Origin of the sequence: Thermosporothrix hazakensis (assembly GCF_003253565.1) — a bacterium.
Taxonomy (GTDB): Bacteria; Chloroflexota; Ktedonobacteria; order Ktedonobacterales; family Ktedonobacteraceae; genus Thermosporothrix; species Thermosporothrix hazakensis.
On sequence record NZ_QKUF01000029.1, the window covers coordinates 1 to 57,671 of the forward strand.

At 50.1% G+C, this 57,671-nt stretch carries 40 protein-coding genes and 3 tRNA genes (1 of these 43 running past the window's edge); 27 read left to right on the forward strand and 16 right to left on the reverse strand.

The annotated features are described in order from the left end of the window. Nucleotides 1–809: 809 nt before the first annotated feature. The gene (locus EI42_RS25660) at nt 810–1,223 is read right to left on the reverse strand and encodes a hypothetical protein (protein ID WP_111325500.1); all 414 of its coding nucleotides are present in this window, start codon (nt 1,221–1,223) and stop codon (nt 810–812) included. A 383-nt stretch (nt 1,224–1,606) separates the two neighbouring features. Here EI42_RS25660 and EI42_RS25665 point away from each other — a divergent pair, with 383 nt between their 5' ends. Next, the gene (locus EI42_RS25665; RefSeq protein ID WP_111325501.1) at nt 1,607–2,362 is read left to right on the forward strand and encodes a helix-turn-helix domain-containing protein; all 756 of its coding nucleotides are present in this window, start codon (nt 1,607–1,609) and stop codon (nt 2,360–2,362) included. A gap of 421 nt (nt 2,363–2,783) precedes the next feature. Here EI42_RS25665 and EI42_RS25670 read toward each other — a convergent pair. From EI42_RS25670 to EI42_RS25680, 3 genes are all read right to left on the reverse strand, one after another. Further along, nucleotides 2,784–2,857 (reverse strand) — tRNA-Val (locus EI42_RS25670). A 51-nt stretch (nt 2,858–2,908) separates the two neighbouring features. Further along, nucleotides 2,909–2,990, reverse strand: a tRNA-Leu gene (locus EI42_RS25675). A gap of 86 nt (nt 2,991–3,076) precedes the next feature. Further along, nucleotides 3,077–4,348, reverse strand: a complete 1,272-nt coding sequence (locus EI42_RS25680; RefSeq protein WP_170142914.1) for a glucosaminidase domain-containing protein — start codon at nt 4,346–4,348, stop codon at nt 3,077–3,079. Between the two features lie 428 nt (nt 4,349–4,776). Between EI42_RS25680 and EI42_RS25685 the strand changes: the two genes are divergently transcribed. Together EI42_RS25685 and miaA are read left to right on the forward strand one after the other, a co-directional pair. Next, nucleotides 4,777–7,002, forward strand: a complete 2,226-nt coding sequence (locus EI42_RS25685) for a serine/threonine protein kinase (RefSeq protein ID WP_281278950.1) — start codon at nt 4,777–4,779, stop codon at nt 7,000–7,002. After that, nucleotides 7,002–7,943: a tRNA (adenosine(37)-N6)-dimethylallyltransferase MiaA gene (gene miaA, locus EI42_RS25690; RefSeq protein ID WP_111325504.1), complete on the forward strand. Its 942-nt coding sequence runs from the start codon at nt 7,002–7,004 to the stop codon at nt 7,941–7,943. Before EI42_RS25685 ends, miaA begins: the two co-directional genes overlap by 1 nt. Nucleotides 7,944–8,224: 281 nt before the next feature. Here the strand turns inward: miaA and EI42_RS25695 are convergent, their stop codons facing one another. Together EI42_RS25695 and EI42_RS25700 are read right to left on the reverse strand one after the other, a co-directional pair. Then, entirely contained in the window at nt 8,225–12,061 is a 3,837-nt protein-coding gene (locus EI42_RS25695) for an AAA family ATPase (RefSeq protein ID WP_111325505.1), read from the reverse strand. Nucleotides 12,062–12,128: 67 nt separating this feature from the next. Further along, entirely contained in the window at nt 12,129–13,400 is a 1,272-nt protein-coding gene (locus tag EI42_RS25700; RefSeq protein WP_111325506.1) for a metallophosphoesterase family protein, read from the reverse strand. A 905-nt stretch (nt 13,401–14,305) separates the two neighbouring features. On the opposite strand from EI42_RS25700, the gene EI42_RS25705 reads away from it, so the two are divergent. Next, nucleotides 14,306–15,043 (forward strand): HD-GYP domain-containing protein, encoded by a 738-nt coding sequence (locus EI42_RS25705; RefSeq protein WP_111325507.1) that lies wholly within the window; start codon nt 14,306–14,308, stop codon nt 15,041–15,043. Nucleotides 15,044–15,135: 92 nt separating this feature from the next. Here the strand turns inward: EI42_RS25705 and EI42_RS25710 are convergent, their stop codons facing one another. Then, entirely contained in the window at nt 15,136–16,164 is a 1,029-nt protein-coding gene (locus tag EI42_RS25710) for an ABC transporter substrate-binding protein (RefSeq protein ID WP_111325508.1), read from the reverse strand. Between the two features lie 1,794 nt (nt 16,165–17,958). Between EI42_RS25710 and EI42_RS32080 the strand changes: the two genes are divergently transcribed. From EI42_RS32080 to EI42_RS25730, 4 genes are all read left to right on the forward strand, one after another. Then, nucleotides 17,959–18,276 carry a hypothetical protein gene (locus EI42_RS32080; RefSeq protein ID WP_137686144.1) on the forward strand — a complete coding sequence of 106 codons (318 nt, stop codon included), beginning with the start codon at nt 17,959–17,961 and terminating at the stop codon, nt 18,274–18,276. Nucleotides 18,277–18,503: 227 nt separating this feature from the next. After that, nucleotides 18,504–20,585, forward strand: coding sequence for a DNA primase (dnaG, locus tag EI42_RS25720; protein ID WP_111325510.1), 2,082 nt, complete (start codon nt 18,504–18,506; stop codon nt 20,583–20,585). A gap of 199 nt (nt 20,586–20,784) precedes the next feature. Beyond that, nucleotides 20,785–22,035, forward strand: a complete 1,251-nt coding sequence (rpoD, locus tag EI42_RS25725) for an RNA polymerase sigma factor RpoD (protein ID WP_111325511.1) — start codon at nt 20,785–20,787, stop codon at nt 22,033–22,035. A gap of 483 nt (nt 22,036–22,518) precedes the next feature. Then, nucleotides 22,519–22,815 (forward strand): hypothetical protein, encoded by a 297-nt coding sequence (locus EI42_RS25730; RefSeq protein ID WP_111325512.1) that lies wholly within the window; start codon nt 22,519–22,521, stop codon nt 22,813–22,815. Between the two features lie 29 nt (nt 22,816–22,844). Here the strand turns inward: EI42_RS25730 and EI42_RS25735 are convergent, their stop codons facing one another. Next, nucleotides 22,845–23,138: a hypothetical protein gene (locus tag EI42_RS25735; RefSeq protein ID WP_111325513.1), complete on the reverse strand. Its 294-nt coding sequence runs from the start codon at nt 23,136–23,138 to the stop codon at nt 22,845–22,847. A 360-nt stretch (nt 23,139–23,498) separates the two neighbouring features. Here EI42_RS25735 and EI42_RS25740 point away from each other — a divergent pair, with 360 nt between their 5' ends. The 3 genes from EI42_RS25740 to EI42_RS25750 are packed head-to-tail and all read left to right on the forward strand — an operon-like array spanning nt 23,499 to nt 28,226. Then, complete coding sequence (locus EI42_RS25740; protein ID WP_111325514.1) at nt 23,499–25,397, forward strand: FAD-dependent oxidoreductase; 1,899 nt, start codon at nt 23,499–23,501, stop codon at nt 25,395–25,397. Nucleotides 25,398–25,407: 10 nt separating this feature from the next. Next, the gene (locus EI42_RS25745; protein ID WP_111325515.1) at nt 25,408–27,342 is read left to right on the forward strand and encodes a cyclic nucleotide-binding domain-containing protein; all 1,935 of its coding nucleotides are present in this window, start codon (nt 25,408–25,410) and stop codon (nt 27,340–27,342) included. A 23-nt stretch (nt 27,343–27,365) separates the two neighbouring features. Then, nucleotides 27,366–28,226 (forward strand): hypothetical protein, encoded by an 861-nt coding sequence (locus tag EI42_RS25750; protein ID WP_111325516.1) that lies wholly within the window; start codon nt 27,366–27,368, stop codon nt 28,224–28,226. Between the two features lie 549 nt (nt 28,227–28,775). Here the strand turns inward: EI42_RS25750 and EI42_RS25755 are convergent. After that, nucleotides 28,776–29,708, reverse strand: a complete 933-nt coding sequence (locus tag EI42_RS25755; protein ID WP_111325517.1) for a DUF6612 family protein — start codon at nt 29,706–29,708, stop codon at nt 28,776–28,778. 912 nt (nt 29,709–30,620) lie between these two features. Between EI42_RS25755 and EI42_RS25760 the strand changes: the two genes are divergently transcribed. Beyond that, nucleotides 30,621–32,423: a serine protease gene (locus tag EI42_RS25760; protein WP_111325518.1), complete on the forward strand. Its 1,803-nt coding sequence runs from the start codon at nt 30,621–30,623 to the stop codon at nt 32,421–32,423. 1,116 nt (nt 32,424–33,539) lie between these two features. Here EI42_RS25760 and EI42_RS25765 read toward each other — a convergent pair. The 3 genes from EI42_RS25765 to EI42_RS25775 all read right to left on the reverse strand — a co-directional run bounded on the left by EI42_RS25765 (nt 33,540) and on the right by EI42_RS25775 (nt 35,014). After that, nucleotides 33,540–34,313 (reverse strand): enoyl-ACP reductase FabI, encoded by a 774-nt coding sequence (locus EI42_RS25765; RefSeq protein ID WP_111325519.1) that lies wholly within the window; start codon nt 34,311–34,313, stop codon nt 33,540–33,542. Nucleotides 34,314–34,387: 74 nt separating this feature from the next. After that, nucleotides 34,388–34,747 (reverse strand): rhodanese-like domain-containing protein, encoded by a 360-nt coding sequence (locus EI42_RS25770; RefSeq protein WP_111325520.1) that lies wholly within the window; start codon nt 34,745–34,747, stop codon nt 34,388–34,390. A gap of 3 nt (nt 34,748–34,750) precedes the next feature. Continuing rightward, nucleotides 34,751–35,014 carry a hypothetical protein gene (locus EI42_RS25775; RefSeq protein WP_111325521.1) on the reverse strand — a complete coding sequence of 88 codons (264 nt, stop codon included), beginning with the start codon at nt 35,012–35,014 and terminating at the stop codon, nt 34,751–34,753. Between the two features lie 353 nt (nt 35,015–35,367). On the opposite strand from EI42_RS25775, the gene hutI reads away from it, so the two are divergent. Further along, nucleotides 35,368–36,681: an imidazolonepropionase gene (gene hutI / locus EI42_RS25780; RefSeq protein ID WP_111325522.1), complete on the forward strand. Its 1,314-nt coding sequence runs from the start codon at nt 35,368–35,370 to the stop codon at nt 36,679–36,681. A 906-nt stretch (nt 36,682–37,587) separates the two neighbouring features. Then, on the forward strand, nt 37,588–39,105 hold the full coding sequence (gene hutH / locus EI42_RS25785) for a histidine ammonia-lyase (RefSeq protein ID WP_371860001.1): 1,518 nt from the start codon (nt 37,588–37,590) through the stop codon (nt 39,103–39,105). A gap of 1,767 nt (nt 39,106–40,872) precedes the next feature. On the opposite strand, the gene EI42_RS25800 is transcribed toward hutH, so the two are convergent. Further along, nucleotides 40,873–41,631, reverse strand: coding sequence for an SDR family NAD(P)-dependent oxidoreductase (locus tag EI42_RS25800; RefSeq protein ID WP_111325525.1), 759 nt, complete (start codon nt 41,629–41,631; stop codon nt 40,873–40,875). Nucleotides 41,632–42,060: 429 nt separating this feature from the next. Between EI42_RS25800 and EI42_RS25805 the strand changes: the two genes are divergently transcribed. The 4 genes from EI42_RS25805 to tpiA all read left to right on the forward strand — a co-directional run bounded on the left by EI42_RS25805 (nt 42,061) and on the right by tpiA (nt 47,151). Then, complete coding sequence (locus EI42_RS25805) at nt 42,061–43,533, forward strand: pyridoxal phosphate-dependent aminotransferase (RefSeq protein WP_111325526.1); 1,473 nt, start codon at nt 42,061–42,063, stop codon at nt 43,531–43,533. Nucleotides 43,534–44,124: 591 nt separating this feature from the next. Next, nucleotides 44,125–45,138, forward strand: coding sequence for a type I glyceraldehyde-3-phosphate dehydrogenase (gene gap / locus EI42_RS25810; protein ID WP_111325527.1), 1,014 nt, complete (start codon nt 44,125–44,127; stop codon nt 45,136–45,138). 3 nt (nt 45,139–45,141) lie between these two features. Continuing rightward, nucleotides 45,142–46,335 (forward strand): phosphoglycerate kinase, encoded by a 1,194-nt coding sequence (locus tag EI42_RS25815; protein WP_111325528.1) that lies wholly within the window; start codon nt 45,142–45,144, stop codon nt 46,333–46,335. A gap of 21 nt (nt 46,336–46,356) precedes the next feature. Continuing rightward, a complete protein-coding gene (gene tpiA / locus EI42_RS25820) occupies nt 46,357–47,151 on the forward strand; it encodes a triose-phosphate isomerase (protein WP_111325529.1) in 795 nt (264 codons plus the stop codon). Here tpiA and EI42_RS25825 read toward each other — a convergent pair. Continuing rightward, nucleotides 47,138–48,067 (reverse strand): class I SAM-dependent methyltransferase, encoded by a 930-nt coding sequence (locus tag EI42_RS25825; protein ID WP_111325530.1) that lies wholly within the window; start codon nt 48,065–48,067, stop codon nt 47,138–47,140. The two genes, tpiA and EI42_RS25825, sit on opposite strands and share 14 nt — an antisense overlap. A gap of 430 nt (nt 48,068–48,497) precedes the next feature. Here EI42_RS25825 and EI42_RS25830 point away from each other — a divergent pair, with 430 nt between their 5' ends. Then, nucleotides 48,498–49,088 (forward strand): O-methyltransferase, encoded by a 591-nt coding sequence (locus EI42_RS25830; RefSeq protein ID WP_246046337.1) that lies wholly within the window; start codon nt 48,498–48,500, stop codon nt 49,086–49,088. A gap of 65 nt (nt 49,089–49,153) precedes the next feature. Next, nucleotides 49,154–50,035 carry a DinB family protein gene (locus EI42_RS25835; RefSeq protein WP_111325531.1) on the forward strand — a complete coding sequence of 294 codons (882 nt, stop codon included), beginning with the start codon at nt 49,154–49,156 and terminating at the stop codon, nt 50,033–50,035. A 57-nt stretch (nt 50,036–50,092) separates the two neighbouring features. Here EI42_RS25835 and EI42_RS25840 read toward each other — a convergent pair whose 3' ends face one another. Beyond that, nucleotides 50,093–50,899, reverse strand: coding sequence for a DeoR/GlpR family DNA-binding transcription regulator (locus tag EI42_RS25840; RefSeq protein ID WP_346268202.1), 807 nt, complete (start codon nt 50,897–50,899; stop codon nt 50,093–50,095). Nucleotides 50,900–51,205: 306 nt separating this feature from the next. Between EI42_RS25840 and EI42_RS25845 the strand changes: the two genes are divergently transcribed. After that, complete coding sequence (locus EI42_RS25845) at nt 51,206–52,402, forward strand: MFS transporter (protein ID WP_211326347.1); 1,197 nt, start codon at nt 51,206–51,208, stop codon at nt 52,400–52,402. 115 nt (nt 52,403–52,517) lie between these two features. On the opposite strand, the gene EI42_RS25850 is transcribed toward EI42_RS25845, so the two are convergent. Next, nucleotides 52,518–53,666, reverse strand: coding sequence for a helix-turn-helix domain-containing protein (locus EI42_RS25850; protein WP_111325534.1), 1,149 nt, complete (start codon nt 53,664–53,666; stop codon nt 52,518–52,520). Nucleotides 53,667–53,969: 303 nt separating this feature from the next. Between EI42_RS25850 and EI42_RS25855 the strand changes: the two genes are divergently transcribed. The 6 genes from EI42_RS25855 to EI42_RS25880 form a co-directional block, all read left to right on the forward strand. Beyond that, nucleotides 53,970–54,041 (forward strand) — tRNA-Asn (locus tag EI42_RS25855). A 146-nt stretch (nt 54,042–54,187) separates the two neighbouring features. Next, nucleotides 54,188–55,315: an ATP-binding protein gene (locus tag EI42_RS25860; protein ID WP_111325535.1), complete on the forward strand. Its 1,128-nt coding sequence runs from the start codon at nt 54,188–54,190 to the stop codon at nt 55,313–55,315. Between the two features lie 128 nt (nt 55,316–55,443). Further along, complete coding sequence (locus EI42_RS25865) at nt 55,444–56,253, forward strand: hypothetical protein (protein WP_111325536.1); 810 nt, start codon at nt 55,444–55,446, stop codon at nt 56,251–56,253. Between the two features lie 248 nt (nt 56,254–56,501). Further along, entirely contained in the window at nt 56,502–56,897 is a 396-nt protein-coding gene (locus EI42_RS25870; RefSeq protein ID WP_111325537.1) for a response regulator, read from the forward strand. 15 nt (nt 56,898–56,912) lie between these two features. Continuing rightward, a complete protein-coding gene (locus EI42_RS25875; protein WP_111325538.1) occupies nt 56,913–57,521 on the forward strand; it encodes a chemotaxis protein CheW in 609 nt (202 codons plus the stop codon). A 67-nt stretch (nt 57,522–57,588) separates the two neighbouring features. Continuing rightward, a protein-coding gene (locus tag EI42_RS25880; protein ID WP_111325539.1) for an ATP-binding response regulator crosses the window boundary here: on the forward strand, nt 57,589–57,671 show its 5' end (the start). It continues 2,284 nt past the right edge of the window; only the first 83 of its 2,367 coding nucleotides appear in the window; it begins with the start codon at nt 57,589–57,591; its stop codon lies off the right edge, out of view.

Here is a 57,671-nt window from a genome sequence, read left to right on the forward strand (position 1 = left end):
CCACAGGATACGCTTCACGAGCTCCGATATGCCCTCGACCACGTCCTTTCGATCCTCGACGGAGTGCTTGAACAAACGTCGTAAAAGCTCGTGCTGCCTCCTCGACGGTCTTGCCTGCCTTTGTTAATGTCAAAAACAAGACAGGCTTCGCTTCTCGAATGAGCTTCCGCCACAGATCAACCTTTCGCGGCCCACAATACAAGCATTCCCACCTGTTACACCGTGCTCGTTGCCGTTCTCCTGTCTCTATATTTATCCAAACATGCCGCAATGCCCACGTATCAGGACACACAAATAATGTCTCTAACCCATACTTTTCTGCTGTTTGTATTTGCTGCTCAAGTGTCACTTCCTTCATAAACATACCTCCACTTCACTTTATCATAAAATGCTTTTCAAAACTTTCCTATTCTTCCCATTTCCTTCCGTGTTTTTAAATGTGTGATTTGTTCTTTATAGAGTCAAGGGAAGGGCAGGCGGGTTGTACGCCGTCGACGCGGGTTGCAGAGAGGGAGCGCGACAGGGATGGGGTACGGTTAGCGGCGGCAGTCGCGCGTACAACCGCAGCAGACGAGCAGAAACCGCTACCCCATCACGAAGGCCACACCCCCTACCCAGGCTAGAGATGTTTTTGACCACCACCACCCACCACCATCGCGTCCCCACCGTATTAACACACCGTCTACGAATTTCTTAACATATGCTTTTCTTAACCGAAATACCAATATTACCCGTAATTAACAAGAGAGATGGGAGCATGCCAACATGTATACATATCAACATGCTTCCACCACTTATATATGAAAACCTCACAACGAAACACGCGCATCTACCCGATAATAAGAAACCCCTCCTCGTATCTGGAGTACAAGTTGAACAAAAAGCGCATGACCCAAAGAAGCCAGAGCAGCATCATACAACGCCAACGCTGAAAACCACCCGTGGTAATATCCTATAAGCCACTGAAACGGGCATGTCGGACGAAACACCCCGTGCACCACTTTCTGCACAACATCCAAAGCACCTGGAAGATGCAGCACATACTGCTCCTCCCTGCCCTCTCCCACATCCTCTAAATGAATTTCTAAAAAACCCTCAAAACCATCCTGACACCCGTCAAAAAATGCCTTATGGTCAACAACTACCTCACTCAATGAAGAAGTATCAAGCATCATACTAGGCACAAAAACTGGATACTCATACACAATCTGCACCTGTTGCATCAGTCATCCCTTCCTTGCAACTGAATGCCAGGCTTACACACCTAGCACATCAATAACCTGAGATTGACAGACTAAGCAGGAAATGCCAGAATAACACCGAGCCTAGCTCTACCAAAGCAAACGCTCAACGGGTTGAGCTAAGGAAGTACGGTCCTTAGCTCAACATTTCCCACTTAATCACTCTCTGTATCAATGACCTAATTATCTAAGTCTCATAGTATCAATATAAGAATAATACCAACGCAAATTATTGTCAAGTCTCATAGTATCATTTTCACGCTAATTTCACAGTATCCATTTCGTTAATTTTGTGATACACTGGTACCAAAACAGCTATATAACTGGTTCTCAGATAAAGCACTCAAAGAAAGAGAGGAAAACAGATGAACAAAAACAAAGAAAATTACTACACTGCTGATGAGGTTATGAGATTACTAAAACTCCCTCGTGCAAGCTTTTACAGAGAGGTTGATGCGGGTGAAATCCCATATGAGATTGAGCCAGGTAAAAAACGAGGCAGAAAATACCCTAAAGAAGCTATAGACGCTCTTTTGCGTTTAAAAAAGCAAATGCGGCCTACCACCACTTTTGGTAAAACCACAAAAGCCGAACTATGGACGCGAATACAACATAGCCATCGTTTATATGGGGATGATTATGTTCCATTCGATGTTGCACTAAAATGGATGTCACGAAACGATGATATATTCATGAATTTACGAGCAGGAAACCAAATGGTAGGAGGGGTGACTATCATGCCTCTAGATGAGCAAACCTGCATAAAACTCGTTAACAATGAAATGAATGAAATAGATATTCCTCTTACGTCTATAAAGAAGTGGACCGATCCTGATTTATATGCTTATATTGCAACTATTGCTGTCTACACAGAAGATAGACAGGAGTATGGAGCAGCTTTAATTAGACATACCATCAATTGGGCAAGCAAGCTCTATCAAGAGCATGATATAAAGAAATGGTATGCCTACGCAGCAACTCCCGAGGGAGAAAGAATATTAAAGTTTCTAGGCTTTGTAAAAGTAGGACAAAACCCTAATCGTTTAGGTTATGTACTTACACCAGAACAACACCAAGTTAAATATATCAAAAGCCTAATTGACAAGATAAACGAATGGTAGAGACCGATACAAATAAGATGGATAAACAACCAGCAAGCCTATATACTGCTCACAGACGTTATCCAGAAAAGAATAGAAACATATTAATTTATTGCTGGATCATTCATCTTACCCCTTGTAGGATACTCAAAAAGAAGTCCTTACAAGGGCTTTTTATTAAGTACCAGCACTCTTCCCTTAATGAAGGACAAAACATTAAGCTAAGAACAAAACAAACTAAAATCAACCCCATTAATCCAAGCCCTCGTAAAGACATCTCATACAGATGTCCTTACGAGAGTTTTCCATAACCAAAAGAAGACAGCCACAAAAAATACCTGGGAAGAACCCAGTTGGCCTAATCCTCAATTTTACCCACAAAAAAACCTGTCTCAGACTACTCTTTAATAGTCCTGGACAGGCTTCTAAAGCTTTTCTTAGGTGGGCGATGAGGGATTCGAACCCCCGGCCTACTGCGTGTAAAGCAGCCGCTCTAACCAGCTGAGCTAATCGCCCTGACAGATGAAAAGGCACCCAAAATCTATACTGGATGCCTTTTCAGAGAAATGCCCTCGAGTGGACTCGAACCACCACGCCTTTACAGGCACAGGCCCTCAACCTGCTGCGTATACCATTCCGCCACGAGGGCATAAGCTATAACCTCATTTACGTTTGCCATAATACACCCTCAGAAGCAATTTGTCAACAGGTTGTAGACCTTTTTTTTGCCCTTTTTTAAGATTCCTTGATGGTATTCATCCGATAGCGTCGGAACGAGCGTCGCGTACCTGCTTCAGGCGGTCCCTTTTGCTCCTGTAAGTTTTCTACAGGCGAATACTCAAAAGGATCGATCAACGTCACAACCTCATCTGCCTTCTCGATAGCGGGAGAAAGTTGTTCAGTACCACTGCGATAGCGAGAAAGCAGTCCCCCATGCGCAGGAAGACGCTCCAATGCATCTGTTTGACGTTCCTGTACTTCCTGCTTCCGCACAGCCAGCTTTAACAGGGGCGGACGCACAGCCAACTGTTTTTCAGTGACAGGGCTCTCCTGCAAAAATGGTAGAGCCGTGAAGTCTGTCTGAGGCAAAGGAGTGACAGGAAGTTTCTTCATCGCCATATTGTCCGGTAGTGGCTCCGTCATACCCAGAAGCAGATCTATCATCAAACGGCGCTGTCGTCTTCGCTTGATCTGTGTAACAATGACAGGAACCAGAATACACACGAGGGCCAGCCCTCCGCCCGTCAGCCAGAAAAATTGAGGCGAGAAGACAAATGGGGCCTGCGGCTGTACTTCAGGCTGTTTTTTCGTTGTCGGGACCTCTTGCTTTGTTTGCCGAGCTGATTTCGTGCTCACCACGGTTGGCTGTGAACTTGGCGTTTTTATCGGCGTCGCAGTTGGCGTTGGTTCCTGTGTTGGCTCAGAAGACGGCGTTGGTGATGGTATCGGAGCTGGCGCTTCCGCACGATACTGGGACATCTGCTCCATCACCTTTGCAGCCCACTCGGGAGCATCAGCGGTGCCCACATACGTACTGCTGATATCGTACACAGTAGCCGTCCCACGATCAACGTAGCCATTCCGAATTAACTTGAACCAATCCCAGACAGCTTCTGTATATGAGGGGTAGAGCGTATACCCATCATACGCGGTTGGATAACCCGGATTGCCACGTACACTGCCCGGGTTCAGATCGGCCAGGCCAACACCAGCAGCGCCCTGATTGGTTTCAGCCCACCAGACAGCCAGAGCAAAAGCATCATCAATATTGTACTGAGAGGCAGCCTCCACAACAGCCTGACCGGTTCCTACCATCGGGCTTCCGTTTCTTCTGAAAATGGTCTCAACCGTCTCAGCGGAAAGCGTGGGAGGACCGATTACAGAACTGCCACTGGCCTTCATCGGCGCTCCATGCTGCATCTGCCAGAAGAGCGTAAAAGCGCCGCCAAGCAATATCACAGCCGTTCCTCCCCAGAGGAACAACAGCGAATGCCAGCGTATTCGCATCTTATGTTGTTTTCGTGAAAAAGACATACAATACAACCTACCAGGATATACTACTATACAACTTAGTTAGATATAGATGTTTTTTCCTCTTATAAACACCGGCATATTACCGGTCTGAATCGTTTTATATAGAAAACTGGTGTTTTAGCACCTTAACAAGTGCTATCACACCAACGAACCAAAAAATGAAAGACATGCCTGTGTTATTGTACCATACCGATTGATTGTGTACTGTGGAAACTGTAAGTGAATAGGTAGTATGTCCCACAGGGGTATGCTATACTGAGGTCGGCAAAGTGTAACGAATCGGGATTGAAGAGACAACAGACGGGGGGATTACCATTAACCAGCATAACGGCCAAAGGCATACACAAACAGGACGTCTTGGACGTCGCACCCTCCTGCACAAGCGCTACTTAATCGAGCGAGTGATAGGACAAGGAGGCATGGGAGCCGTTTATCAGGCTCGTGATCTCAGGCGTCAGGCAGTCTTTGCCATTAAAGAGATGAGCCTGTCTATGATCCCTGACAATGAACGTGAACAGGCCATCCAAAATTTCAAAATTGAAGCAAAAATCCTGTGGGGCCTTAATCACCCCAACCTGCCTACATTTACCGGCTTCTTTTCGGAGAATCAGCGCTACTATCTCGTCATGGAATACATAGACGGCTGGACACTGGAAGAACTGCTTGAGCGCAACGGAGGGCCATTTCCCGAGCGCCGCGTCCTGGGTTGGGCCCGGCAGCTCTGCGATGTACTCGAATATTTGCACAGCCAGCATCCTCCCATTATTTTTCGCGATCTCAAGCCGGGAAACGTGATGCTCACACGCGATGGACAAATAAAACTCATCGACTTTGGGATCGCCCGCTTTTTCCGCCCCTCTGTTTCTCAGGACACTCAGAAACTCGGGACCCCTGGCTTCGCGCCTCCTGAGCAGTACGGTAACGCCCAGACTGATGTGCGCTCAGATATTTATTCGCTGGCGATGACCCTCTTTCAACTGCTGACGGATACGGTCCTGAAGGAAGACGACTTCGGCCTGAAAAATATACGCCAGAATTACCCGCATCTCTCCCCAACCGTTGCACGAGCGCTCGAAAAAGCATCGTCTAAGGAGCCCGAAAAACGATTTAGCAGCGTAGCTGAATTTCGCAGTGCCCTGCTCGGAGAGCATACCTTCGCCTTTGAGAGCGGTGAACAGGTTTCCACCCCAGAAGAGTTGGCCGCATTTTGTCGCTACTACCCGGAAGAGGTCGCGGACTATCTCGCCAGCGGTGAGATCGAGGTCTGGCTTCATGAAATCGGCGAGAAAGAGCTGGCCCGTAAGGTTCATTACATCAGCACTGTTGTGACAGATCCATTTGAGGCTGTCGAACAATTTATTCGCCTTGTAGGCTCTACCTCATCCTCGCGCCCGGTACGTCATCGCTCATCACAGCATAAGGCTGTGATTGCGTCGCCCCTCCCAGAAAAAGAGCACGAGCGCGGAAAAACAGGCAGTCCGCTTCGGCTGCTTCGTAAAGCGCACACCACATTGACAGTGCAACCATCGGCGCTCGATTTTGGCGAAGTCTATGACGAGATCTCTCCTCCTCTCACACTCACCATCAGCAGTGAGCAGGATATTCAAGGCTCAATCTACGTCAGTGAGCCCTGGATTTTACTCGATCAGGACGAATTTGAGGGCCCATATACAGAAGTGACCGTCTGCGTCAACCGCGAGCTATTGCTTGGAGGCACACATTACACCGGATACATCACGATTGTACCGGGAACCGGAAAAAATGGTTCAGGGAGGGCAACGAAAGTCGCGGTCAAAGCCACTGTCCCCGGCCAGCTCCCCTACTACTGGCGCAGGCGCAGCGGGAAAACCATCGGTGCCGATCTTGACGAAGAAGAAGAAAACTATGAGATCGAGGAAAATTATACAGCCAGGCAGGTACAACAACAGGCGCAAGCAGACGAGCAAAACAGCTCCCCCGTTGACCAGGACCTCACGCTGAAATATGGCTCTCCCGACGCTTCCAATGGCTGGGAGCCTGCGGACGTTCAATGGAGTTCGCTTCGTGCCCGTCAATGGGCAGAATATACTCGGACCTTCTTCGGCGCATTAATGGCCGGAAGTATGGCATATACCATTCCTGAGGGGCTGTTACAAAAACAGATTCAGCCTTCCGATCCGGCCTTCATTCTGGTTATGAGCCTGATTATTCCAGCCTCCGCCCTGGGAGCAATCTGCGGTAACTGGAAGCGAGCAGGGTTACTCAGCCGCATCTGCACCGGAATGACTAGCGTGCTGATCGGGCTTGCATTTGGTTCATTACTCCTGCGGCTTCTGCCAGCTCCCATCTCGCTGCTAGCCTGTTCACTGCTCAGCGCAGCAATAGCTGTCATCGGGATCAATGAGAAAACCTGCGAGATATTGACCGATGCCATACGCTCAGTTCATAGCCTGGGCAAAAGAGTTAGCTTTGCAGTAGCGGGCCTCTGTGGTAGTATCTTTGGGTTGCTCCTCACTCTTGGTTTTCCTCCCACAATCTTCAGTTTACTAGGGATTGCGGCAGGAATAGCTATTGCCATCCTTCAGATGTGGCGGGTAGACTACCTGATAAACAGTGAAGAGCAGTTCGCTGATACGGAGGAAGAGTAGTGACAGCACAGAAGGAAGTAGCTCTCCCGCAATTGATTGTCGTTCTGGGTCCGACCGCATCCGGTAAGAGCTCGCTGGGAATCAATCTGGCTCAAACCTTTCGGGGAGAGATCGTCTCGGCAGATTCACGCCAGGTCTATCGGGGCCTGGATATCGGTACAGCCAAAGTTACACCAGAGGAGCAACGCCTTGTCCCCCATCACTTGCTTGATGTCGCAGATCCTCGAGAAATCTATACTGTAGCACAGTTCAAACAGGCAGCAATGGAAGCCATCGACGGCATCATTCACCGGGGTCTTGTGCCTTTTCTCGTTGGTGGCTCGCCGCACTACATTCAGGCCGTTGTCGACAATCTGGATATCCCCCAGGTCGAGCCACAGCCCGCCCTCCGTGCAGAGCTCGAACAGCGGCCCTTACCCGAGCTGCTGGCACAATTGGAGGAGCTAGACCCCCAGAGCGCCACAACAATTGATCGCAACAATCCACGTCGCATCATTCGAGCGCTCGAAGTCTGTCTGATAACCGGAAAGCCATTCTCCGCACAACGCCGCCTGGCAGATCCCAGATATCACAGCCTGCTGCTTGGCATCCATTGGCCGCGTGAGATCCTGTATCAGCGCATCGACGAGCGCGTTGACATACGTATGCAACAAGGCATGGTTGATGAGGTCAGAAAGCTGCTCGCCGAAGGAGTTCCCGCTGAGCGTCTGGACGCAATGGGATTGGAATACCGCTTCATTAGCCGCCTGCTCCAGGGACAGTTCACAGATCAGGCTGAGATGGTCCAACGGCTGAAATATGCCATTCACGATTTTACCCGTCGTCAGCTTACCTGGTTCCGCAAGGAAAAGCGCATTGTGTGGATTGAAGGTGGTACAGATGTAGAACAGCAAGCTCGAACGATAGTCAGCGACTTCCTTAAACAGAGACAAATACTTTGATAGAAAAGAGGAGCCGTTCCCGTGGGGAAGGAACGGCTGAAACTTGTAGAGAGGCAGTGGGGCAATTTAGGATAGTAAAAATGGGTAGACCCTGGTACCTAAAAAGTGGGCGCTCAATCCCGATCCCATTCATGCCTTTAGAGTTCTCCACCCCTATGATAAAGGCTGAACATGAAGTGAGCCTGTGAAGAACCTGAGAACAGACTGAGAACTCATAATCAAACCACAAAGCGAAAGAAAAAGCCCGCCGATCTGGCGGGCCTGTTGTTTTTCGCTTCGCTTCAGGAGAGAGTTTGCGCCGAAATCGCGATCTGTGCAGGATCGGTATCTGTTTCCTGCCTGCCCTCTGTTGGCAGTGAGGCAGATAAAACGCTCTGCACAGTCGGGAAATTGCTTTCCACAATCATGCCATTGTCCATATACACATGGTACGGGAACATTGCTGGATCAAAGGTATTGCTATGCGAGATCAGGATAATCTGCTCAAAATGCTGACCCAGAATGTCACCGGTCACCACATCAACCAGCGCCCGTGAGCGACCACGATCAAAGGAACTCAGCGGTTCATCCAGCAGGATAAAGCCCGGGGCAGCGCCTAGCTCACGTGGCAGAATGGCAATTGCAAAAGCCAGACGAAGCGCCAGCGAAAGCTGATCCGCAGTACCAGCAGACAACCGGGACTTCGGCAAGTACTCGTTAGCCGCAGGCTCCCACACACTGACCTGGAATGAGCCGCCCCCAATGACGCCGGCCTCTTCCTTCGTGCTCAGTTTCACATCGTGATAGCGCCCGCCGGTAAGCAGGGGAAGCAATTGCTGCATATAATACTCGGTTCGAGGAACCACCTTTTGCAGCAGGCGCTCACGGGCCTCCTTCAACACGCGATTACCGTGCTTCTTCACAAGGAAGGCACGCTCAAGCTGTTCTAGATGCTTGCGTACCTGTTCCAGCTTCAGCGGGTTCTCGCCAATCTGAAGGGTCTTGCTCAAAGCCATTTCTTGTTTTTCCAGAACGTCTAGCTCTTTTTCCAGTTCGCTCCGCTCGTGCTCCAGCCGGCGCTGATCCTCGGGCGTGTATTTGGAGATCAAAGGCCAGACGGTTGCCAATCCCTGTAACGAGTAAGACTTCGGCTCAGGCCGCTTATGCTGGCGCAGCAAGGTTCGGATAACATCCTGCACATATGTGATTTCCTGACGACAAAGCTGAATTTTCGCCTGAGCTGCTCCCTCTTGATTTTTCAGGCGAGCGAACTCCTGCGTAATAGCGTCCTCGTCTGTTGATGCAAGCTCTTGCTGACAGCGTTCGCGCAAAGCAAGCAAATCTTCGGCAAAGGGTTTCGGCGGAACAATCCAGCTTCCCAGAGAGTTGCTGTACTTCGCCAGTTGCTTATAACGCTCGCTGAGCAACTCCTGTAGCTCTTTAACCCGGCGCGTATTGGTATCGAGTCGTTCCTGAAGCGTCAGCTTATTGCCCAGCGTAATCTGCAACTCTTCCAGTTGTCTGCGAGCCTGGATTTCCGCGTGATTGACCGCGGCCTGACCAAAAGTCAGACCCAATGTCGCCACACGCTGCCGTAGCGAGGTATTAAGATCCTGGAGCGCTTGCTTCAGTACCACCTGCTGTTCTTTCGCACGCTCAAGCTGAACCTGCGGGTTGTTTGATTTGTAGCGTTCCGCCCGTTCCTGCATCGTCTTCTGGCGCTGCTGCAAATGCTGTAGAGATGCTTCGAGCTCCTTCACCTGCTCACCCAGATCGGAGGCAGCATCAAGCTTGCCATCGAGCGCAGCAATCTCGCGTTCCGTATCTTTCAGCGAGCTTTCAACCAGAGTTTCCAGTTGAGGAATATCGGCTGAGCCTTCCTCGGACGGGGCCGTCATGGTATACAGTACATCCGCAGGCTGCAAACGATCATCCAGACTGGGCAGCGGCAGACCTTCTTGTCCGGCCAGAAGCGTAATCTCCTGGTGCAGGAGTTGTATTTCAGACTGAGCTTGCTCCAAACGCTGCTCTAAATGGTCCCAGTCATGTTGTTTGCGCTCTTCTTCAAGGCGTGCATACTCTTTGCGCAATCTGGCTACAGCTTCCATTGTGACGCTTACCTGGTTACGTGCAAGACTGGCCTCTTCACGCTTGCGCATCGCCTGCTGTTGAGCTTCAGCCACACTCTCATCAAATTCGCCCACTTTTCGCAGAAGCTGCTGTGCTTCCTCAAGCGAGCGAGGAATAGAACCACCGAGAGACGTAATTTCGCGCTCGATACGCTCAAGCGTCTCTGGCTTCAGATTCGCAGAGGCAGCAACCTGTGCCCCCTGCATTTTCTTGTACTCGCTCATCGCGGTCAGAATCTGATCCTCAACCTCTCTTTCAGAGGTGCGAGCCTGCTTGAAATTATGGAAGCTAAAAGTTGCAGCGATAAGCGAAACTGCCGCGACAATGCTGGCAATAACACCGGGAATTGGTAAGCGCGGGACAGCAAAGGCAAAGGCAAAGATCGCAAAAGCAGTTGCAATCAGAGCAGCCAGGACTGAAACCACCAGTAGCACACCAAAGCGCCCTTTACTGGTTCGAGCCTCTTCCAGAGCAAGCTGTAACCGCTCCTGATTCAGCCGCGCCTGTTCGAGCAGGCTCTGGGCCTCTCGCTGCCCCTGCATCATGCCTTTCAGGCGGTGCCATTCCTCAAGTTGCTGTCGCAAGCCAATCTGACGCCAGCGTTGTTCCAGCTCCTCAGCCTGTTTCTGGGCCTGTTGAGCCTCTGCTTCTGCCAGCGCAAGTTCTTGCTCGGTTTCCTTGAGCTCCTGAGCTGTCTTCTCAAGCTCTTCGCTATTGCGTTGTGCATCTGTTCGCTCATTGAGAGCCTGTAAATATTGTTGTTCCTGCTTACCCAGAGTCGTAAGGCGCTCAAGCAGGTTTTGCAACCGCTCAAGCCGCGCTTCTAATTGCGGGCGACTGTGACGCCGCCGCTCTTCCAGCTCCTGTAGTGTCTGGCGAACTTCCTGCAACCGCGCGGTGGTATGCTCAATTTGCGTCTCAACGGATTTGAGATCATCCTGAGTCTCATCATATTGCTTCAAATCCTGCTCAAGCTCTTTAATCGCATCAACCGAGGTCAGCAAATCGTTCGACATTCGCTGGAGCGTGCCAAATGAACGCATCAGTTCGCTTAACTCAGCGACACGCTTTTCCAGCAGGGGCAGTTCTTCCTGTTCGCGCCTTTCCAGCTCGGCCAGTTCTGCTTCAAGTTCGGGAATCGACTTACGGGAAGCTGCGATATCTTCGTATGCCGAGATGATCTCTGATAGCGTGGCCTCGGCCTTCTTGAGCTGCTGAATACGGCTCTGGCGCGTTCGTAGTTCAGAGCGCCGTGTCTTGACCTCTTCCAGCGTTACCTCTTGCTCAAGAATCTCATCCTCTTGCTGCTTAACCTCAGAGAGCCGCAGGTGCACATTTACCACATCAAGCGCAACCTCGACCTCTTCCAGACGGCGGCTGAGCACGGGGAGACGATGCTGTACTTCGGCCAGGCGTACACGTTCGCGTGCAAGCTGGAGCTGTTGTTCATCTTCATCCGTCACCCGGAAATACTCCAGCAGGCTGGTGATTTTTCGCAAGCCCAGAGCCTCACGCACAATCTTCTCGCGTTCCTCACCTGAGAGCAGTTCCAGACGCGCGAGGCCCTTTTGCTCAATGAGCCAGGAGTTCCGCAGTACCTCGCCGGTCAACTGGCCCAGTTCCGCCTCAATGGTTTCATTCGCGATCTGAAGATTGGTAATGATTTCCTCATTCGGGATACCAAGCCGTCGAATGCTCAAGGTAATTTGTTGCCCCTGACCGCGCTCTATACACCGCTTTATCAAGAGCTCGGTTGTGCTGACAGAGAGAAGCAGCGTCACTGTAGCCGTTTGCGCCCCAAAGCTGATCAACTCATCCAGCGAGGATTGCTGCCGTGCGTCGCTAGCCAGAGGCTTCCCATACAGGGCAAAATAAATCGACTCAAGCAATGCGGATTTACCAGACTCATTCGGACCCTGGATAAGAATAGATCCACGTTGAGGAAAGTGAAGATCCAACTCTCGCAAGAGGCGGAAGCGCTCGACTGTTAAATGCTTCAAAATAATCATTGATTTACACTCCGTTCGCCAGGCCCAAATCAAAGCCCTATAAGAGCTCGCTCAACACCGTCAACTTCTACCTTCTCATCTCTTCCAGAGCTGATAGCACTTCTTCCTTCGTCCACTGAAGGATCTGTTTTTCCTGCTCATCAGAAGCAGTATTCATCCACTCGTCAACAATAGCGCTCACTTCCGAACGCAGCGACAGGCGTTCACTGCTTTCCAGCACAATGGCCTCCTGATCGGGAAGAAGAGAGAGCGCACTATCATCAATGGCCAGCGCAAAACAATGCTCTTCCCCGTAGCGACGAATTTGATTCAGATCCAGATCATGATAACGGCTTCTTGTCAGTTCGCCTTCAAGCCGAAGCTGAATCATCGTGTCAGAGTGACAGAGAGGCCGCAAACGGCTCAGGATCGCTTCTGTTGGCAACGGGTCCTGCTTCGCAGGGTCGGCAGGCCAGAGTTCATTCACAGGAATAGAGAGCTGTTTCACTTTGAGTGTATCAACCGGAATATGATTGCACCAGCGGATACCATCAGCCGCGAGGCCCATGAAGAGAAAGCCCGGGGTGGCGTCTGGTACAGAGAAATCAACGTGCTGTGTCGCCCCGGCAACAATTACCTCGGTCTGCCCGAGCTGGAAGCGACAATGCCCGTGATGGAAGCCTGCCAGAATATAGCGAAAAGCTGACAATTTGGTCAGAGCAGCCCGAGAAATCTGCGTACGAGAGGCAAGGAGAGGGCTCGAAGAAGCTAAACCCTCGATAGGGGCATGCAGAAGGAGGAGGGGAATCGTGGCCCGCTCAATCTCATCACTGATGCGAATCTGCGCCAGCGGGTCCCCGTTCTGATCGGGCAAAACTCCAAGCGCACAAACGCCAACCTGTTCACCTCGAATAGAGAAAAACCGGGGTTCCAGCAGGTTATCAGATGGAACCGGAGAGAAGTACTGAAGCGCTCCCAAACGCGCATAGCTCATCTGAGGCGCGGGAGTCACATCATCAAGCGGAGTATCATGCACACCACCGAGAGCAAGGGTATGTACACCCGCTTGCTTCAAATTTGCCAGCCTCTCGGCGACGAAGCTGCGATCGCGCTCGTCAGGCATCGTCGTATCAAAAAGATCTCCCGCTTGAATAAAAAGATCAACGCCTTGCATCACAGCAAAATCAGTCGCTTGCTGAAAGGCCCGATGTAACCACTGGCGGCGCTCTTCCCGTTTGCGTGATTGTTGTTCAGTATAGCCCAGATGGTTATCTGCGGTGAACACAACCGTTACAACATCACTACGCGCCTTCTCAAGTTTCGTTTGCTCATCCCGTTCAAACATATTCTCTGCCATCATAAGTCAATCCGTACGGATACTGGTTCTATCCATCCTGTCACATTCAACAGCCAGTTCTATTCAGCTATCAGATAAAAGATTGAGAGCTTCTCGCGTCAGAAGCGTTTTCCTGTACTCTCTCAGGAAGAGAGCACAACTCCACCATACCTGGAAAAGAAGCGTAGAAGAGCGATGGAGCGGAAACACACTATCTCACATCTGCTCACTATAGATCAGTGTACAAAGTCTGAGCAGGTTGCCAAATCCAGCCGGATACGATGTTGTGAGATTAGTACTCTTTTCTCAACGTACTCAAAGTGAGTCTATCACAAAATGAGGTGATTACAAATGAATCAGGCGAGAAAGAGGGACTATTGGGTGAATGGCGAGCAGAGGTTCAATCGCGCGTGAGATCAGGACATACTATAAGCCAAAAGTACCCCTTCTCGCGCTCGGTCATGGACACATACCAGAACCAAATATTAATATATAACGTACATACAAGATGTAGCGACACCTTGTAAAAGCGGTTGCCCGCAGGCCATTGCTGGTTTTTAGAGAGCCTGTGCAGGGGATCGCTTTCTGTCTATATTGATAGTCAAACCCAGGATAGTCAAACCCAGGATAGTCAAATCCGGAATAGTCAAGTCCAGGGCTTAACCCCGGACTTATCAAGCCGATAGTGAAACACGAGACAGGAAAACAGATACACTCGAAATACAACTCCGGATAGGACGAATAGGAAGCGAAGCGCAGCAATCGCTCCATGATCCTATGAGCTATCTCGGTCGCCCGCAACGACCAACTTGTTGAGAGGGAATTGAGGCTCTTTTTCCTTATCTGCAAAGGCTTATATACATCTTCCAATTTCTCACATAGATCAGGAAAGAGAGCCGTGAAACACATCAGGGAGCTACTGAAAAACGATGGTTGCACTTAACCATAGGTGGGAGAGCAATGTGGTGGAAGCACAGGAAATAATAGGCGCTCAGGAAACGAGGAATGTTCTCCTCTCGTTCGCGAAGAGCATTCAAGAGCGAGATCTTGTTACCTATGAGCATTCCCGCCGAGTCGCTATTTATGCCAGACGACTGGCGCTTTTTCTGGGTTGGAGCGAGAGTGAAGCGGAAGACCTGGCATTGGCAGCGCTGGTCCATGATCTAGGGAAAACCTGGATCAGCAATAATATATTGAATAAGTCAGCCGCTCTTTCAATAGAAGAGCGACGTACAATGGAGCGTCATCCAGTTATCGGTGCAGGAATCCTGATCGGTTGCGATGTTGACCCTTTCTATGTCCAGGCAGTGCTACATCATCATGAAGCCTGGGACGGTCATGGCTACCCTTCCGGACTGAAGGGAAAAGAAATCCCGCTCAGTGCTCGTATTCTGACCATAACGGATGTGTATGACGTGCTGACCTCTCAGCGCCCATATAAAGCCCCTCTCTCTATGGATGCAGCACGTGAACGCATATTACAGTCGTCAGGTGCAAGCTTTGATCCAGTTATTGTACGCGCTTTCTTAAATCTGCTCGATACCACGCCAGACTTTACCGTTACCCAGACAGCAGATGAGCTATTAGAGCTAGAACGCCCGGCATCTGCACCGATAGATGTTCGCTCTCCTTCTGACCTCAAGCTTCAGTTGGCAGACGAATTCTAGTGCATATATCCTGGCAGATATCGCGTTGAATACAGATTGTGGTGCAGAAACATGGACGCGGCCTCTTGTCGAGCTTCTTGATAATATCTCCCTCATCTAGCTCGACAATGCCATATTTTCCTCGCACCGCTCCAGAGAGAAAGAGACTGCATTTCTCGATAGACTTCACTCTTATCCTGCAACGCCAGTTCTTCGTTCGAGATATGTGCCTCGGGTTCTATCATTCCATGAATAAGCCCCCATTTTTCAATCAAGCCAGCATAGGACCTGTCTTTTACCATTGCATGGAATGTCATCTTGAGGGCATCCATAAGCACACGATCATCTTTACGTACAGCGATGCCCTCCAGCGTGCGATTCTGTATTGTTCCCGCTAACTCAAATTGGTCAGGATAGATGTGCAAAAAGTGATCGGCTAATGGAGCATCAATATAAAAAGCGGCGACTTTCCCCTGGCTGAGCAGTTCCAGCCCTTTTTTCGGATTCGTCTCCGTCTTTATCGAAATACTCTGCTTTCCGTTCTTGCGGCAGGTGGCGCTTTCCAGCATCAGATCATCTTGCTCAATCGTCTCAGAGAGCACGCCAATACTTTTCCCACACAGCGCATCTATCCCGGCGATCCCCGCAGGATTCCCTTTCTGGACCAGTAATGCCTCACCCCCTTTGAAATAAGGAATGAAGTCTACCTTCGCCTGAAGGTCAGGGGTGATTGGCAGTGCCGAGATAACGACATCGATTGTTTTCTGCTGCAAGTTATCGATCAGGGTGGAAAAATCGAGATTGACGATCTCTGCTTTTAAGTTCAGGCGATGAGCGAGCATTGTGATGAGCTCGATATCAAAACCAGCCGGTTGCTGGGTGACAGGATCTTTGTATTCCTGGGGAGGATAGTTCAGATAACTACCAATGGTGAGCACTCCCGGTACAAGCAATGTATTCGGGGGAAGCTTTGGTACCGGAGTCGCTGTCGAAGCATTGTGCGAGACTGAAAAGATGTCTCCACTGCACCCGGACAGCAGAAAGAGCAGCACCATACAATAGGCCAGGAGGCGATAGAGCCTGAAGAACCTGCTTCGGCCTGCTCCCGGCTTGGTCTGCAAGTAACGCGTAATAAATTGCAACGCGGAACCTCTCCTCTACTACCTGGACAGACACCAGACCGCAAACGAACATCCATATTCTGCTTATATTACGCACTTCAACTACTATTCTATCACGGGATGGGCTAAAAGAAAGAAGAAAGCCTCATATTGAGCAAAATCTTCAGGAATCGGATGATTGTTTTTTCTCCGTCTGACAGAACACCGAACGGAACATATCTATCAGCATAAGTTTTCTCCACTTATCCACAATTTTTGTGGATAACTTGTGGAGAAAGTGGATAACTGCATCCCGAAGGACCTTTCGTATCGTTTGTTTCGCCCAAGCAATCATACAGGCGAAAGGGCTTACAGTGCCGTCTTGTTTAATAACTCCAGACTTATATAACTGTATATAACTGTGATATGATATGGCTCAACTCATCTTTTGTCAAAGTTATCCACAGAAAATGTGGATAACTTATCCACAATTCATCCACATATATCCAATCCACATAAAGGTGAAGCAAGGAGACGGTGAAAATGGTGTGAAAGCCAAAAGTTATCCACAGAAAATGTGGATAACTTATCCACAATTCATCCACATTTCCACAAAGCTGTGTTGAACGTCACGAGTTATCCACAGAAAATGTGGATAACTTATCCACATTTTCCACACAATTGAGCAAAGCTGTGTTGAACGTCACGAGTTATCCACAGAAAATGTGGATAACTTATCCACATTTTCCACACAAGCGAGCAGTGTTTTGTGGATTAATCCGCAGCAAGCAAACGTCGATAAAAGGCTTTTTTTTAAGAGTTATCCACCAGGCAACCTGTAATCATTGGTACCACTCAAGTTATCCACATTTGCTGTGGATAACTTATCCACATTTTCCACATATCGCAACGATATATATATATTGCACATGCGAGTTATCCACAATTTGTGGATAACTTATCCACAGTCTATCCACAATCTCCACACAAGCGAACGGTGATCTGTGTATTTTTCCTCATTTTTTCGACTTATCCACATTTGCTGTGGATAACTTTTCCACAAACACCGCTCACTTGGTGGATAACTTTGCGTATTTTTCCACATTTCTCGGAGTTATCCACAATCGCTGTGGATAAGTTATCCACAAATTCCACATAAGCAGACATGCAAATTCATTTTTATCCACAGCCCTGTGGATAAGTTATCCACATACAAGCGATCGCTGATTCCGCCGAAAGTGTGTAATTTGTCCATATATTATCCCTCAAATTGCCCGTTTTTGGCAATTATTGTGACTTCTTTCCAAAAGTGCTGCGTATTTTTCCACATTCCATAGTTAACTCTCAACTTATCCAAAAGTTATCCACAATCGTTGTGGATAAGTTATCCACAATGGCCGATTTTCTGTGGAAAACCTGTGGATAACTCTCCCAAAATCACACTCTTTTATGAAAATCTGTACAGGAAGAAAGATGGCAATCCACAGGTTTTCCACAGGTTTTCCACAACTTATCCACAGTCTATCCACCTCTTATGGCATTGTGGATAACTTTTTCAGGCATTTTTAAGGCGAGGATAAAACGGCTCCAGAAGCTGTGTGAAGCAAGCTTCTAGGGCTAAGCAGTGAAAATTCCGGGGAAAAGAGAGTCTTAACAGGCTTAAAGTGGCTTCCTGAGCCGTATGAAGCAATAATCCAGGAGCATTCACAAAAAGTGTAGCCTGGCGTTCCGCTCTATCGACCATAAAGCGGCTCCTGGAGCGGCCTGAGTGCCAATCCGGGTCGGTTTCCCCGGAGCATTCTTATTCTGAAAGTACGTTTGGTATGAAGTGGCTCTGTGAGCCGTTCGAGTGGCCTGCTCTCTCAGGTCGCTTTTAATGCCAGAGAGGCCAGCGGGGCTGAAAAACAAGTTATCCACATTATCCACAGCCCCTACTACTACGGCTTTCTTTATTTTATATTTTTATTGATTTATTTAGATATTAATAGTAGTTCGTCGTTTTCGCGTTTCGGCATCGTCGAGCTGGCAGGATTTTGCGGCCGCTCGCTTTGCTTGTTGCGGGTGGAAGGTTGGCTGCCAGGTCCATGTGCTATTGACCCCCTTTCTAGCAACAGCGAAAAGACTGCTTGCTCTTTCCGAGAGCGAGGCTGTTGATTGTTGCTTTCTCCTGCTCACTTGCTTCTGGTACTACTGGCGGAAATATGCGGCATCTGCCTGAGGAATTCGGTACAATGTGAAGTGTGATTCGGCTGAACTCGATAGTCGTATACAAAGGACTATCTGTGCGACTTTCTGTGACATAGCTCGTTATATCTGGTTAGACAAATGAAATACAGCCTTTTATTGGAAGGCCAGCAGCGCATTTGAGGGACCAAAGGAGTATGGCAACACTTATCGAGAATATCAAAAACAAAATCGACATTGTTGAGGAAATCGGCCTTGTCGTTCCCCTACAGAAATCGGGCAAATCGTTCAAGGGGAACTGTCCTTTCCATAACGAAAGGACACCCTCATTCTACGTCTTTCCCGAGACACAAACATGGCGCTGTTTTGGTTGCAATGAAGGCGGAGACCTCTTCACGTTCGTGGAAAAGCAGCAGGGTTTGGATTTCAGAGAAGCGCTGCGTTATCTGGCTGAAAAGGCGGGCCTTCAGCTCGAAGACTATGGTTCGCACTTCTCTCCGGAGGACAGAGAGCTACGCGCCGTAAAAGAGCGGCTATACAAGCTGAATGAAGATGCGGTTCTCTGGTTTCATCAGATGCTCTTGCGTGCCAGAGAGGCTGAAGAAGCGCGTGCATATGTTAAAAGCCGGGGAATCTCTCCTGAAAGCGTGCTGGAGTTTGCACTTGGCTTTGCTCCTGATCGGTGGGAAGGCTTATCACGCTATCTGCTGGACCGGGGCTATACCGAGGATGAGATTGTGCAGGCGGGCCTGGCTCGCAGAAGGGAAAGCGATGAGGAAAGAGGAAACGAGCAGCAGGGCGGCATCTATGACTACTTTCGCAATCGTCTGATTTTTCCTATTCGCGATACCCGAGGTCGGGTTATTGGCTTCGGTGGAAGAGACCTGGGCGATGGGAAACCGAAGTATCTGAATTCGCCCCAGACGCCCTTATTTGAGAAAAATAATGTCCTGTATGCGCTGGATGTTGCCCGTGAGGCGATCAAACAGGCAAAGCAGGTGATCATCGTCGAGGGATATGTTGATGCTATCATCGCGCACCAGTATGGAACAAAACAGACAGTTGCTTGCTGTGGCAGTGCAATTACTGAAAAACATATCTTACAGTTGAAGAAGCTCACCAAGCAGGTGACGCTAGCACTCGACCCTGATGCTGCCGGGAATAAAGCAACCGAGCGCGGCATTGAGGAAGCGCTGCGCGGGTTTGATCGGACGCATGTGCCGGTTCCGGTGGTGCAGGGCTCAAACGGACAGCGGGGTGCTTCAAGGTCCCAGACACGCGGAATTATTCGCCTGGAGGAGCAGGTTGACGCGGAGATCAACGTCCTACAACTTCCGACCGATGAGGACCCGGATGAGTTGATCAGGCGCGACTATAGCTCCTGGTTGTATGCCATCAATCATCCTTTGCCATTGATCGATTGGTATTTTGTCAGTAAGACTGCTGGCCTCGATCTCCACTCTCCAACGGGGCAGACGGAGGCCGCGAGAAGACTATTACCAGTAATTGGCCTTCTGAGCGATAGAATCAAAAGAGATGCGTATATTCGCAAGCTGGCAGGCATGATCGGTACAAACGAGCGAACGCTGCACATGGAATTGCAGAAAATACTCAGAGAACAAAAGGGAGGCAGTGTTACTGTACCCCTTCCTGTACCGTTAGAGAGAAAGAGTGCTGGAAAGAGGAAGAGTCAGCAGGCTGTAAGCTCGCTTGGAGATACGTCGATAACAGGTGTAAGCGGAGGAAGAAGCGCAAACACAGAACAGAGGAGTAGCCAGACCGGAACGACAACGGTACTTGACAGAAATATGGCAGATAGGCTAAAATTGGAAGACTACCTGATTGGGCTACTCTTGCAAGATCCTGGGTTAAGCGCCTATGTTTGTGGTATAATTACCGATGGTGACTTCGCCGGGACAGACACGCGAGAGTTGTACCACATTCTCAATTCTGTGTATCAACAACGTGCTTCTTCCCCCTCTTTTGAACCCTTAGAGCAAGTTGTGCCAACTGCATTACAGGAAACCTTGACCAGAGTACGACAGCGTGTTGAGTCAGTCTCTTTTAAAAATGGAGATGGCCTGGTGAAAGAGGTTGTGCAGTGCGCAACCCGGCTCAAGCGAAACAGACTGTTACAACTGAATACAGAGCTCAAGTTTTTGATGAATGAAGCGGCTGCTGCAGGCGATATGGCGTCGCTTCGGCAGTTACAACAACAATTGCTGGCAATACACCGGCAACTGCGTACCATTAATTCCGCGACACATCTCCAGGGGTAGCCTCCGTTGTCTGGATTTTCCGGCGCTTTGTGAGATGTGCTTCACTCATTCACGAATGAATTTAGAGAGGTTTTCTGGGAGCCTTTACACTCCCGGTCAGGATGGACTAATTTTCTAAATAGAATATGGACCAGGAAGCAGGAAAATCTATCTTTTGCTTTTATTCTTGTAAGCCTGTTTTCTGAAGGGGGATGCCAGAATGGTGAATCGGGAACAAGATGTTATGGATCGAGTACACAATGGGCATGTAAATTCGGGGTCATTGGGGAATATGTTGGATATTGAACCATTTGATGATGGTTTATTGGATGTAGATATTGATGAGATCGGTCATTCCGCTCATGCTACCGTCGGCGGCAATCAGATTAACGCTCTCGATGATGCTGAGCCTTTTGACCTGTTTAAATTACAGGACGAAGAGCCTATGGATGCCCTGGACCCAACCAAAGAGCCGCCAGCGGACTGGGAGCCCGGCCCAGAAGACGTTGTTGATGTTGATGCCGAGATCCTGGCTGACCCCAAGTGGGAAGACCTGCAAGACGGCTTTAGCATCGGCGTTACAGATTTTGAAAGCAGCCTGGACGATCCCGTGCGCATGTACTTGCGCGAGATCGGCCGTGTGCCCTTGCTGACCGCCGATGAGGAAGTGCGCCTCGCTCAGTTGATGGAGCGCGGGAAAGCTGAGCGCCTGAAGCCCAATCCTGTACAGCGTATCATCATTGAAGGCGAAGAGGCCCAAAAACGCTTGACTGAAGCAAACCTGCGCCTGGTCGTAAGCGTGGCTAAGAAGTATATTGGCCGTGGTATGAACCTGCTGGATCTTATCCAGGAGGGGAATATTGGCCTGATCCGCGCTGTCGAGAAGTTCGATTATGCGAAGGGCTTTAAGTTCAGCACCTATGCTACCTGGTGGATTCGCCAGGCCATCACCCGTGCGATCGCCGATCAAGCTCGTACTATTCGTATTCCCGTTCATATGGTTGAGACAATCAACCGCCTGATCCGTATTAGTCGACGCCTGCTACAAGATCTCGGGCGTGAACCGACCTCCGAGGAAATCGCCGCTCAGATGGATATCAGCGCGGAAAAGGTTCGCGAGATTATCAAGGTGAGTCAGGAGCCTGTCAGCCTGGAAACGCCTATCGGTGAGGAGGATGATAGCCACCTGGGTGATTTCATCGAGGATCATACTGCTCTGGCTCCTGCTGATGCCGCGAGCCATCAATTGCTTAAGGAGCAGGTTGAGGATGTGCTGGAAAGCCTGACCGATCGTGAACGCAAGGTCTTGCAGTTACGTTTCGGTCTCGACGATGGTCGCAGCCGCACGCTGGAAGAGGTCGGGAAGGAGTTTCATGTAACGCGTGAACGAATTCGCCAGATTGAAGCAAAGGCTCTGCGAAAGCTGCGTCACCCGAGCCGCAGCCGCAAGCTGAAAGATTACCTGGATTAAGAGGCTGGCAGATTTTATGGAAGTCAGGGCAACCTATAGGGGGAAAGGTTGCTGCGTTCTATTGGTACTCGATTGTTACCCGATAAGCAAGAATTCGAGGATGCGATCTCTTCCGGTCGCATCCTTTTTCATCCCCATTCTGAACGAATGGCTTTCACTGGCAAGAGAAGTCAGGTTGCCTTTATGGAAAAGGTTGGAGGAAAAGTTGTATCCGCTCTCGACTATGTTGCTTTCACCGATCTATTGTTCTGATATATGCTCTTCTCCTATGGTATTACGCCTATCACGCCTTCTAAATGAAAGTTATCCACAATTTTTCTCCACATATCCACAATGGAGTTGATTTTCTGTATATATCATCTCGATATATACTATCGTTCTCTGCTCTGTGCTGTAATCACCGAAAATCATTCTCAATATTCTCAGATGTATTATTGCATAAAAACAATACATATGCTATTTATATGCATAAGAAGGCAGAAAGTGGAAGCAGCGTCGACCGTGATTGCCAGGCTCCCCTGTCTGAGCGCTTTGGAGGCGATCAGGCTCCGCAACTGGGCAAACGACCACTGTGAGAAAACCGCGTTTGGCTGTGCGCTGCTTCTGACTGGTGTGCTTGCCCTTCTTACGGAAGGCTCGCTCACCAATATCGGTGAGCTGTTCCAGTCCGATCAGGCTGCGTGGAAGCCGCTGGGTGATGCGTTTGGAAACGACATGCTTGGTGTCCTGTATCAACCGTCTCTCTTGTCCAGAGATCGCCACCAGGCGACGCGTTGCTGAACGAGTGTCTTTCTGTTGCAGATGCTTTCTCAGTCTTGCGCAATGGTTGGCTTTGGCCCTGACCCGCTTGCCCGAATGGAAGGTGCTTGTACCCGTATGGGGCTACTCACCGCCAGAGAGCGAATGCCTGCATCCATCCCGACCACCTGCTCTATGCTCTGCGGTGTGGGATCAGCGACCTCGCAGGCCAGTTGGGGCGCTCGCAAAGCGATAAATTGCTCTTTCGTTGGCTGGAGTTTGAGTTTGGCGGTGATGACCGTTTTTATGCCTTCAATCCTCTCAATAAAGGATAGGTGTGTCAAGCAGTATGAAGAGATTGGCATGTGCTCTTCCCTCACAAGGGAGACCCATTCCCCTCCCCCCTGAAGACGGGAACTTCCTGGATCGCTTCCGTAAAAACCTGATACCTCCTGTTATAATGGTTGAGATAGCGTACTTTCTGGCGGTTTTGTAGGAAATGGGTAATATCTCTTCTGCAATTTCTTCGGTCCATCTCTATACTCTGCTATGATAGAGAACATAACAGAGTGTTTCAACATACCGCATTTTGGGCAGTGAGCGTAGCCAGCAGGACCTTCAAGAGATCCGGATGAAGTAGTGATATATGTCGACGGAGCAGATGAGATTGAACAAATGGTGTCATCCTCATACGGTCCTGATTCTGTCAGGTCAGGAGGGATATAATGCTTGAGTATGGTGGGCCTCTTTATCTGATCATTGGCAACGGCATTGCCGGCATAACCGCCGCTGAGGTACTCCACAGGGAAGATCCTACCGCCTCGATTGCTATACTCTCGGAAGACATCCGACCGACTTACTATCGTCCTGCCCTGAAAGATTATCTGCGGGGAACGCTCTCTGAAGAGAAGCTCTTTATGCATTCTGACGCCTTTTATCAAGAGCGCCAGATTGAGCTACAGCAGGGGTGTGTCGTCCGGGTAAAGCCCGCACAGCATCGGGTTGTGCTTGATAATGGGAGTGAGATAGGCTATCAAAAGCTCTTACTGGCTTGTGGAGCACATCCGACACGTCTGACCTGCGCTGGAAATGAGCTTGAAGGGGTCGCAACCCTGTACTCTATCGACGACTATCAGTCTATTCTCCGCCGTCTGGAGAAAGTCAGGCATGCTGTTGTGTACGGGAGTGATCCACTGGCAATAGATACGGTAGAAGCGCTGCGGAAACGCAAGATTACGGTAACACACATACTCCCGAGCTCTCTGCTGTGGCCTGATATGTTGGATGCAACGGCCTCTGACCTGATTTTGCAAAGAGAGAGGCGCGATGGTGTGAATGTACGCCTGGAAGAAGACATTGTTGAGATCAAGGGGCGGCGTGGTCGTGTGACAGGGGTTGAGCTTGCCAGGAGCACACCTATTTCCTGTGAGCTGGTCATTGTTGCGAACGGCTTTGAGGCAAACTGTGAATGGATCAGGCAAAGTGGTATCGCGTGTGGTAAGGGGGTGCGGGTGAACGCGCGAATGCAGACGGGAGCCCCTGACATCTATGCTGCCGGTGATGTTGTTGAGATTATTGATGCTTCGACCGGGCGCGCTCGTATCCTTGCTCAATGGTATCCCGCTTTGCAGCAGGCACGGGTCGCAGCATTGAGCATGCTTGGACGTTCTGATGTGGCGCTCTCTGACACGTACTACTATGCATCGTTTCTTTATGGAGTCGAGTTCGCGGCAATAGGTGTAACCAGGCTGGCGCGGACGCAAGGCGTACAGGAGGTGCTGGCAGAGCCCAAAGCCGGCGAATATCGTAAGCTCTTACTGCAACAAGGGCTTCCGCTTGGCGTCCTGGCCATAGGCAATCGCAAGGGAATCATGGATATCAAGCGGGCAATGGATCACCGAGTTGATCTCTCGCCTGTGCAAGATCAGATTTTCTCTGCTGATTTTCGTCTGGGGGACTGGCTGGATCAGCAGGGGGTTCCGCCACTGTTTGCACCTGCTCGAAAGCGGGAGGAGAAGCGCAAGCATGGGCAGACAGCTTCGCTGATGCCAGTGCCAGAGCGGGATACTCGATCCGCTTCGTCTCCACTCACTGCATGGCTTGTTGCTCAAGGTGAGGTTGCCGATATTGTGGACACGGAGAAGCTCTATCTGAGCCAGAAAGAAGCCTTTGTTGTTGGGAGAGAGCCTGATGTTACGCTGATGATCGATCGCGGGACGATCTCTCGCTTTCATGCTGAAATTCGCTTCGCAAATGGGGTCTACTTGTTGAAGGATCTTGAGAGCACTAACGGTACTTTTGTGAACGGTCAGCGCTTACCTGTAGGTGCTGCTTATATTTTGAAAGATAGAGATGTGTTGAGCTTTGGCAGTAATACCCGGTTTATTTTCCGTCAATCCTGGAAAGATCAGCAGGCTGTGGAACCCGTGCAACAAGGCAAGCTCACCGGTGGAAGGGGGATGCGTGCGGCCCATTTCCTGACAGAAGCTTCCCCGACCGTACAAATCAAGGCCGTGACCGGACAACTGCCTGTACCTGAACTACTTATTTGCCCTCATTGTGGAATTGCGAATACGCGGTTTGCTCGCTTCTGTGCCAGTTGTAGCAAAACTCTTACCGTATAAGGAGCTGGCAATGACAAAAACGTCCGCTCTGCCAATTGGGTTAGCGCACCGCAAGGATCTTCGAGCGCTGACAACGGATGAGATCCGTTTTGAGATAGACATGTGTATCGGCTGTGATCGCTGTATGCAGGCATGTCCGGTTCCTCTTTCCAACAAAATGACCATTGCTGAGCTCAATCAGGCGACCATAGGCGATGAGATTCCTCCGTTGGTTGCCCGCTTTATCCATGAGTGCGTGATGTGTGGTTCCTGTGTGCCTGTTTGCCCTGTCGGGGATCATCGTGACTTATTAATGTTGTCCTTGAAGCAGCGTCTGGGGTCTTCCTGGGATGAAAAGGCTGATACCGCACATATTCTCAGCAATTTGCCCCAGGGGTGGAATATCCCATTATTGCTCAGGCGGCTTCGTGAGCAACCTGCACTTCGGGATGCATCGGCGGTTCCCGACAACTATTTGCTCCATCTGGTTGCGGCATCGACGCTGCACGTTTTTTCCTCTGATGAACTCCTGGTGCAAGAAGGTACCTTTGGTAATACCCTCTATCTTTTGCTTGCAGGAGCGGTGGAGCTATTCACCCACGATGCTGCCGGGAAGGAGATATCGCTTGCGATCGTTCGGCGGGGCGAGTACATTGGTGAACAGAGCCTGTTTAGTGGTCAACCTCGCTCTTTCTCTGTCCGGACCAAGCGAAATTGCATTATGTTGGAGGTTCCCGAACAGGTCATCCAGCGTCTGATGGAACTGGTTCCTGCCGTTCAGCATTATTTCGAGGGCCTTTACGCTGCTCGTCTAACCGAAACTATTCTGCTGCGCTTGCCCTTATTTGAGGGCGTGCCTGCCCACGAGATCCACGCCCTGGCTACCAGGATGATCATCAAGCACTATGAGCGAGGGGAAAGCTTATTCAGCGAGGACCCTGACGCTCGTCCTTCCCGCGAATCGCTTCATATTCTCCTGGATGGTTTTGTGAAAGTCTCTCGTCGTACTATGCTGAAAGCTGCTGAAAAGGGGGCAGGAGAACGGGTAATAGCTTATCGGCAATGTGGCGATTATTTCGCTGGCGGGTTGGATATGTTAGGTGATAAGCAGGCGGTTTCTGTCTCTGCAATGACTCGGACCACTGCGGCTGAGCTCCCTCGTTCTGTGCTGTTGCAATTTCTTCGTCGCTATCCAGAGGTGCGACAACGTTTTCAGGAGCAGATGCAACTGTACAAAGAATCAAAGGTGGCTGCATACAGTGCTGTTTTTGAGCCATTTGGCAGCGCTCTGAGCTTTGCAATCGAGACCGATAAAGCGGCACGACATGGGCTCCATACGCTCGTCAGTGATGGCGTTATCGAGGGCACAGATGTTCTGGTGATCGACCTTGATAAGTGTATCCATTGTAACGAGTGTGAGGAGGCCTGTGCGCGCAGGCATGGTCACTCGCGCATGAACCGCAAAGGAAAGGTAGTCGGTAACCTGAGCATCGCTTCGGTCTGTCGCCAATGCCTGGATCCCGTTTGCATGTTGTGTAGCCGCGCCGGGATTGCGCGTTCGCCAACCGGAGAAATCTATATTACTGAAAGCTGCATCGGCTGTGGTATCTGTGCAGAACGGTGTCCATATCACTGCATTTCTATTGTGGATGTAGAGGAGAAACCGCAACAGGGGGAAAATCTCTGGCAACGCTTTAGCTCGTTCTTCTTGCGTGGGGGCAAAGAGCGGGGGCGTCGTACTTTGCCGGTACTTCAGCAGCGAGTTGCACCGGGGCCGTTTGATGTGCAGAAACCCCGAGACCTGAGCGAGGAAATGCGGAAGAAGGTCGCAGTGAAGTGTGATCTTTGTGCCGGGTATGAGAATCAGGCCTGTATTCAGGCCTGCCCGACTGGCGCAGCGATCCGTGTGAACCCTGTTACATTCTTTGGATCAACTGAGGATATTTTGAGCCGGAAAGCACGGTAGAAGAGGGGGGCAAACGCTTTTCAATGCTTTTACGATCTTCACAATCAACGAAACGAGTTCGCCTCTGGGGCGTACCCGATTCACGAATGAAATGGCTCTGGCTGCTGTGCGGTATTGGTATCTATGGGGGGGTCCTCGGTGGTTACCTGTATGTGAAATATACACAGCCTGTCACTAATTTGGCACAGGAGCCGCTGCGTTCGTTTGGTTTTGTGACGCTGGTGCTGATTCTCTTTGCGGCTTCCTATTCGTTACGGCGGCGCTTGTTGCGGGCATTGCCAGGAAAGGTGCAGAGTTGGCTCTGGATGCATATTGGATTGGGCACGACGACGCTTCTTGTTGCCCTGATGCATAGTGATTTTGCCGGTATTACCCATGCTTTCCTGGTGCAGTGGAGTGACCTCTTACGTGCGTATGCGGGCCCGGGGGCGCTTCTGGCGCTCTTTGTGCTGGTGCTGAGTGGTGTACTTGGTAAGCTGCTAGATATGTTCTACACGGGGCGTATTGTCCGTGAGGCCGGAACAAATGGAGTTGGGATTGCGCCAACTGTTGAGGAACGGGTCCAGGAGCTTACAGAGGCAGTGGAGCGCCTCTGTGCAGGCAAATCGGAGGCTTTCAAATCTTTTTGCCGGTTGGCTCTGCGCGGTCAGAGAGACGCGCAGCGTACAGTTGCTGTTGCTCCGGTTGAACACCAGGATTTTCAGCGAGTACGTGAGATCCTGCGTAAGCGAGCTTCCCTGCTTAGTTCGTTACGGCGTATGAGGCATGCTGAGCGACTGATGAGGCGCTGGCGTTGTGTTCATGTGGTGCTGTCGTTACTAGCTTTCGCCGTGATTCTGTATCACTGTTGTATGCAGATTCTGGTAATACTGCATGTAATTTGACGCCCCTGGCTGAAGCAGAGAAAATGCTTCCTTTACCAGGCAGGCTTGCTCATCTGCCTCTCATGAGACAGTGAGGAGAGGCCAGGGAGTCCAGAGGCGTTTCATGGTCCTGTCGCTTGTTGGTTCCCTTCTGCCGGTACCCTGCAAGGCTTTGTGCAAAATATTCATTGCGACATTGTGGTCACGATCAGGGGGATTTGTAGATGAGCATCCATTTTGGCTTGTTCCCCCTTCTCTGTGTGATTGCAAGAGCCATAATAGTGCCAGGAATGATTAATGATGCAGCACCATCGCACTTTTCTCTGTGTAAACATGTTGAGCAAGAAACGCCTATTCAGAGCGGAGATGAGTGACAGAGTTTTCCCGGACTGTTCATTGTGCATGCGTCTTTTCACGTGTCTGGGAGTAGGATTTTTGGCTGATATCTTGTCTTACCCGGGGGAGGATGTTGGACAATGAAGGGGGCAATACAGTGGTTTGAGAAGCTGCATTGAGAGGTGCGGATACAAAGAAATGGAGAGGCTGTTTTGATCAGCCTCTCAAGTGGTTTTACTGTTGTGGCTCCTGGGGAATTCCCAGTACCTCCTGAAGGTTATTTGTTGGCGTTGCTTGCTCGGGAGGTGTGATGGTCACTGGTTCGTCGAACTTGCTGAGATCTATTACCAGATCGGAGGTCGATGTAATATCACCTTTCTGGGTTGATTGGTTGGAGATGGCAGACGGATCAAGGGCCATATTGACCTTCATTTCGGTACGACGCACATAATGTTTGTTCTGATCGATCCAGACATCAACTGTTGAGTTGAAGGATTTTGTTTTATCGATCACTGTTTCAATATCCTGCTGACCAAAGTAGCCCTTCAGTTGCGGGCTGTTGCGCAGTAACTCTTTGAAGGCCTCTTTGTCCAGATCAGCGGAGATATGACGCATGTTCTCGCCACGAAGCGACTGAATACCTTGATCTTTGATTTTCGCGTGTTGTAAAAGCCCGAGCATGCTTTGCTGATCGAGCTGGTATGGGCCGCCAGGAATGCCTGCTTGCTGCATCAGGACCTCTTTATCCAGGACATACCATTTGCCCTGCTGGTTCTGAATGTAGACCTTATTGCCTTTCATGATCTGGACAAGCTGCGCATTCTGCTTTCCGCTTGAGAGCGTATAGTTGATTTTAGCCTGATCGGGCATGCTGACGTCACCGTTTCCTTTGACCTGAATTGTGATATCCTGTGTCTGAGCGGTGGTCGGCATGCTCTGCGGCGTCTGTTGTATTGGGTTCTTGACCTGATTATTTGCCTGCAACTCCAGATGAGCAGATTTGAGCTGTTTCATTGCTTCAACGCTTTTCTGGATCGCTTCCAGCGGAGTTTCATTTGCTGTTTGAGTCGTTTGGGTATTGCCTTCTTGAGGGGCACAGGCCGCTAGAAGGAAGACCATAAGTGCCAGCAAGAGAAAGGAAACATTTCTTTTTTTCCACAATTGCATATTCCCTGCTCCTCATCTCTGTTCTATATGAGAATTGTTTGTTTATGAAGACTCTTTGATAAATGATCCTGCTTTTTATGATCTGTAGTAAATACGGAAGAGACATGTAAAACGGTTTCATAGGTTCAAAAAAGTGACGTACAGCATACTATCTGGAGATCCAACGGAATAGAGAATGAATATGCGCTATTATGCTATAATAACACCTGTCCATGAGAACAGAAGCGCAGAGATTCAACAGGTATGGAAGTTGAGCGTATTGTTTCAGGTTGTGGCGTAGCTCATAGCGTCGGGCACGCAAGCAGGCTCATAATATATGAAAGGAATGCGGTTTGTCTCTTTTGGGAGGCTACAATAAGAAAATACTGGGTAGGAGTTATAGCAGAAGCCATTGCTGACGATAAAATCCTGCTGGAATCGTAGAACATAGAGAAACAGTATCCGTCTCTCTGCATCTTCTCTTCCTGAGTGGATGAGGCAGGCCTTTTCGATGGGTGCGCTGATGAATCGGCGCCGAGGCCGGTTATTGATGTTGTGAGAGCTGGGAAGAGGGTGCTCATCGGAATGCTGTTTACTTGAACCCCCTTTGCTGAAGATGGATATTGAGCCGAGGCGAATAGTCCTCAGGGTCTTTTTCAGGGTATAGAGGGTTGTATCCAGGGTACTGGTTTATAGTAATTTCGGGTTCTTGCTGTTTGTCATTTGGTGCTTGTACAGAAAAACAGCAGTAAGTCCTCGTACGAAGAAGGTGCAAACTGGACGGCTTGTTTGAGAACGGCCTGTTTTCGCGTCTATTGTAACCTGGGCTTTGAACGAAACGTATTTCTTCTGTATTCTATTCGTAACAAGCTATAATACAATTGGCGGCACCTTTCTATCCATGAATACGCCTTAGGATAGGAATTATCAGTTATGAATCAAGAGAAAATTGCGCAAAATGCCTCTTCTTCCCTGTACAGGATGAATCGAATCGTGGTACTAGGGATGACCTTTACTGTTCTCCTGGCCCTGCTCTTGAGCAATACATTCATCACGGCAACCGCGAAAGCCGAAGGAAGACCGGGAGGAAATGTCGAAGATCCCGAGGTCAGAGCGGTTGTAATCGCAAAACCCGCAGTAGTGCGTATTGCAACCACTATTTTTGCTACTGTTACTGTGCGAATGAAGTCAGGCGAAACGGTGAAATTCCCTCAAGGAAGCAGCACAAGCGAAAATGCTGTTGGCTCGAATTATGCGGGGAGCGCTCTGGGAAGTGGAACCTTTATCTCCTCTCAAGGCGATATTCTTACCGCAGACCATGTTATCAATCCTCCAAAAGATGATTCGCTCGCTCTCTACTTTTATCAGGTGGCCGCGCCTGACATCGCGCTTTACTTGAATGAACATGGAGAAAAGGGAACCACCGCCGAAGATGTTGAAAACCAGTTGAAGAGTGGGCAACTGAGAGGGGCAATCGATATCACCAAGACGGAGAGCGTTGTTTTCCTGAGCACAGATTATACCGGTCCGTTAGATGCATCTTCGTTCCGTGAACTGCCCGATTTTGTACAGAAACCTGTTGATAAGGTATATAAGGAGAGCTCGATTGAAGACAAGGACATGGCGATCATTCACGCCGCGTTTACCGATACTCCTCATATACAGCTCGGTGATTCTTCATCGGTACAGCAGCAAGATAATCTCACCATCATTGGTTTTCCTGGCAATGGCGATGTAAGCGATACGCCAACAAATATGTTGACTTCTTCAGTCAATAAGATTACTGTTTCTTCGATCAAGACAACGAATAATGGCACACGCTTGATTCAGGTCGGGGGCAATGTTGAGCATGGAGATAGTGGCGGTCCTGCTCTGGATAGCAAAGGAACCGTTGTCGGGATTGTCAGCTTCGGGCTAGATAGCGGCGGCCGCGGAAATACAAGCTTCCTGCAAACCAGTAACTATGCACGCGAATGGGTGGAACAGCTTGGTCTTGATACTAAACCGGGGTCACTGCAAAAGCTGTGGAGTGATGCGATGAATGCCTACGCCTCGAATGAGGCCGGACACTGGCATAAGGCGCTTGATCTGTTCAACCAGATTGAAAAGAAGTACCCTGATTTTAAGGCAATCAAGTCGTACCAGGACTATACAGAAAAGCAGGCTGCTACTGAGAAGGTGCCGACGACCAATCAGAATCAACCTGTGCCGGCACTCCTCTCTTCACCGATTACGCTTGCTATCACGATTGCTGTCATCGCATTTGTTGCGCTGCTCTGTATCGTTCTGGCATACCTGGTGATCCGAAGTGGCAACCGACGAAAGGTGCAGCCTGCTCCTTTCGCTGGTGGAGCACCCTATTCAACTGGTTTTGTGAACGCGCCCCCTCAGGGCCAGTATAATCAGTTCCAGCGCTATGCTCCGGTGCCGCAACCTGGCCAGCAGCAAGCGCCATCTCAGTTTGATAATAGTATGTATGCGTTTGGAGCTCCTCCGTCCCCGGCTCCATCTTCGATCGCTGATGAGGTTACTGTGCGGCGTGCTCCGGTTCCTCAGCAGTCGCAGCCAAATAGCCCAATGGCGCAGCCTGTGCCAAAGCAACAACCAGCGAGTTCGAGTGCCGGGTTGAGTGTCTGGCCCTGTGGGCATAGTAATCGGCCGGAGGCTCGTTTCTGTGGAGTTTGTGGTGAACCTGCTCCGCATACTCCGCCCCCGCCACACCACGTTGAGCAGTAAAATATGTATTGAGAGCCAATCTCTTGTTCTTGAAAAGAGGTTGGCTCTTCTTTTTTGTTGCGTCCTTGTCAGCGTAACCTGGTTTCTGAGCGGAGCGTTTCACGTGAAACACCAGGGCTGGAAGAAATCGCATTGCTGTTTCACGTGAAACATTGTTGCTGGATATACCTCCTGTTGCTGTGGCTCTTTATAACGACGAACTGTTTCACGCGAAACGATTGCTCTCTGCTCAAGGAAATAGAGAGTATCACTGTTTCACGTGAAACATCCTCATCGAGGGTTTGCGCGCTCGCTCTTTTGGGAGCAGAATATATGCATCTATGGGACTCCGGGGGCTTCGGATGAGATGTAGAATTCAGTGTTTCACGTGAAACAATCCCGGGTTGAACCGGGCCTCTATCCATATCAGGCCACGCTCTCTTTGTTTCACGTGAAACATTCACCTCTGAAAAATGCCGCTGATTACTGCTGATCAGTGCTTGCCTCCAAAAAGGCGCGCGATCCTGAACGCTTTCAGGCCCCGGATAAAAGGGAACGTTGCTGCTTTCCGGCCTATCAGACTGTTTCACGTGAAACAGCGAGGTTAGCTTTCACCTGGAGAGATTGAGGAAGCGTTTCACGTGAAACATTTCCTTCGCTCTTGCCATAAGGGGGCATATATTGTTTCACATGGAACAGTACCTCTGCATCGAAAGCAGTGCTTGCCTGCTGGTTCCTCTTCTAGAAGCACACGGACTGAAAGCTCAATCCATCGGCACTGCTTCCATAGGCATACAGTGTTTCACGTGAAACGCGTCCAGGGCAATGCTTTTTTTCAGCAATCTATTGTTTCACATGAAACAGAGAACTGAGATTGATACTGCAAAGGCGGGTGCTGCCAGATGGGTGGAATTGGTTTGTGCTTTATCCTACAGGACTGTTTCACGTGCAACGCAGAGGAGACCGTTTTGAAGTCGGAGATCGAGAGAAGCATTTGTAAAGGGTGTGTTTCATGTGAAACATGCAGCCCTCAAATTCCTGCATTGTTTCACGTGAAACGGAGAGTTGTTTTATGGAACTGGATAAGAAAAGGCCGGGTCCTTGTAGAGAAGGCCCGGCAGAAATGGTATATCGATTTTAAGCGCCCATAATATTGTAGCCTGCATCAACGAAGAGAACCTCGCCAGTGATGCCTCGAGCCAAATCACTGCACAGGAAGAGCGCCGTATCACCAACTTCGCTTTGCTCGATATTGCGGCGAAGTGGTGCGACCTGCGCGGCCTGATTGCGGAAGCCGGTGAAACCGGAGATACCGCGAGCTGCCAGCGTGTTGAGAGGGCCTGCAGAAATGGCATTGACGCGAATATTGTGTTCGCCCAACTCGTAAGCCAGATAGCGAGTGCTGCACTCAAGAGCGGCTTTCGCGACAGCCATCACATTATATTTCGGCATCACGCGTTCACTTGCCAGATAGGTGAGTGAAACGATGCTGCCGCCACCGCGAGCCTGCATCATGGGGGCGGCACGACGTGCTAAAGCGATCAGAGAGTAAGCGCTGATATCCAGAGCGGTGTGGAAGCCTGCGCGGGTTGTCTGCACAAATGGATTTTCGAGTTCGGAGGCGGGAGCGAAGGCAACCGAGTGAACCAGAATATCCAGTTCACCATTAAAGACTTCGGCTGTCTTTGCGAATGCCTCATCGATCTGATCATCATATTGGACATCACAGGGAAAAGTAACGGTGCCGGGAATCTTTGCTGCGAGCTCTTTGACATACTTTTCCATGCGATCCTGATAGGTGAAAGCAAGCTGGGCACCTTGAGACGCGAGAGACTGTGCGATTGCCCATCCAATAGAGCGATGATTCGCGATGCCAAAAATAAGGGCTTTTTTGCCTTCCAGTAGAGACATAAGTAACCATCTCCTCTCAAGAAATAAGCTAGCCTATGCTAGCTTTGAACAAGGGTATCTCGATTTGTTTGTTTTTAGCGCTCAACCGGGTAGCGGTGATCGAGCCAGCCAATCATGCCATTTGCCAGATTGTAGACTTTCTGGAAACCAAGCAACGACGCAATTTCTGAGGCGATCGAGCTGCGATGGCCTGACCGACACACAAAAATCACCTCTTTGTCTGTCGGTAAATGAAGTTCCTCCAGGGCTTTCCCGAACAGATAAATCCCCTTGCTATTGATAGGTACAAGTTGAGCCTGTGCAATATGGCCGCTCTGCCATTCCTCCGGTTCACGTACGTCCACAACGTGAGCGCCGGTTTCGATCATCTGCTTTGCCTGTTCTGTTGAAATTGTTGTATAGGGCAAAGCCGCTTCCTGTTCTTCGTATGCCATATATTATTTCTCCCCGGTAGTCTCGCTCGACTCGCTTTGATACTGCTCTAGCCAGAGCTTTCCCAGGAGAGTCGGCGCGAGTATATATTCGTCACCTATAAACGAGAGGGTCAGTAGGCCCTGGTCTTCCATTTCACGAAAATCATCGGTGATGAGATAGAAGTCATGCAGCATGCGGGCTACATCGCTTTCCGGCAATTGTTTATAGATCTGTAAGATGCGTAGCACCGCCGCATACTTGGGACTACTGTCATCAATCGCTCGCATAGTGAGCACTCCTGGTAAGGTATCCCGGCACCACACGTTTTCTTTCCCCTTCCCTTTGAGCAAGAGGGAGAGGTCTCATGGCTCTCATTGAGCTGAAGACTGTTTATGGTGTTGGAATCCCTGGAAAAGAATATGTTCTTTCACAGTGTAACAAATCCGTTTACTGAGGGCAAGGGGAGCGGAGTAGCATGGTATACTATAGCGTCTGATAGGTTTTATCAGGCGCAGGCAAGGTATACATACACGTGTTCCGCGCGCCTTTCCCCTTGTTACTCCTGGGGAATGCCTGTTTCGGGCTCTCCGTGGGGAAATGGCGTTAGATATAAAGAGAGAAGCAGGAGGAATCAGGGAGAATGACAGACGAAGTTCAACCGGTCGATCCATATCAGAAACCGCCTACAACTATTCTTGCCAGCACCGTTATTCGCAATATCAAGCAATTGGTCACGGTGGCGCAAGCTCCTATAGAGGGAGCGAGTGGCCCTCTACAGGTCCTTGAGCAAGCGGTTATCGCTGTCCATAAAGGATCAATTGTCTGGATAGGGCAGGAAGGAGTGAATGAGCCGCACTTTGTTGCGGATAATCCCGAGGATAGCAACGGTATTACTTTGATTGATGCCCGGGGAGCCGTGATTACACCGGGTTTTGTGGATTCCCATACTCATCTGGTTTTTGCTGGAGATCGCTCTGAGGAATTCCATCTGCGCCGTGCCGGGGTCAGCTATGGGGAGTTGCTGGCTCAGGGACGCGGTATTTTAACAACAATGCAGGCGACCCGAGAGGCGAGTGAGGAGGAACTACAGCAGTCCGCTCTGGCACGTCTGGCTTCTGTGCGTCAGCACGGTACAACGACGGTAGAGGTAAAAACTGGCTATGGCTTGAGTAAGGAGACTGAGGAAACCTGTTTACGCGTCATCAATAGCCTGAACGCCACCTGGCAGGAGAGCTTGTCTTCTCTGGACAGTATTCGCGTGGTTCCTACTTTTCTGGGAGCTCATAGCGTTCCTCCTGAATATCGCGGACAACGACAACGCTATGTCGATCTGATTGTTGAGGAAATGCTACCTGCCTTTGTTCATCTATCTCGTTTTTGCGACGTGTTCTGTGAACGCGAGGCTTTTACTGTCGAAGAATGCCGTCGTATTCTGACGCGTGCAAAAGAATTGGGCTATCAATTAAAAGTGCATGCCGATCAACTGACACCCGGCGGCGGCGCTCGTCTTGCGGCAGAACTCGGTGCTACTTCTGCCGATCATCTGGACTTTGCTACTGATGAGGATCTGGATGCGATGCGCGAAGCCGGAGTCGTCGCGACATTGCTGCCGGGCTGTTCTTATACACTGCGCACTCCGTATCCGTCCGCGCGCCGTTTTCTGGATCGAGGCTTACATGTGGCGCTGGCTACGGACTTCAATCCCGGCACCTCCTATTGCGAGAATATGCAGATGATGCTTGGTCTGGCAATGTCGGCTATGGGTATGTCTCTGGAAGAGGCACTGACCGCCACAACGATTAATGGAGCGCGCGCTCTGGCCTTACACGATCAGATTGGCAGTATCGAGGTCGGGAAACGCTGCGAGCTAGCTCTGTGGTCCATTCAGGATTATCATGAGATTGGGTACCACTTCGGAGTGAATCTGATACACTCGGTGCTGATGCCAAAGTAGCTCCGTTTCACGTGAAACATCCCGAGGCTGCCCTTTGAAGCGGTTAGTGCAGAAGTGTAATTTGTTTCACGTGGAACGCTACACCTTTTGCCCTTGTGAATAGCTCCTCCTTCGAAAGAGTGTTTCACGTGAAACGGGAGAACTGATCCGTGCTTTTGAAGAAAGGCCTTAAAGCGGAGAGTGTTTCACGTGAAACACTCCTCTATCAGGGAAAAGAGGTTGCCAGAATGCAGGTCTCTGTGTTTCACGTGAAACATTCGGACCTTGCGCTCCGGAAAGCGGTTTTCCTTATTAAGGGGGAATGTTCCACGTGAAACATCAAGGAAACCAGAAATCCCTGGCAAATCTCTTCATGAAGAAAAGTGTTTCACGTGAAACAAAACTCTCTTTCCCCTAAAGGAAGAAGTAGCCCTTTCAGACTGCGGATCTTTCGTGTGAACCATTCGCCCTTTGTATTCTGGTAAACAACTTCCCATAGAGGAGGGATTGTTTCACGTGAAACGGTCAAATTCCGTGCATGAAGGAAGGGCGTAGCATCAATTCTGATCCGGGACTGTTGCGCGTGAAACATTCGGACGTTGCTCCCCGATAAAATAGTTCTCCGGAGAGAGAGTGTTTCACGTGAAACACTCTCTCTCCGCACCGACTATGTTTCTCCTCTTTTTGACGAACTGGCCTATGCTGGAAGTGAATAGGGGAGCTGGTTTCTCGATGGTTGCTTAGAAGCGCACACAAAGAGGCCGAAACGTGCTATTGTAATAGTGTTTGCTGGAAGTGACTCTGATTTGCTTCTGGCCATCGTCATTCTACTCTATTGGCAATGATGCCAGAAAGGAAATTTCTTCTATGACGAAGCGTACAGCATCAACTGTTTACCATGACGCAGACTTCCATCATGAGAAGCATATTGATCAGACTATGCGTGTGATTGATGGGGAGGCGCTAAAAATAGAGGATGTGCATGCGGTTGCGCGCTATTTTGCTCCGGTGTCGCTCAGCGAGCAGGCGATTCAACGAATCCAGGCGGCTCGTGCTGTAATCGATCAGGTGGCTGCTGAGGGACGGAAGATCTATGGCATCACAACCGGTTTTGGACATCTCAGCAGTGTACGCATTCCACAAGATCAACTGGTTGATCTTCAACATAATCTGTTACGAAGTCATGCTGCTGGTGTGGGTGAGCCACTCAGTAAGGAAGTTGTGCGCGCAATGATGTTCCTGCTTGCGGCAAGTCTGGCGCGCGGCAATTCGGGTGTGCGCGTTGCTGTGGTACAGCAGCTTGTCTCTCTGCTCAATGCAGATATTGTTCCTGTGATTCCCTCTCGTGGTTCTGTGGGAGCAAGTGGCGATCTGGCTCCGCTTGCCCATTTAGCACTGGTTCTTATCGGGGAAGGAGAGGCCTGGTATAACGGACAGCAGATGAGTGGAGCAGAGGCTTTGCAGCAGGCGCAACTTTCGCCACTTCATTTGCAGGCGAAGGAGGGACTGGCCTTAATTAATGGTACCCATTTGATGGAGGCAATTGCTGTATTGACTATAGTCGATGCTGAGGCCCTTTTACGTACTGCTGAAGTTGCCTGTGCGATGAGCATCGAGGGGTTGATGGGAAGTCATATTCCTTTTGACGAGCGGATTCATCGACGCCGTGGACAGGTAGGACAGCAGGAAACAGCGGCTCATCTTCGGCATCTTCTGCGCGATAGCGAGATTGTGTTAAGCCATGCTAACTGCTCACGGGTTCAGGACCCCTATACCCTTCGCTGTTCACCTCAGGTGCTGGGTGCAGTTCGCGACGCACTAACCTATTGTCGTACCATCTTTGAACGGGAACTGTCCTCGGTGACGGATAATCCGCTTGTCTTCCCAGAGGAGGGAGATGTCTTAAGTGGCGGGAATTTCCACGGTCAGCCTCTTGCGCTCGCTCTGGACACGCTGGCTATCGCGCTTGCTCAACTGGCAAGTTTCTCTGAGCGCCGAATCTATAATCTGATGGGGCCGCATGACTGGGATAAAGACGGCGCTCCTCTGTTCCTGGCACCGGACCCGGGGCTAAACTCAGGATTTATGATTGCTCAATATGCTGCGGCAGCTCTCGTCAACGAGATCAAGATCCTGGCTCATCCTGCGAGCATTGATTCCATTCCTACCTCTGCCGGGATGGAGGATTTTGTCAGTATGGGGGTGACCAGCGCCCATAAGCTGTTGCGCTTAATTGAGCTTACACAGCAGGTTGTTGCCATTGAGTTAATGTGTTCCGCTCAAATGCTGGATTTCCGTAAGCCGTTAAAACCCGGGGCCGGGGTGCAAATCGCGTATGCCCGAGTGCGTGAGCGTGTGTCGATGCTTGAACATGATCGCGTTCTGGCCCCAGATATCGCAAAGCTTGCAGACGCTGTTCGAGAAGGCGCCTTTGCCGATATTTAGGAAAGAAATACAAAGTCTGTTTCACGTGAAACATTTTTCTTCGATAAGCGACTTGCTGAAGCGGGTAGTGTTTCACGTGAAACAGTATGGGAGTACGATCACTGCTTGCTCCTGTGACTATGCTTCTGGATGGAGATGTTTCACGTGAAACATGAAGCTTTGGCCCATCGGGACCTTGTGTCTCGTGCCTCCCCCATTGTTTCACGTTAATCACCTCCTTCTGAAGGTGGAAGCTTGTGTCTGGACTCCACCGCACCTTAGCCTCTCTTTACAGGGGGCTACTTTGGCTTCCTTGTCCGAGACATCAGGGATAAGTGACTCGTGCCTCGTTCTCCGTTTGAAGCGTGTGTCAGTTTAATGCGCAAATGGCTCTTGCTACATGCTGTTGCACGGTACCATTCGAGGAAGAGCGTGTCAATTATTTTGAAGCAATTATCATGGTTTGAGAGGATCATCTACTGTTCTCTCTTTGAGATGCTTCTGAGGCCGTTGCAGCAGGCTATTCCTCTCTCGTCTGAAGACAGAGCACCCTGGCCCGCTTCTGTGAAACACCTTCCCTCGTATCTTCCTGTTTTCGCTCGCTGCTTCTGTGAAGGGTGTTCTGAAAATAATGCGATCCTCCGTTCGATAGAGAAGTCCTTTCACGCGAAACGACTGGCTGATTTTCCCTGTCTTGTTCTCCAAAGGATCAAGAAACGTTTCACGTGAAACAATCTCCGTGGATGGATGTGTGCAATCGGGTTTAATAGAAGTGGAGCAGTAGAGTATCCCACAGAAAACCTCCGGTATCTCTGGATTATGCTCCACTGAGCGAATATGGAAGAGAGTGTTTCACGTGAAACGGCTGGACTTTCTCTCGGATATTGGCTCTGCTTTATAAACAGCGGTTTAGTATTCTGATCGTTCTATATCCTGAAAGCTATGATTATGGCGCAGTGTTTCACGTGAAACAGTAGCACCGTCTCTCAGATGTGTAATCGGGACAGGCTTTACATGAAATAGCCCTCAATCGCTGCTACCGTCTGGTTGGGGATAAAGGTAAGGGAGTGTTTCACGTGAAACGCATAATCTCGATGACCACCATCTTATTCATGATTATGGTTGTCTGATGTTCCATGTAAAACGCTCATGCTATTCTCCTATTACTATCTCTTTACGTCCTTCTTTACTTTTGAAGTGTTTCACGTGAAACACTATTTCACAGAGAGGTGAACTCGTGCTCTGTTAAAGCAGAGTTGCCCGATAAAATATTCGAGCATAGCTTGATGTGCCTGCCTCCAATAGTGAGGGAATGTTTCACGTGAAACACTGCGACGCATTCCCTGTTCTATGTCCAGGCTCCTGGTGGTGAGCTGATAGAGTTTCCCATAAAACGTTTTGAGAATCCAGGTTTTTCCCTGGAACTGTTGTCAGGGCAGGAATGTTTCACGTGAAACACTGAGGAGCATGTGGCAAGGGCAGGCCAGGTATGCAAGCGAAGCGCGAAAAAACAGAGCGGATCCACATCAATCTCATATGAACCCTGTTGTTTTGATCTCCTCTCGCCTGGCTACTATATGCCTGTTTCACGTGAAACATTTCTGCCAATTCACGATGTCCAGAATCTCTTTTACGGAGCTGACAGTGTTTCACGTGAAACATTCTCTCTTCCTTTCATCTGATCAGACATTGAAGAGTTTCACCCGGCGTGATGAGGGTTGCAACATCTGGATCGCCGTACATGAAAGAGAGAGCGAAAAGCCCTCGGCAATGTTTCACGTGAAACATTCAATACATCACTCGGCCTCCATTGACGACGATGATCTGTCCAGTAATATAGGCGGCGGCTGAAGAGGCAAGGAATAAGGCCGCTCCTGCGATATCATCGGCTGTCCCCCACCGTTGAAGAGGAATTTGTTCGGTGATTTTTTTCCGAAACGATTGACCGGCTTTCTGTTGTGCCCATTCGTTTTCAATGAAGCCAGGAGCGATACAATTGACGCGTATATGGGGAGCGAACTCAACGGCCAGACAGCGCGTCAGAGCAATAATCGCGCCCTTGCTCATAGCGTAGAACTGGTTAGGCAAGCCGGGGTCGCCTTTCAATGCGCCATCATAGCCGATATTAATGATGCAGCCTTGCTCGGTCAGCGTATGTCTCTGTTGTAGTTCGCGGCAACAGAGCCAGGTTCCGCGGACATCGACATCCATAATCCGCTGAAAAAGGTCGAGCTCGCTCAGTCCTCGAACCTCTGCGGAATTGACGCTGACGCCAGCGTTATTGACCCAGACATCTATAGGGCCGAACGCATGTTGAGCCTGAAGCACCAGTTGACGAATGTGCTCCGGGTTGCTGAGATCAGCGTATAGCATGGTTGCTTGTCCACCGATGTGCTGAATTGCCTCAACAACGTCCCGGGCATGCTGCTCAGAATGCGCGTAGTGTACCACGACATGGGCTCCCTGTTCAGCAAAGCGCAGAGCCAGCGTTTTCCCTATACCGCGACCGGCACCGGTAATAACGACGCGTTTTCCTTCTAGCATCATCTCTCTCTTTCGTTTCACGCGAAACAAGTCTGATCCTGGCAGATAGTGCGAGCAGGATCTGCGAAAGCGTGAAAAAATATCTATCTTTTATTATAGTGGTATCCAGGCGAAAAGCCAGTCAGAGCGCTTACCGGAGTTTGCTTCTGAAGGGATACGGTTGCTGAGCATCCGAGCATGGAGAGAGAACCTGTAGATGTATAGTCTTATAGAAGAGAAAACAGCGGCAGGGGTTATCGGTGTAAGGAAACATATCGAAGGGGAAACACAAGGCATACAGGTACTGTATCTGTTCTCTATGCCTCTCTGGCTTCTTGCTGTTCAGTGATAGCATGTGTTACACTTGTAACGGTAGCATTGTCAACGGAGACAAGGGCTTATATACGAGATGCGCCCTGTAAGCGCACGCACTTGGAAGGGAGTTACTAGGTGATGACCCGCAATACTCATGTAGACTCGCCCGCCGCTTCAGCCTCAGGCGACCAGTACGCGATTCTACGTCAGCTACGCAGCCAGCTTATTGCTCATTATCGACCACTTTTGCAAGACGGCCCCGGGCCTATTCGCATTATGGCGCGTATTGTGACGGAACTGGAACAGGCATGCCGAAAACAGCATATTTCCGAAGAAGTGATCCAGGCAGAAATAGTCAACCGTACAATCGGAGATATCAATTTACGGCTGGTTACTGAGTGTGAGGGTGAACCTGGCGGTTCTGGCGATTACCGTTTGCTTGCGGATGAACTGGGGGTTGCACTCCCGGGTGAAACGCTCCCTTGTGGCTATACTGCAACTGGCGAAACCTATCTCTGGCTGCGCAACCAGATGATGGAGTGCGAGCGGCTCTTGTTAGAGCACAACTTTGACCCCCGCATTTACGATATTTATGGAACTGGAAATCCTCTCTTGCGTTCCTGGCTTGCCCGGGATATGCAAACCCTGTGGGGATTGCCTGTCTCTTATGAACAGCTTTACCTCAGTCTTGGCGCTATGGATGGGATTGATAAAGTCCTGCGCGGTCTGGCCCTGACATATCGTTCTCAAGACTCATCTGGATATGGTATCCTTTTCCCTGAGCCGGGCTTTGGTGTCCCAGAATGGCAGGCCCGCTCGTATGGTTATGAGCTCTATCGGATTCAGACGCGTGAGGAAAATCGCTTTAAGTTGTCTGCTGCTGAGCTGGACCAGGCTCTTCAGGCTCATCCTGATATCAAGCTTGTCTATCTGACCATCTCAAATAACCCGACAGCTTTTGCGTTTAACGCAGACGAACTTAATGCATTGCATGCTGTACTGCGCCGTTACCGGTCTCAAGGAAGAGATATATTAATATTGGCTGATCTGGCGTATATTGGGACCGCGCCCCCGCAGGAAGATCAGGCGCGTATGGCAACCTTTATTCCAGAGGATATCCTGCAACATACGATCTTTGTCAGCAGCCTCTCCAAGACAAACACGTTAACCGGGGAGCGTTTTGGCTGGGTCACGGCTGGAAGTAAACAGCTTGCGAATGCTATCGCGGCTTGTTGGACGAACAGCACGGCATCCCTTCCCGGTGAATGGCAGCTCCGTTATATGGCCTATTACAGGTTAATCCAGGAACGCCCCTGGCTTAACGAGAAACTGCGCAGATTCTATCGGCTACGCCGCCGTCGCTTCATCGAGCAATTAGAGACAATCAATCAGCAGCAGCGGCTCTTTGAAGCAATCTATCTCGATGATGATGCAACCGTTTACAACTGGAGTAAATTTGCTCCGGGTGAAGATGCATTTTCGTTCTTTGAAAAGACGGGCATAGCAGGCGTACCGGGATCTGGTTTCGGATATACCGATCAATATGTGCGCTTTTCAATAGGCTTCCTCCCGGTTGAACAGTCCACGATGCCTGTCACAGGTAGATCATAGTCTGAAGCGGGCCTACAGCTTACGTCGTCTACATCTTGATTCATCATGGATTAGATGATACGCTGTTACGGGTGATATGCTATGCCATATGCTCGTAGGTATCAGGCTTTTTCAGATACTGCACAGCAGGACTGTAATCAAGGTCATCTCTGCATATCTATCAGGCTGCCGCGTATTCTGTGTGTGCATTGCGGTCCTTCCTGATAAAAAGGCATACTTCTACCTGTGAAAGACCTGCTGTTCCTGTTCAAGCCCTTATCACTTAGCGCAGGCAGAGCTGAAGCGAGAAGAGCACTCCACGCGTGAGGAGAAATGAAAGTGTGTGCTTTGGTTTTCCAGGTACACTATCTTTGACCTCACTTCTTGCATGGAGATGCGATTCTGCAAGCGGACTGGCGGAAAAAGGCTGGCAAGGGAGTGGTATGTCTCTGCATGCTCTTGCCTCTACCGTCATTGGTACATTGTGTGTTGCTGCCTGTGAGGACCGGGTACCATGTGCCAGGAGTAGAACACTTGCTGTCGCTGGATCGCACCTGTGTATTCGGCGTGTAACCTGTCCAAATATATTACGCTATAAAGGAGAACAGTTGTATGGCTCTTCGTGTAGGTATCAATGGTTTTGGACGTATCGGGCGCCAGTCATTCAAGGCGATGCTGGAGCGTCACCCCGAAGAAATCGAAGTTGTCGCAATTAACGACCTGACAGATACAAAGACGAATGCTCATCTGCTGCGCTATGATTCCACCTACGGGCATTTCAAAGGTGAAGTTGAGGCAGGAGAAAATTACCTGATCGTCGATGGCAAGAAAATCACCGTCACTGCCCAGAAAGATCCGGCTCAGATCCCCTGGGGTGATATGGGGGTCGATCTTGTGATTGAGTCCACTGGCCTGTTTACCGACGCGGAAAAGGCGGCTGCTCACCTGCGTGGCGGTGCAAAGAAAGTCGTTATTTCTGCACCGGCGAAAGGTGAAGATATCACAATCGTGCTTGGGGTCAATGACAACATGTACGATCCCTCGAAGCATCATATTATCTCTAATGCTTCCTGTACCACGAACTGTCTGGCCCCGGCTGCCAAAGTGTTGTTTGACAACTTTGGGATCGAGTACGGCCTGATGAATACCATCCACTCGTACACTAATGACCAGCGTATCCTTGATGTTGTGCATAAGGATCTGCGCCGTGCCCGTGCCGCTGCTTCCAATATCATTCCAACCACTACTGGTGCAGCCCGCGCTCTGGCTCTGGTTATCCCCGAGTTGAAGGGCCGCTTCGACGGTATGTCTCTGCGCGTACCAACAATGACCGTTTCCGTTGTCGACTTCGTTGCTACCACAACCAAGCCTGTTACTAAAGAGGCCGTAAACAATGCCTTCAAGGAAGCAGCCGCGGGTCCGCTGAAGGGCATTCTCGGTTACACTGATGAGCCTCTGGTTTCCAGCGACTTCCGGGGCGATTCGCGTTCCTCAATTGTTGATAGCTCGTTGACGATGGTTCTTGGTGAGAAAATGGTCAAGGTCATTGCCTGGTATGATAATGAGTGGGGCTACTCTTGCCGCGTGGCTGACCTGGCGAACTTCGTTGGTCAAAAGGGTATCTAAACCATGAATAAAAAGACGATACGCGATGTTGATGTAACCAGCAAGCGGGTTCTGGTCCGGGTAGATTTTAATGTACCACTGGATTCAGATCTGCACATTACTGATGACACGCGCATTGTCGCCGCGCTGCCCACTATCAACTACTTGCTTGATAGGGGGGCAGCCGTGGTGCTGATGTCGCATCTTGGCCGCCCGAAAGGGCAGGTTGTCGAAAGTATGCGCATGAAGCCAGTGGCGCAGCGCCTGAGTGAACTGCTCAAGCGGCCAGTGGAGACGGCTGATGATTGTGTCGGACCAGACGTCGAGGCGAAAGCAAAAGCGCTACAGCCGGGTCAGGTCCTTCTGCTCGAAAACCTTCGCTTCCATAAAGAGGAAGAGAAGAATGATCCTGCGTTCGCGAAACAGCTTGCGTCCCTCGGAGAGCTCTATGTCAATGATGCTTTCGGGACCGCCCATCGGGCCCACGCTTCGACTGAAGGAGTAACCCACTATCTGCCGGGCGTTGCGGGTTTCCTTATGGAGAAGGAAATCAACTATCTCGGCGCTGCGCTTGAAAATCCGAAGCGCCCTTTCAAGGCTATTATTGGTGGCGCGAAGGTCTCCGATAAAATCGCGGTTCTGGAGCGTCTGCTAACGCTTGCCGATGGTATTCTGATCGGTGGCGGTATGGCGAATACTTTCCTGAAAGCTCAGGGATATGAGATCGGCGACTCTCTTTTTGAGGAAAGCAAGCTCGATGTGGCGGGCTCTTTGATCCAACAGGCACGGGAGAAAGGTGTTGAATTCCTTCTGCCTGTCGATGTCGTGATCGCTGATCGCTTTGCCCCTGACGCGAATCATAAGGTGGTCTCCTTCGACGCGGTTCCTGCTGGTTGGCGCATTCTGGATATCGGACCTGAGACGGTGGATCGGTTCCGCAAGTCGCTGGCTGAAGCTCAAACGATTGTCTGGAATGGAACGCTCGGGGTGGCTGAAATGCCAGCGTTTGCCAAAGGCACAAACGCGATGTGCACTATTCTTGCTGAGCGAACTGCACAGGGCGCAACGACAATTATTGGCGGCGGAGACTCCGCGGCTGCTGTTGAGCAGGCCGGGGCGGCAGATAAGATGTCCCATGTCTCGACCGGTGGCGGCGCTTCTCTGGAATTTCTGGAAGGCCGTACCCTTCCCGGCGTGGCAGCCCTACAGGATAAATAAAAGCGAAGAGGAGAGTTCCGTATGCCTACATCTCGTACTGCCATTATTGCAGGAAACTGGAAAATGAATTATGGTCCGCAGAAGGCATCTGAATTTACGATGGAGATCATGCCTTCTCTGGGCCAGTTGATGCGCTCGTATCCGAGAATTCTGTGTCTTCTCTGTCCTCCAGCTATCTCGCTGAGCTCCGTGCGCGAGGTCGTAGATGCAATGCCTGCCCCGCGTATCGAACTGGGGGCACAGAATATGTACTACGAAGAGAAGGGCGCTTTTACCGGTGAGATCGCTCCTGCAATGGTAAAGGAACTCTGTACTAGCGTGATCCTGGGCCACTCTGAGCGCAGAACCTATTTCGGTGAAACAGATGAACTGGTAAATAAGAAAGCTCGTGCCGCTTTCGCCCACCGACTGCGACCGATTATCTGCATTGGGGAAAATCTGGAACAGTTCGAGTCGGGCTCAACACAGGAGGTAATCCGAACTCAGATACAGGGTAGCCTGGCCGGTTTTACCCCTGAGCAGGCTGCACGAGCTGTGATTGCCTATGAACCAATCTGGGCGATTGGGACCGGTAAAGCTGCAACGGCGGAGCAGGCGGGACTTGTTGTTCACTTTATTCGTGAACAATATTCCGAAATGTACGGCACAGAGGCCGGAGACGCGGTACGTATTCTCTACGGTGGCAGCGTCACTTCTGAGAATATTGCTGAGTTCATTGCCCATCCCGATATTGATGGAGCACTGGTCGGTGGCGCAAGTCTCAAACCCGACTTTGTCGAGATTGTGCGCAAGACGATAGATGTCATAAAGGGCTAGGCTCCCGGGAGGGCTGAGTTTCGCATGAGCAAGCTGCTTGTGCGAAACTTGCTTTTTTTTGGCCGGTCACAACACGAATATCCCACTGTCCGGTGAATGTGGTCGCGACCATTTCCTGTAGCGCCTGCTGATACAGGTTATCGAATCTCGTTTGACTGACTGTGCCGTTCTTCGTCAGAAATGGCTGGATAAGCTGTAAGAAGGCGGCTATGTTCTGTAACATCCCGTTATGTGCCGCTGTTCCTACCGAAAAGTTGAGGGGATAGACTGTCTGCGAAAGAATGGTGAAGCCGCTCTCCTGTAGGAGTGAGGCGATATCCAATGGCTTTCCTAGCTGGTGTGGCGTTCCGACCGGTGTACAGCGAAGCCCTTTTTTCTGCAATGTTTCGGCATAATAGGCGCTTAGCTGTTCCAGTGCAGGGCTGCTGGTGCGGCATGGGTCACATTCAATCATGCATATGAACGAGTCGTTTTGTAGTACACGATGACACTCGCTTAGCACAAATGGCCATTCTTCGTCCTGCACAAAAGATGCAAGGAAGCGCATATGAACCAGACAGAAATAGGCATCCGGAAAGTCGAGTCCCTCTCGAATATCCATCTGCACAAAGTCTATGTTATCCAGATCCTGGACCTGGGCATGTGCATAGTCTATCTGCCTTTTGTGGCTATCAATGCCAATCACATCAAAATCGGGATAGGCAAATGCCATATCCAGCGTGCAGGCTCCCCCTCCACAGGGGATATCGAGAATACGCCCGGTCGTTGGGAGCAGCATTGAGGTGTTTTCTGCCGCATGAAGTAGATAGGTGTTGATCAGCTTATTCTGGAGTGTCTGACGTGTCATTTCAACTGGATTATCTCTATCTATAATGGCTACTTTGCCATATTGTGTAATGTCGGAGGCTGTGAACATGGTCTCTCCCTCTGGATTTGCTCTTAAAAAGAGTTGTTGCTGTTCATATGACCTGTTATGTCTACATCTATTGCTATTTGTCCTTCGCTTTTCTGGTAAAATAAGCTATTCTTGTTTATATAATGTCTTATCAGAGAGAAATTGTCAAAAAATAAGAAAACAAAGTAGCAAAAATAGAAGCTTATAGAACATGTGTTAAGCTGGCAGGCAAGCATAGAAGGAGAACATGTTCATTGTTGAGTTAGCGGGCGATTCAGTTGGAGCGTCGGGTCTGTTGTCAGCTATCTGGAAATGTCGTATTATAGTCTGCAAAGGTTGTTTTTCTCATCTTTCACCAATAGATATTTCATCTACTTATTCTGTTCGTCTGAAAAGATGAAGGGATGGGCTACGCACAAGGAAGATCTGAGGAGGAGAAAGAAAGTAAGCAATGCAAACGAGTATGCCGCAGGAACTCCAACTATTGTTGCGCCATATCTATGAAGAGGGACAGCAACATGATGCTCGCACGCAGGAACGCCGTGAAAAAATGCTGTTGTTGGAACCTGAAACAGCGCAGGTACTCAGCCTGTTGATTCGGAGCAGCAAGCGTAAACGCATTCTAGAGGTCGGGACCTCGGCTGGCTATAGCACGATCTGGCTTGCCTGGGCTGCTGGAGAGCAGGGGCATATACTCAGCATTGATCGAGAGGCGCAAAAGCATATGCTGGCTGATGCCCATTTACGGCAGGCGGGGCTTCGTGAGCAGGTGACATTGCTTTGTGGCGATGCGACCGAGGTTATCAGGGATCTGGAAGGACCGTTTGATTTTGTCTTTTTTGACGCTGATCGTTTCAGCGCTCCTGCTCAACTCTCGCTACTCCTCCCACACCTTGAGCGGGATGTGATGCTCTGCGCTGATAATGTCCTTTCCCATCCCGAGGAAATCGCTGGCTATCTTCAGGCTATTGCGGCCCTGTCCGATTTTGAGCACCTTGTGCTTCCGGTTGGCAAGGGCTTGAGCATCGCCTATCGTACCTGAAATCTCTCTATTTTCATCTTTCTTATGGGCTTTGAACACTTTTTGATGGTGGAAGGGAATTCGGAATGATGAAGAGTCCTGGAACGCTTGCTCTACAGAGAGAACCGGCGTTCTTTCCTGAAATTCTGCTGGCTGATCTAGAGCGTTTACAGAATGACTTAATTGATTTTTTTGCAACAATTACCCCCAGATCCTGGGTACACCGGCCTTCAAAAGAGGGCTGGACGCTTTTTGATGCGCTGGTCCATGTCAGCACTGCTGCCGAACTCTATCTTGAAGCGCTTGAAAAGGCGTTAACCGGTGAGCCGTTGTCGGAGGGAAATGTTGAACTCCCGGTTCCTGTTCAATCTGATGTTGATGGCGCTCAGGTGACCATGCCTCAGTTATTACTCCATTCGTTTCTCAGCGCTTTGCAGCGTACGGCAGCAATTATACCGCACTTACGGGCCGAGGAATTTTTGCAGTCAGCTCCCCTGCATTTTGCTGGACGCTTTCCTGTTGTCGCTGAACTGTTGGCGTTACAGATTATTCATCCCGCGCTCCTTCATACGGCTTTATTGTCAAAGGCTATAGGGGCAAAACCGCTCTGGAACGAATATCCTTCGGACTACCTTCAACGGAATATCCTGCGCCTCTTCGCGATCATGCCGGTTGTCTATCGACGAGAACTCTTTCCCGATGTTCAAGGGGGCGTGAACTGGCATATTGGTGGCCCGGCTGGTGGGCACTGGTTCCTTCTATTTGATGAGCAGGCCCGTGTGGGGAAAGGAAGCCTTGCTCATCCGGCGCTCTCGCTCTGGTTTCCCGGTGCGCATGCATTCCTGTTGTATATCACTGCACAGATAAGCATGCGCCGCGCTCTGGCCACCGGGAAAATGATGGTCTGGGGCAATCTGCGTACGGCTGCCGGTATACGAGGGCTGCTACCGAAGCTCTGCCTGATTTGACTCTTGTCCCGGCTCAAGTTAGCAGATGAAAGGCGTACTTTGGGTAAATGCTTCCTTTCAGGCTCGGATCTTCTCGTTTGCGGTTTCTGTGGGCTCTGCTTTGATCGTTGTGATTCCCAGATAGCGAAAGGGCATTAAGACTTCTTCTGGCACGGAGGCTTCGGTTACAAGATGCGTCAACAATTTGAGCGGTCCGACAATGTAGGGCGTTGAGGAATTGAGCTTCTCTGCTGAAGCAAGTGCGACCACTTCGGCGGATCGTTCGATCATGACCTTTTTAATATAGAGCTCCTCACGCTCTGTCGTGGAGATACCTGCCTCTACGTGCAGCCCACAGATGCCAAGCAGGCAGATGTCGGCCTGATAGGAACGCAGCGCCTCTACTGTCTCTATGCCTGCTGTTGTCTGCGTTGATTTTAAGAGCGGCCCGCCCAGAAGAATCATGTCTACATTTGGATGCTCGGCAAGCTCCATCGCGATGGCCGGGCTGTTGGTAATCACTGTTGCGTGGAGCGTATAGGGGATGGAGCGAGCTACCTGTAAGGTTGTTGTTCCTCCATCCATAAGAATAACTTGTCCGTCTCGTAAAAGCTGTATGGCGGCTCGGGCTATGGCTGTTTTTCCCTGAATGGTTTGCTGTACACGCTCACTATAGCGTAAGCGGGGCGCACGCAACACGGCTCCGCCGTGAACACGTTGAATCAGCCCTGCTTCAAAAAGATCTCTTAAATCTCTTCGGATGGTATCTTCGGAAACGGAGAGAACGTCACTGAGCTCGCTGGCAAGCACGCTTCCGTCCTGATGCAGCATTTCCAGAATACGTTGCTGTCTCTCTTCTTTTAACACAGTGTTCTTACCCCGCACATACGTCTCTGATCTGCCCCTCTATGGACAGTGGTAGATCCTTTGATCCTTCCAAATGGCGCAGATGATTTCGTTGACAAATGTCGATATTTGCGTGTATTATCTTGGTTATGCATTATATTGCGTTTTAGTGCCGGGGTCAAGGAAACAGTGCTGTGCGTATGATATTGTCATCTCGTATTGCAGGCGTTCCTTGATAGGTTATTCCTGGTAGATTATGCTCAGGTATTATAGGCCGCTTTTGCTTTCTCATCCTGGAAAGAAGGTTCCATGCCCACTGGTGAAAAAACTGTCCGATCACAAGAAGTGCATACCCCGCATTTTTATCGCATTTTTGTCGCCGTCGCATTCTATACTATCTTTATGGTTGGGGTGAATGATGGTGCGCTGGGGGTGTTGCTTCCCAACATCAGCGCGCATTATCAGGCCAACAATGCAACTATCAGCCTGCTGTTTCTGTTCAGCACATTCGGGTATTTGCTTGCTTCTTTCAACAATGGATTGCTGGTTGCTCGCTTTGGCAAAGAACGTGCGTTATTATTCGGTTGCCTCATTTTTTGTGCCAGCTTTCTGGCGCTCTGCCTGGCTCCACCCTGGTTTTATGTCCTGTTGCCGCTCTACCTGATGCTTGGATTTGGGATTGCGCTGCTGGACGCGGGGTTGAATACCCTTATGGCGATGCTCCCGCGAAGCACAGTCTTACTGAATTATTTTCACTTCTTTTACGGCGTTGGTGCCTGGCTCGGGCCAAACATCGCCACCGGCGTGCTTGCCCTTCGCTTTGGCTGGAACTCCGCGTACGCTCTCTGGCTGATTCTCGGGCTGATCGCTCTGTTCGGTATGGGCTGGACCTTCCGTAAACAGAGAATCGCGGGCGGGAATCAGGAACAGAGCGAGCGTGGGAGTGGACGCGGGCTGCTCAAGGCCACACTGAGTATGAAGAGTGTCTGGCTGGCGGCTGGTTTCCTGTTATTCTATGTCGGTACCGAGGTTACGCTTGGTTCCTGGGGGTATAGCTTTTTAACGAAAGAGCGACATGGGGATCCCGTTCTGATGGGTCCGGTTGTTAGTGGCTACTGGCTCGGTCTTGCGATTGGACGGCTGATACTGGGGAAGCTGACCGAATATACTGGACCAAAGAATATGGTGATATATTGCCTTGCTGGAACGATCCTCGGGTTGCTGATCCTCTGGCTGGTTCCGGTGCAGACGATCGCCATCTTTGGCTTCTTTCTGACTGGATTCAGTCTGGCTCCGATGTTCCCGATCGTGATTGCCATCATGCCGAAGTTTGCTCCACACCAGCTTTTACCGAGCGCAGTGGGCTTCTTGACCAGCCTGGGAAGTATGGGGGCGGCGCTCTTCCCCTGGTTGGTCGGTACGATTTCACAGTACTTTGGTCTCTGGATATTGATGCCCTTTACGGTCGTTACCTCTCTGCTAATGTTCCTGTTCTGGCTGTTGCTTCACGCGGCTCCTGTGGCTCAGGAAGAGCAGGCATAACCGCGTGAAACTCTCCGGTGTTTCACGTGAAACATACTTTTCGATCACGCATGCAATGGAGACGTCTGGCGCGTAATGGTGAAATGTTTCACGTGAAACACTCTTCCCTTCTGGCTCAATGCTGAAAAAGGTGGGCAAGCAGGCGAACCCGTGTTTCTTTTCCCCAGAGAGCAAGCATATGTTCGTAAAGCGTGTAGCATTCGCTGAAAGCAAGCTCGCTATTAATGTGTTGCGCTGCTCTGGCGGCCGCTTCCAGATAAATACAGCTTTGAATCATGTTGCCAAGCATGATAGAGGTATAGGCCCGGTGGCGTAGAAATTCCGCTCGCACTCGCGGTGCAGGCGCGGGCTGGATACCGTCAATTTGTTCAAAGGCTTTCCAGGCAAGGCGGGGCTTGCCAAGACGCAACAGAACCAATCCCTGATAGAGAAACAGGATCGTGCGGTCACAGCGGGTAAAAGGGTAGCCGGGGTCCATCTCTGGGGTCTCTGGAAAGACGGTGACAGCCAGTTGCAGGAATTGCATAGCTTCCTTTTCACGGCCCATCGCTGCCTGAATTTCGGCCAGACCGGCAAAAATACGACTATGAAGCAGGGGTGAAATAGCGTCTCTGGTGATATTGATCAGCCGGAGCGCATCATTATAGGCGACAAGGGCAGAACCGATCCGTTTGCGCGTGGTAAAGATGGTGGCGAGATGTATTTGCGAGGCAATATAGAGATTCCAGTCTCTGGCAATCTGGCTGTACACCAGCGCCTGGGTGCCGTGAGCCTGAGCCGAAACAAAGTCGCCGTGTTGCAGTTGAAGCAAGGCGAGGAGTTGATAGAGCTGTGCTGTCAGTGTGGCTGCTCGCTGCTGTTCCGGTCCGGGGTACAGGGTGATTTCGCCCAGTTGCAGAAGATAGCCCGGAAGTACGCGCTCAAGATCCGCTTGCCCGCCTTCCTGATAGGTTTGCCAGCTTGTCGCGATCGTGGCGGAGCAGTGTTCCAGCTTTTGGCGAATCGCTTCCAGTTTGTAGCCCTGCTGTTTTTCGATTCGGGCCTGACTCTTTCGGGCCTGTAATGTGCCTGAAAACCCGAGCTCTTCAGGGGTCATCTCAAAGACGCTGCATAGTGCGCGTAAAGAAGCGTGACGCGGTACCTGACGGCCTGCTTCCCATCGTGTATAGGTATTGGGACTGACCCCTACTTTGTGACTGACAAATTCAACTGTCCAGCTCTTTTTGATTCGCGCCATTCGTAACAGGCGGTTTGGTTGTTCCATAGCATCTCAACCTCGCGTTTTATGCACTAACCACCATTTATAAAGCCTTTTCTTTCTCGCGTCAAGTAAAAAGATATTAAAATATCAGAAACAAAGAAAGTCTTCTGCTCTCTATTGACCATAGCAGGTCCTTGCCTGTTTTTCGCGTTGCTGACCGCTGCTGGCCTTTCTGAGCCCTTGCTGTTGCGAGGTGGGGGAGGAAATCCAGAGGAAAATTTTCTGTTTGCCAGAAAAAGGCCAAAAAAACTATTGACTAAACAATGCAATTAGTATATACTACCAACTGTCAACGAGAGGCGACATTCCTCGATAGCTCAACGGTAGAGCAACCGGCTGTTAACCGGTGGGTTGTAGGTTCGAATCCTACTCGGGGAGCCGAGGGTCACGAAAGTGACCCTCCTTTTTTTTGTCTTTCTCGTGCTCTGTCATTGGGGGGAAATGCGCTCCCGTTTGCGCTTCACGATTTGAATAGCTATACTGTAAAGGGCACAAGAAAAAGGTGACTGCATGTTTTAATAAGGATGGTGATTCGTTTGGTCAACAGCACTCGTATCAACTATCGTCAGATGTTTCTTCATCTTCTGGAATCGCTGCCGCTGGCAGCCTTTGTTGTTGATCGATCACTGTCGATTCGATATGCCAATCAACCTGCCCTACACTTTTGCTCGCTGACTCGCTTGCCCGAGCGAGCCTGCCTTTCCTCGCTTTTGAAAGAACCTGCCGTGCTTGATCTTGTGCAGGAAGGAATCGAAAAATCGGCTCCTGTACGTGAGCTGCTTGAACCTCAGGGAGAGAATATTTCCTGGAAAGTAGCTGTTACTCCAATGGTGCATGCGGCAGGCGTCCCTTCAGAGAAGACCCCCTATCAGTTTTTCCTGTTAACCATTGAAGATATCAGTGAAGTTCGGCGTCTCGAGCGAGCGCAGCGTGATTTCCTGACCAACATCTCTCATGAACTGCGCACGCCTCTAACCTCCGTTCGCCTGCTGACGGAGACGCTTGAAGATGTCATCGATACAGATCCGGAGCGGGCACAGGAGTTTGTTGAAAAAATCGAGACCGAGATCCATTACCTTTCCAGTCTGGTCGCTGAGATTTTAGAGCTTTCCCGGCTGGAATCGGGACAGGTTCCGATGATGATAGAACCGCTGGAGGCCGAACAGCTTGTTCGTGAAGTAATGGCCCGTATGCTCCCCCTGGCACAGCGCCATCGGGTACGCTTGCTGACTGAGATTACAGACGGCCACACGCTGGTTGCCGCTGATAGCAAGTTGATTACGCGCGTCCTGTTCAACCTTGTACACAATGCGATCAAGTTTACGCCCTCTGGCGGCAAGATTGTACTTGGCACGCACCCGCTTGCGGAGCAGCATATGCAGCGTTTCTTTGTGCGCGATACCGGTGTTGGTATCCGTGAAGAGGAGCTGCCACGCGTGTTTGAGCGCTTCTATAAAGCGGACCGTGCGCGTTCTAAAGCGAATTATATGGGGCCTGGCGGTGGCGGAACCGGGCTGGGTCTGGCGATTGCCCGCCAGGTTGTTGAGGCTCACGGCGGACGGATTTTTGCCGAAAGTAAGGTTGAGAAAGGAAGCACCTTTAGCTTCACCCTTCCTGTGGTGCATGATGCGGGAAGCAATGCCCTGAAATAATGTAGTGAATACGTGCTTGTCTCTCTCCTTTGTAAGGAAAATAAAGCGATCTCTGCCTTTTTCTCGTATATTTAATTATGAGTATTGTTCTTCCCGTGCAATGTACTTGAGGCGCAGGAGGTCGCGCTATGGAGCCCGAACCAGGGAGCCGCTTACATTACGCAAGCAAACAACAGCTTCTTCATGTACTGGAAGTACTGCTTGCACGTCATCCTGAATTGCAAGCTGAAGTGGCTGCAACTCTGCATTCCCTGGATGCTCAACCGCAGGAAGAGGATGCCTGGGAAGCGGAAAGAACGCTTGATGCCTGGGATGATGATGAGGTTATTATTATCCCTTCCCAGAAACACCCTTCATTGCCACCAATGGATTTAGGCGCTTATCGACAACGTATTGACAATTATCCCGTTCGCCTGGAACAGAAAGAATCGTTGAAAGTGCTTCGTGCTGACCTGGTAGAATTGCTGCATGAGGCAGAGCTGCGTACGGTGCATTACGATTATTATAATGCATTGGGACTTTATGCTTTGATCCTGGATGCACGGTTGTCTTCTCGTAATACCCAGATTGACCGTCTGTTCGATGAGGTCATTGATGAATTTATTCCGTCTCTGGCGGCATTGCTCAGTGAAGCCAGCAATTCGGTTGGGTACGACACGTCTTTTCGCCCTTTGCTCTCAGATGAGGAGCGAACTGGCTGGCTGAAGCGCCTCTTTGCTTTCTGGCTGAAACGCCTGGAGCAGCGGCGGGGAGATGATGAGCTGGTTGAAATCATGTACGATATGGCCTGGAATTCGGATGCCGATTTGCTGCGTCAGCTTGCGGAGGAGGAGCTATCACGACTGAAGGATGAGGGACCATCGAATATTGTTGACTTCTCTCGGCAGTATCGCACTCGCCTGATTGAACGGTTTCTACACGGAATTCCCTTTTCCTGAACGATTGAGAAATGCTGTAATTTTAAGCATTTCTTTATGTCGAATAGGTTGAAACTTGCCTCTCGCTTATGGTAACATCCTTACTATAAAATGTGTCTTTTAGAGATTGGTTGATACTCAGTGATACAGCCGCTGGAGAGGAAGAAACCTTCTTTCTCTCCATCTGGCCGTTTTCTTCTCTTGTGTATTTGCCTGTAAATTGGGTACAATTGGTGGGTAGATGGGTTGTAGAGAAAGAGGATACTAGCATGAGCAATAAACTGGTAATGGTTATAGATGACTCCGCAACGGTGCGCAAGATCATTGAGACATGTCTGGGCCGCGCTGGCTTTCAGGTGTGCAGCTTCAATGATGGTGTCGATGCAATGCGCTGGCTAACAACCAATTCGGATGCACAGGTTCCTGATCTTGTTCTGCTGGATATAGGTCTCCCGAAAGTAGATGGATATGAGGTTGCTCGTCGCCTGAAAAATAAACCTCAGTTTGCCAATACTGTCATTGTGATGCTCTCACGCCGTGATGGTGTCATCGATCGCTTGAAAGGCCGCCTTGCCGGGGCTAAGGATTATATTACCAAGCCCTTTAAAACGCAAGAAGTGGTTGCTATTGTTGAGTCGCATCTAGGTTCCCCTATTTCTAAATAGTGACAGGTTTCTTGTATGGAGAGTGATTCCGGGATTGGTCCCGTTCGTTTTTATGCTCACTCCCTTGAGCACATCAGTGATGAGGAGTTCTGGCAACTGGCGTCTGAGGCCGCGCAGAGTTCTCCTACTGCTGTCCCCTCGGCTGCTCAGCAGTACCTGTTGTGCACGCTTCGGCGTGGCCCCTGTATCCTTCCACAACAGCCTGTGCGCGAGGTCATTTTTCCCCTACCTGCCTGCGCGCAACTCCCTTTTTCTCCTCCCTGGTTGCTCGGGTTGATAAGCTGGCATGGCGAAACGATCCCGGTTGTAGACCTGAATATGTATCTCTGGCGCGCACCTGCATCTGGCGATGCGCGTGATGGTTCCCTTCTGGTTGTGCAGAAGGATCAGCTTTCGGTTGGCTTCCTGGTCTCTACAGTTGTTGCGCTGACGCTGGATGCTCAGCAGATTCTTCCTGCTGGCGCCGATACGCCTTTCAACCATCTTCCGCCCACAGCCCTCAAGATGGTGCGGGGCGTTGAAACACTCCTGGAAGAGCAGACCCTGTTGCTGGATATAGGTGCTCTTCTCCCCGAGATTGTGCAGCAACTGAGCGGAGGAATGAGAGATGTTGAGGCCTTGTAAGGAGATGCTGCCCCGAACGATTGTATTTCTCGCTACACCTGGTTGAGCGATAGAGCGCAGGAGGAAGATGGCATTTTCCTGCATTGTGCAGGAATCTGCCAGGATCACCATGTATGAGGATTTTGAAAGATGGCAGGAGGACGAGCCAGA

Coding starts and splice junctions, on each gene's coding strand:
- EI42_RS25660 (WP_111325500.1), bottom strand. CDS start 1,223: ATGCAACAGGTGCAGATTGTGTATGAGTATCCAGTTTTTGTGCCTAGT.
- EI42_RS25665 (WP_111325501.1), top strand. CDS start 1,607: ATGAACAAAAACAAAGAAAATTACTACACTGCTGATGAGGTTATGAGA.
- EI42_RS25680 (WP_170142914.1), bottom strand. CDS start 4,348: ATGCGAATACGCTGGCATTCGCTGTTGTTCCTCTGGGGAGGAACGGCT.
- EI42_RS25695 (WP_111325505.1), bottom strand. CDS start 12,061: ATGATTATTTTGAAGCATTTAACAGTCGAGCGCTTCCGCCTCTTGCGA.
- EI42_RS25700 (WP_111325506.1), bottom strand. CDS start 13,400: ATGATGGCAGAGAATATGTTTGAACGGGATGAGCAAACGAAACTTGAG.
- EI42_RS25705 (WP_111325507.1), top strand. CDS start 14,306: ATGGTTGCACTTAACCATAGGTGGGAGAGCAATGTGGTGGAAGCACAG.
- dnaG (WP_111325510.1), top strand. CDS start 18,504: ATGGCAACACTTATCGAGAATATCAAAAACAAAATCGACATTGTTGAG.
- rpoD (WP_111325511.1), top strand. CDS start 20,785: ATGGTGAATCGGGAACAAGATGTTATGGATCGAGTACACAATGGGCAT.
- EI42_RS25735 (WP_111325513.1), bottom strand. CDS start 23,138: ATGCCAATCTCTTCATACTGCTTGACACACCTATCCTTTATTGAGAGG.
- EI42_RS25740 (WP_111325514.1), top strand. CDS start 23,499: ATGCTTGAGTATGGTGGGCCTCTTTATCTGATCATTGGCAACGGCATT.
- EI42_RS25745 (WP_111325515.1), top strand. CDS start 25,408: ATGACAAAAACGTCCGCTCTGCCAATTGGGTTAGCGCACCGCAAGGAT.
- EI42_RS25750 (WP_111325516.1), top strand. CDS start 27,366: ATGCTTTTACGATCTTCACAATCAACGAAACGAGTTCGCCTCTGGGGC.
- EI42_RS25755 (WP_111325517.1), bottom strand. CDS start 29,708: ATGCAATTGTGGAAAAAAAGAAATGTTTCCTTTCTCTTGCTGGCACTT.
- EI42_RS25760 (WP_111325518.1), top strand. CDS start 30,621: ATGAATCAAGAGAAAATTGCGCAAAATGCCTCTTCTTCCCTGTACAGG.
- EI42_RS25765 (WP_111325519.1), bottom strand. CDS start 34,313: ATGTCTCTACTGGAAGGCAAAAAAGCCCTTATTTTTGGCATCGCGAAT.
- EI42_RS25770 (WP_111325520.1), bottom strand. CDS start 34,747: ATGGCATACGAAGAACAGGAAGCGGCTTTGCCCTATACAACAATTTCA.
- EI42_RS25775 (WP_111325521.1), bottom strand. CDS start 35,014: ATGCGAGCGATTGATGACAGTAGTCCCAAGTATGCGGCGGTGCTACGC.
- hutI (WP_111325522.1), top strand. CDS start 35,368: ATGACAGACGAAGTTCAACCGGTCGATCCATATCAGAAACCGCCTACA.
- EI42_RS25800 (WP_111325525.1), bottom strand. CDS start 41,631: ATGATGCTAGAAGGAAAACGCGTCGTTATTACCGGTGCCGGTCGCGGT.
- EI42_RS25805 (WP_111325526.1), top strand. CDS start 42,061: ATGACCCGCAATACTCATGTAGACTCGCCCGCCGCTTCAGCCTCAGGC.
- gap (WP_111325527.1), top strand. CDS start 44,125: ATGGCTCTTCGTGTAGGTATCAATGGTTTTGGACGTATCGGGCGCCAG.
- EI42_RS25815 (WP_111325528.1), top strand. CDS start 45,142: ATGAATAAAAAGACGATACGCGATGTTGATGTAACCAGCAAGCGGGTT.
- tpiA (WP_111325529.1), top strand. CDS start 46,357: ATGCCTACATCTCGTACTGCCATTATTGCAGGAAACTGGAAAATGAAT.
- EI42_RS25825 (WP_111325530.1), bottom strand. CDS start 48,067: ATGTTCACAGCCTCCGACATTACACAATATGGCAAAGTAGCCATTATA.
- EI42_RS25830 (WP_246046337.1), top strand. CDS start 48,498: ATGCAAACGAGTATGCCGCAGGAACTCCAACTATTGTTGCGCCATATC.
- EI42_RS25835 (WP_111325531.1), top strand. CDS start 49,154: ATGATGAAGAGTCCTGGAACGCTTGCTCTACAGAGAGAACCGGCGTTC.
- EI42_RS25850 (WP_111325534.1), bottom strand. CDS start 53,666: ATGGAACAACCAAACCGCCTGTTACGAATGGCGCGAATCAAAAAGAGC.
- EI42_RS25860 (WP_111325535.1), top strand. CDS start 54,188: ATGGTGATTCGTTTGGTCAACAGCACTCGTATCAACTATCGTCAGATG.
- EI42_RS25865 (WP_111325536.1), top strand. CDS start 55,444: ATGGAGCCCGAACCAGGGAGCCGCTTACATTACGCAAGCAAACAACAG.
- EI42_RS25870 (WP_111325537.1), top strand. CDS start 56,502: ATGAGCAATAAACTGGTAATGGTTATAGATGACTCCGCAACGGTGCGC.
- EI42_RS25875 (WP_111325538.1), top strand. CDS start 56,913: ATGGAGAGTGATTCCGGGATTGGTCCCGTTCGTTTTTATGCTCACTCC.